Source organism: Thiomonas delicata (assembly GCF_900088825.1).
GTDB lineage: Bacteria > Pseudomonadota > Gammaproteobacteria > Burkholderiales > Burkholderiaceae_C > Thiomonas_A > Thiomonas_A delicata.
Window position 1 is genome coordinate 352962 of record NZ_LT592170.1, and the last position, 57671, is coordinate 410632.

Below are 57671 nucleotides of genomic sequence, written 5' to 3' on the forward strand. Positions count from 1 at the left end.
CCCGCCACGCCGCTTCACGAACCCGGACCGCCGAGTGCGAGCTGGATGCTGGCGCAAGGCGAGAACCCCCACCCCGTGCGCCTCGTTCTGCCGCCGCATCGGCCGCTGAGCGCGGCGGCGCAACTCGGGCGCAAGCTGTTCTTCGACCCCGCGCTGTCGGGCTCGGGCAAACTGTCCTGCGCCTCCTGCCATCGTCCGGACCACGCCTACGCACCGGCCAACGCGCTGTCGGTGCAGTTGGGCGGCGGCCGCCTGACCCGCCACGGCGTGCGCGCCGTGCCCTCGCTCGAATACCTCTACCGCCAGCAGAATTTCAGCATCGGCCCGGACAACGAGGAAAACGAAACCGTCACCTTGCGGCAACTCGTCGCCCTGGGTCAACAAGCCCGGCGCGTGCGCAAGACCGCGCACGACACGCAGGCCGCGGCCGCCAACCTGGTGCCGCAAGGCGGCCTGTTCTGGGACGGGCGCGTCAACACCTTGCAGCAGCAGGCCGACGGGCCGCTGTTCAATCCGCTGGAGATGGATGGCGGCAACACGGCCATCGTGGCCTCCAAGCTCGAACAGGCGCCCTATGCGCACGACTTCGTGCAGCTGTTCGGCGCCGGCGTGTTCCGCGACCCCAAGCTCGCCGTGGCCGAGGCGCTGTTCGCCCTCTCGCGCTACCAGATCGAGGATCCGAGCTTCCACCCCTTCACCAGCAAGTACGACGCCTGGCTGCAGGGCAAGGCGCGATTCACGCCTGCGCAAATGCGCGGCTACCTGGCGTTCAACGACCCCAAGAAGGGCGACTGCGCCGCCTGCCACCTGGACCAGCCGACGCCCGACGGCCTGCCCCCGCTGTTCACCGACACGCAGTACGAAGCGCTGGGCGTGCCGCGCAATCCGGCGATTCCGGCCAACCGCGACCCGCGCTATTTCGACCTCGGCCTGTGCGGCCCCTATCGCACCGACCTGGCGAAGCAGACCCAATACTGCGGCATGTTCCTGACGCCGACGCTGCGCAACGTCGCCACGCGGCATGCCTTCTTCCACAACGGCGTCTACCACACGCTCAAGCAGGTGCTGGACTTCTACGATTTCCGCGACACCGCGCCGCGCAAGATCTACCCCACCGCGCCCGACGGGCGGGTGGAGAAGTTCAACGACCTCCCCCCGCAGGACCGCGCCAACGTCGACCGCGTCGACCCGCCGCTCAACCGCAAGCGCGGCGAGCGGCCGGCGATGAGCGCCCGGGACATGCGCGACATCATCGCCTTCCTCAAGACCCTGAACGACGGCGACACGACGCCTCGCGGCATGCCGGCTCGAGTCGCCCGATCCCGATGAGAAAAGGCCCCATGACCGCGAACCGCGGACATGGGGCCCAAGGAGTGCTCCATGAAATGGGTGCCTCGGCGCAGCCGTGGTGCGGCCGCGGCCAGAACATCAAGGCTTGTAGCTGGGGAGCGTGATGACGTAGGTGTCGACCACGGCGCTGCCGTTGACGGTAGGGCTCTTGGGATTGGCCGCGCCCCAGTCACTGGCAAAAAGGATCCGCGTACCACGAGGACTGATAATCACATTAGGCTGAGCCCAATAGTTTGAGTTGCTTGAGTTGGCGTAATTGCCCGTGGTGCGGTTGTGCGCGATACGGCACATTTTTCCGGTATCGATGTTGGCCAGAATGATCTCTTGGTCGAGATAAGTTTGCGGATTGGCTGCCCCGATTGGCGTGGAACCATTGCAGTTGCCATTGGAGCCAGCAGGACAACCCGTGATCGCCACGGCTAACCAACCTGGATTATTAAAGGCCCGCCCGCTCACCAAAGTACCAGTCGGCGGATAGGGATCGCCGACGGCCGGGCCGATTAACGTTTGGACCGGGCCGCCTTTGGTGAGATTCGTCCACATCAACGTACCGCTGCCCGACGGTCCGTCGAACTGTACGCCGGCAATGATGTCATCGCCGGCCGCATTTCGCAGCAAATCACTGTGCTGCGTGCCGTCGAAAGGAATTGTGCGCGTTACCGCATTGGTCACGGCATTCAGTGTCTGGACTTGATTGGTGCCACTATAAAAATAGGTTCCCCGGCCAGATGGGAGCGCCTGCGGTACATCGGCTTCCACAAGGAAGGGCGTGCCGATCGTGTTGGTGGAAATACGGTAGCTGAATGCCTGAAAAGCCGCAGAGCCGCCAGGCCCGTTCTTATTGAGGTAGCAACCGAGGCCGATCAGATCGTTGTCCTCGCTCATCGCGAAAGGATCCTCGCCCCCGCTAACCTTCAAGGCCGAATAGGGACATACGCCAGCGAGCTTTCCACCGCTTTGCATGTCAGGAGCAAAGTCGTGGATGACGGTCTTGACCCCGGTGATCACGTTCATCACCGTGAGCGCGTCATAATTCACGCTGCCTGATTGATGGTTGTCTACGTAATAGATGAGCGCCGGATTGGTCGTGCTCCAATAAAATTGCTCGACATCGGCTGGATTGATATCCAGCCATTGCTTGAACGCATAAGTCTTGCCGTCGAACAGTGCCCACCCCTGTTTGCCGCCGCTCGACAAAGGGTCGGTGACATACAGGATCATCAGAGATTCATCGGCATTCCAAGCCTGGATCGTGCCGTAGGCGGGAACCGCCACCCCTGAATTCCAATCGGCCTTGGCATCCGTAACGCGAATGATCTGGGTGTGGAAATCCGGGTCTGTCGTCGCTTGCAGTTTGGCCGGTTTGGCCATGGCCGAATAGTTCACCAGACCCTTGCCCGTCACGGGCACGCCACTGCACAGATCGGTGGGCGTGGCACTCGACGTCGCGGTCGCGGTGGACTGCGTCGTGGGTGCGGGCGCCTGCGGCGCGGTATTGGTGAGGTTCGTGCCGGTCTGGGATGAGGTCGGACCGGTCGTGCCAGCGGTGGATGACGACGCCGTGCCGGCCGCGCCGCCTCCGCCGCATGCGCTCAGGATGGCTGAGCAAGCCATGGACAGCAGGCTCAGCCGGAAAAAATGTGTGTTCATCATGGGTGGGTCTCAGAGTCGTTCGGACGTCTCGTCAAAACCGCCAATCGGGCTCTGCAAGACCGATCACGGCGCGATTCATGCGCAAAAAGACAACTTGACACTCCGTCATTGCGGAAAACGTCACGTCTTTGCGAGGTCTGAATTCTGGGCGCCGCCCGCGCCGGACTCCATCGGACGTTTCAGATTGTTTCTGTCGGCCTTGGGGTGTTTCGCGTGTCAGCAATGCCTGACACACCCTTGTTCACGGGGGAGTGGCTTTCCACGCTGTCGGGATATTCCTACACTGGTCCAGGTTCGCGAGCGCAGCGGCCAGGGCCCGCCCCTTCAACGCGCGGCCGGATGCATCGTCACCGAATGGACCAAGGCCAGAGATGATGAAGTCGCACCACAGCCCTGCGATCACCGACCCCGCCCCAGCACGCGATCAGGACGCCCCATCGGTCGAGGCGGAACGCCTGCTGGCGCAGCTGCCAGGCTTCGTCTTCCGCCTCGAACACGAGGGAGACCGGCTTCATTTCAGCTATGCGAGCCCCGGCAGTCTCTCGGTCTGCGGCATCACGCCGGAAACGCTGCTTGCCACGGAACAAGGTTTCTTGAGCCTGATCGACCCACACGATCTGCCGGCGTTCCATGCCTCGCTCCAGGCCAGCGTGACGGCGGGAACCTGGAACTGGGAGGGCCGCTTGCGGACGTCGCAAGGGCCGAAGTGGGTCAACATTCGGGCGCAGACCACACCACTCGGCCGGCTCAAGGCGGAATCGGTGGGCATCATGCTCAACGTCAGCCAGAGCCATCTGCGCGAAAGCCACTTGCGCGACGTGTCCGCCGAGTTGCGCGGCATGGCCGTGCGCTTCGAATCCATACGCGAGCTGGAGCGGGCCCGCCTGGCGCGCGATCTGCACGATGACCTGGGCCAGATCCTCACGGCGCTCAAGATGGATCTGGCCTCTTTGCACAGCCTGCTGCGCAGGCAGGCCGGCGACGCGGGCGGCGAGCAGGCCAAGCTGTTCGACAGCATGGACCGGCTCATCGACGCCGCCGCCGACGCGGGTCGGCGGGTGGCTGCCGAACTGCGGCCCAGCGTGCTCGACCTCGGCCTGGGGCCGGCCCTGGAGTGGCTCGCCGACCAGCACCGCGCGCGCTATGCGGCCAAGGTCCATTGCCAGACCAGGGGGGCTCCGGCCATCGGCGAACTCCTGGCCGCGGAACTGTTCCGCATCGCCCAGGAAGCCTTGACGAATATCGCGCGGCACGCCGGCGCCAGCCAGGTCTGGCTGCGCCTGCACGAGCAGGACGGCCGCGTTTGCCTCGAGATCGCGGACGACGGCCGCGGCTTCGCCGGCGCCGAGCCGGTTCCCGGGCGCGCCACCTTCGGCCTGCGCGGCATGCGCGAGCGCGCCATGCTGATGGACGGCAGCTTCTGGATCGGGCCCGCTCCGCAGGGCGGCGCGATGGTCAAGGTCTGCCTGCCGCACGGGAACCCCGACCATGCTTAAAGACGGCTTGCGCGTGCTCATCGTGGACGACCACGCCCTGCTGGCGGAAAGCGTGGCGCGCTTTCTGCAAGCCAACGCCATCGACGCCATGTGGTGCGCCGACCCGGTGCAGGCCCTGCAGCGCATGCGCGAAGAAGACTGGAGCGTGGTGCTGCTGGATGTCTCCATGCCCGACGGCAACGGGCTGGATCTGCTCAAGCGCATCAAGCTCATCAAGCCCGACCTTCCGGTGCTCATCCTCAGCATGCACCCCGAGCAGCAATTCGCCCTGCGAGCCTTGCGCAATGGCGCGGCGGGTTACCTGACCAAGGGCTGCAGCCCCGAAATCGTGATCGAAGCCATCCGCAAGGTGTCGCAGGGCGGGCGCTACCTCACCCCAAGCGTCGCGGAGCAGCTGGCGAATCACCTTGACGAAGGCGACGACATGGACATGCCGCATCTGCGCCTTTCCGACCGGGAGATGCAGGTGTTCATGCGCCTGGCGCAGGGCCAGACGGTCAACGAGATCGCCGAGGCGCTGCACATCAGCAGCAAGACCGTGAGCACGCACAAGATGCGGCTGATGACCAAGATCGGGCTGGACAAGGATGCCGACCTGGTGCGCTACGCCATGCACCAGGGTCTCATCACCTGAGCAGGACCATGCGGCGAGGGCGCCCGCTGTCTACACTGCGCCCATGCAAGCCACCGATGCTCCGACCCGCGAACGCGCGCACATGGCGCTCGCCCCCGATTTCGGCGGCATGGAACTGCTCACCGCCGATTACTGGGCGCACAGCTTCGCCCCGCACGTCCATGACACCTTCGTCGTCGCGCTGATCGAGCGCGGCGCCGAGCGCTTCCGCTGCGGCGGCGCGGAGTGGGTGGCCCCGGCCGGCAGCCTGGTGCTCATCAATCCCGGCGAGGTGCACTCGGGCGAGCGCGGCTGCGCCGAGGGGTGGAGCTACCGCGCGTTCTATCCCGCCCCCGCCGTGCTCGCCACACTGCGCGCCGAGATCGACGACGGATCGCCTGCCGTGCCGGGCTTCGCCCAGGCGGTCGTCACCGACCCCGCGCTGTTCGATCTGCTGCGCGGCCTTCACGCGCGGCTGCACGACGCGGCCGACCCCTTGCTGCGCGAGGGGCTGTGGACCGCGGCCTTCGGCGCGCTGCTGCGGCGCCATGGCCAGACCCGCGCCAGACCCCCGCAGGGCGACGCCTCGGCTGCGGTGGCCAAGGCCCAGGCGCTGCTGCGCGAGCGCTGCGCCGAAGCGCTGTCGCTGCGCGATCTGGCCGACGCCGTCGGGCTCAGCCCCTGGCACCTCAACCGCGCCTTCCGGCAGAAGGTCGGACTGCCGCCGCACGCCTGGCGCAACCAATGGCGGCTCGCGCAGGCCAAGCAGCGCCTGCGCGCCGGACTCGCGCCGGCCGTGGTCGCCGCCGAACTCGGCTTTGCCGACCAGGCGCATTTCAGCCGGCACTTCAAACGCGCCTTCGGTGTGAGCCCGGGGCGCTATCCCGCATCGCGCTGAACGCGCGGCGCAAGAACGTACAAGACCGCGCCGCGGCGCCGGGCTAGGCTGCCGGGCATGACTTCCGATCCGCCTCCGCCCCCTTCACCCGCCACCCCCGCGCGCGAATGGCTGCACGGCGTGCGCGACACCGTGCCCATGCTGGTGGGCGCCGCACCCTTCGGCCTGATCTTCGGCACCCTCGCGGCCGGCAGCGGGCTGTCCGGCGCCGGCGCGATGGCCATGTCGGCCTTCGTCTTCGCCGGCTCGGCGCAGTTCATCGCGCTCACCCTGCTGGCCAGCGGCGCGGGCCTGCTGGTGATCGTGTTCACCACCTTCGTCGTCAACCTGCGCCATCTGCTGTACGCCGCGACGCTGCTGCCCCACGTCGCGCGGCTGCCGCGGCGCTGGCGCCTGCCGCTGGCGTTCTGGCTGACCGACGAGACCTTCGCCGTCGTGCAGCACCGCTACGCCACGCCCGACGGCGCGCCGCACAAGCACTGGTACTACCTCGGCTCCTGCCTGTCCATGTACCTCAACTGGCTGGCGTGGACCGCGGCCGGCGTGCTGCTCGGCCGCGGCGTGCCGGAACTCTCGCACCTCGGGCTGGAGTTCGCGATGGCGGCCACCTTCACCGCCATGGTGGTGCCCATGCTGCGCAACCGGCCGACGGCGGCCTCCGCTTTCGCCGCCGCAGCGGTGGCGCTGGCGGCGCGCGGCCTGCCGTACAAGCTGGCGCTGCTGCTGGCGGCGTTGAGCGGGGTGGCCGTGGGCGTGTGGCTGGACGAGCGCGGCGCGGCGCCAGCCGACGAGCGGAGCGCGGGCGCATGAACCTTCGCGAGACTGCGCTGATCGCCGGCATGGCCGCAGTCACCTTCGGCATCCGCTACGCCCTGTACGGGCTGGGGCACCGCGTCGCCTTCCCGGCGCGCGTGCTCCGGGCGCTGCGCTATGTGCCGGTGGCGGTGCTGACGGCCATCACCGTGCCCATGGTGCTGCTGCCGGACGGAGCGTGGGATCTGAGCTGGCGCAATCCCTGGCTGGCCGGCAGCCTGGCCAGTGCCGGGGTGGCCTGGCGCTGGCGCCGCGTGCTGCCGGCGATCAGTGTGGCGCTGTTCGTCTATTTCGGCTGGCGCTGGCTGTTCGGGTAGGCAGCGCCAGCTGGTTCAGGGCCGCGCCGCGCGCTCGACCCAATCGGCCATCGCCGCGTCGTCCGCGCCGTCGCGCCGGCGCAGGCCTTCGACCACGCCCGCGCGATTGGCCGCCGGCTGGTTCTGGCTGGTTTTCCATTTGCCCTGCAAGCTGGTCAGCGCCAGTTCGATGCCGACAATGGCGCCCAGCATGCGCGCGATGTAATCGGGCGGCGCGTCGCCCACGGCCCAGGGTTGCGGCATGCCGGCCTCGTGGGTGCGCGTCAGGGTCTCGACCAGGCCGCGCAGCCACGCCGCGTCGTCGATCACCCGCAGCGCACCGCGCGCATGCACCACGGCGTAGTTCCAGGTCGGCACCACCTTGCCGGTTTCGCGTTTGCTGGGATACCAGGACGGGCTGATATAGGCGTTCGGACCATGGAAAATCGCCAGCGCTTCCGCGCCCGGCGCCGCCTCGCGCCACACCGGGTTGGCGCGCGCGACGTGGCCGCGCAGCACGCCGTGCGGCGTGCCGTCGTCCGCCCACATCAGCGGCACCGGGTTGGCGTCCAGCCCCTGTGCGCCGAGCGTGACCAGCGTGGCCAGCGGATGCGCGCGCATCAGCGCATGCAGGGTGTCGACATCGGGTTGCGCGAAATGCGTTGGCAAATACATGGTCGTTCCCGTTTGATCAGCGCCCGCCGCTGACGTCGAGCAGGCTGCCGGTGCAGTACGAGGCCGCATCCGAGAGCAGCCACACGATGGCCTGCGCCACCTCTTCGGGCTCGCCTCCGCGCAGCATCGGCACCGCGGCCTTGACGCGCTCCACGCGGCCGGGCTCTCCGCCGCTGGCATGGATGTCGGTGCGTATCACGCCGGGCCGTACGGCGTTGACACGAATGCCCTCTGCAGCGACTTCCTTGGCCAGGCCGAGGGTGAAGCTGTCCACCGCGCCCTTGGACGCCGCATAGTCCACGTACTCGCCCGGCGAACCCAGGCGCGAGGCGGCGGACGACACATTGACGATGGCCCCGCCCGCGCCGCCATGGCGGGTGGACATGCGGTGCACGGCCTCGCGCGCGCAGACAAAGGTGCCGATGACGTTGACCGCGAACACCCGCGTCAGCCGCTGCACGTCCATCGCCTCCACCCGCGCTTGGCGCTCGAGGATGCCAGCGTTGTTGACCAGCCCGCGCAGCGGCCCCAGGGTCGAGGCCAGCGCGAACAGACGCACCACGTCGCCCTCCACGGCCACGTCGGCTTGCACCGCCAACGCGTCGCCGCCGGCGGCGACGATGCCATCGACCACGGACTCCGCGGCCTGAGGCCGGCTGTTGTAGCTCAGGCAAACGCTGTAACCCGATTGCGCGGCGAGGCGCGCGGTGGCGGCGCCGATGCCTCGGCTGCCGCCCGTGACCACAAGCACCGGCTTCATGCGCCCGCTCCCTCGGAAGGAACCGCCGGGCCGCCCCAAGTTTCGTCGACCCCCACAGGGGTCGAGTTCGAAGCCGCCCGGCCCTGAGTGGGCTCAGGAGGCCACGCTTGCGGGTCTTCCGGCAGGACCCGGTCTTGCGCATGTGCGGCCAGGGCCTGCGACAGTCCGCGCGTGATCTTCACCATGTCGGCCTCCTCGCGCGCGAGACCGTAGACGGCGAGCGGGAAATCCAGCGGTTTCTGGATCGCCCAGATGGCCTCGTGATCCCCAGGCGGCAGGATGGCCGCCGGGTTGCCCACCGCGACCCAGCCGATGGGCACCGTGGAGCCGGGCGGCAGCACGGTCTTGAGATGCACCACGGCGTGGATGCGCACCTCGCTGCCCTTGCCGAGGTGCGCGCCATGGAACACGCCGGCACCGGTCGCGATGAACACTTCATCCTCGACCGTGCAGCCGACGACATGGGCGTTCGGGCCGACCAGCACATGCGCGCCGAGGCGCAAGGCATGCCGCGCCGTGCTGCGCAGCACGGCGTTTTCCATCACGATGCAGTGCTCGCCGATGTCGATGGAGCCACCTTCGGCAATGATTTGCGCGCCATACTGGATGCGCGCCCCGGCCCCCACCGCGACGCGCCCGCACAGCACCGCGTTCGGCGCCACCCAGGCCGTGGGATGCACCGATGGCGACGCGCCCAGATGCTCGATCAGCATGAAGCTTTCTCCATGTTGTGCCGCATGGCGCCGCGTTGAACAGGAACCAGGAACGCATCGGCGCAAGGCCTGCGGCGCCTCGCACGCGGGATGGGCCGGCATGGGAAGCAGCCCATCCCCCTTCCCGCGAAATGCCCGGCCATGATAGGCGGCAAAGCCCGGCCCGTGGCCGCAGCCCGGACGCAAGGCAAGGTGGTCGCGTCGTGCCTTGCCTGTTCTCACCGCTGGCCATAGACTGTTCATTTATAAGGGGTATCCACTTAGCTCCAGTGAAGGCAGAATAGCTGGATGGATATCCAGACTTTAGCGCCAACGCCCGGAAAAGACTACCCACAGACCTGGAACGAGTTCCTCGACTGGTTTGGCACCGAAGAGGCGTGTCTGACGTACCTGGAACGATTGCGCTGGTCCAGCGGATTTGTTTGCCCACGCTGCGGCTGCGCTGGGCAGGCCTATCGCGCCACGCGTGGCCGGCTGATGTGCCCGAGCTGCCAGCACCAGAGTTCGGTGACCGCCGGCACCATCTTCGACAAGACCCGCACGCCACTGCGCGTGTGGCTGGCTGCGGCCTGGTACCTGACCAACCAGAAGCAAGGTGTGAGCGCTTTGGGGTTGCAGCGCGTGCTGGGGCTGGGCAGCTACCAGACCGCGTGGACCATGCTGCACCGACTGCGTCGTGCCATGGTTCGCCCGGGCCGCGAGCAACTCAGGGGGTTGGTCGAAGTTGACGAGACCTACCTGTCCATCACGGACAGACAAGCCCCCATCTCTCCCAAAGGGCGCAAGAGCAGCACGAGCAAGGTGCTGGTGGTGATGGCAGTGGAGATGCTGGAGCCCAAGGGGTTTGGCCGCATCCGCCTGCGCCGCATTGCCAACGATTGCGCCTCGTGTGTGATGCCGTTCGTGCAGGAGGTCATCGAGCCAGGCGCACAGGTGCGCACGGACGGCTCGGCCGCCTATCGGTCGTTGACGGAGTTGGGCTTCATCCATCAGCGCACGGTCATGCTGGGCTCCGATGTCCCCGCCCATGTCTCGATGGCAGGAGTGCATCGGGTGGCCGCTCTGGTGCAACGCTGGATTCTGGGCACCCACCATGGCTCGGTGCAGCCCGAACACCTGGATGCCTATCTGGACGAGTTCGTGTTCCGTTTCAACCGCCGCACGTCCAACTCGCGGGGCCTGTTGTTCTACCGGTTGCTGCAACAAGCCGTCGCCACTGCACCGGTGACCTACCGCGATGTGGTGCGAAAGGCTTGAATGTTTGGGTGACGGCCATAGAATGCATGTACTGGGTATTTATCCAGCATCCAAGCGTCACTGGAGCTAAGTGGATACCCCTTTCATTTATACAGTAACAAGGTGCGGTCATGCCGACCCGAATCATTCCCATCATCCCGGCCATGCCATCCGGTCACGGGCCGTCTTCGCGCAAGGGCCGCGGCACGACGGTGCACATCGCGCACCGCTTCGAGCGCGACAACCGCGACGTCTTCGACGACGGCTGGGCAACGCTTGGCGACGAAGCGCAGGCCGCCGACCAGGCCCCGCCCCCGGCCACCAGCGTCACCGAGGAACGCGTCAAGTCCATGCTCACCCGCAACACCTCGCCCGACATTCCCTTCGCCCTGTCGCTCAACCCCTACCGCGGCTGCGAGCACGGCTGCATCTACTGCTATGCGCGTCCCACGCACAGCTACCTGGACCTCTCCCCAGGGCTGGACTTCGAGACCAGGCTGATCGCCAAAGTCAACGCCGCCAGCGTGCTGGAACGCGAGCTGGCGCGGCCCGGCTACGCGCCCAGCCCCATCGCCATCGGCTCGGTGACCGACGCCTACCAGCCCATCGAGCGCAGGCTGCGCATCACCCGCGCCGTGCTGCAGGTGCTGGGCGACTGCGCCCATCCCTACACCGTCATCACCAAGTCGGCCGGCATCGAACGCGACATCGACCTCATCGCCCCGGCCGCGCAAGCCGGGCGGGCCTGGGTCAGCGTGAGCATCACCACGCTGGACGGCGCGCTCGCGCGCATCCTCGAGCCGCGCGCCGCATCGCCCGCGCGCAGGCTGCAGGCGGTGCGCGCGTTGAGCGGCGCCGGCATAGCCGTGGGCGTGAACGTCGCGCCCATCATCCCCTTCATCAACGACAGCGACATCGAGCACATCGTCGAAGCTGCCGCCCGGGCCGGCGCCAGCAGCGTGCACCACACCGTGCTGCGCCTGCCCTGGGAGGTGGCGCCGCTGTTCCGGCAATGGCTGGAGACGCATTTCCCGGCGCGCGCCGCGCGCGTGATGGCGCGGGTGCAGGACCTGCACGGGATCGAGGCAGCCCAACGCACGCCGCATGTCGGCCGCACCGCGCGCGACTACGACGCCCGCTTCGGCCAGCGCATGCATGGCACCGGCCCCTGGGCCGACCTCATCCGCCAGCGCATCGCCAAGGTCAGCGCCCGCTTCGGCCTGCCGCGCGGCGGTCTGCCGGCCCTGGACTGCTCCGCCTTCCGGCGTCCGGCCGCATGGCAAGCGGTGGGCGACGCCCGGCAGGCGAGCCTGTTCGATTGAGCGCCGCCGGAGGGGCGTTCAAAAGCGCCCGGCCTGGTAGTCCTGCACGGCCTGCATCAGTTCCTCGCGGGTGTTCATCACGAACGGCCCGTAGTGCGCCACCGGCTCGTGCAACGGCTTGCCGGCAATGACCAGGAAACGCGCCGGCGTGCTTGCGGCCTGCACGCGCAACACGCTGGCGTCTTCGCCGCCGCGCAGGATGGCCATGCGGTGCGGGCGCAGCGCCGCAGCGTCGGCGCCGACGCTGCATTCGCCCTCGATGCCGTGCACCAGCACGGTGTGCCCGGGCGGGGCGGTCCAGTCGAACACCTGGCCCGCGGGCACGGTGATGTCGAGGTAGACGGGCTCGGTCGGACGCGCATGCACCGGGCCCTGCACCGGCCGCCCATCGTCGCCGGCAAAGCTTCCGGCCACGACGCGGGCGCGCACGCCGTCCGCGCGCCGCACCTCGGGAATGCGCTCAGGCGCGATGTCCTGGTACGCCGGGTCGTCCATCTTGTGGGCCGCCGGCAGGTTCACCCAGAGCTGGAAGCCCCACATCAGCCCCTGCTCCTGCTGCGGCATTTCCTCGTGCACGATGCCGCGTGCGGCGGTCATCCACTGCACGCTGCCCGGCGCGAGGTCGCCGCGGTTGCCCTTGTTGTCGCCATGGCGCATGCGTCCGGCCATCATGTAGGTCACCGTTTCGAAGCCGCGGTGGGGATGCGGCGGGAAGCCGCCGATGTAGTCCGAGGCGGAATCGGAGCGGAACTCGTCGAACAGCAAAAAGGGGTCGATCAGCGCGGCCAGTTCAGGTTCGAGCACGCGCGTGAGCTTCACTCCCGCGCCGTCGCTGGCGGCGCGTCCGTCCACCAGACGCGCCACGCGCAAGAAGCCGGCGCCGGCTTGCGGCGACGGCGCCGGAGCGGCGAAAACGCCCTGCGAAATGGAGGGCATCGGGGTGGTGACAGACATGAGAATCTCCAAGGCAAAAGCCCGTGGCGGGCACGATCATGTTGCATTATGGTGATTGATGACCATCCGCACCCAGCGCAAGGGCTTAGGGCCTGTTCACGCTCTGTCTGCATCCGCCGCAACCGAGAACCCGCACCATGACCCGTTCCAACGACAACCCGGCCATTCAGCACATCGATCAGGCCCACAACCACGACCTCGGCGGTGGCTTCGTCGTACGCCGGCTTCTGCCCGGCCACCCGCGACAAAGCGTCGGCCCCTTCATCTTCTTCGACCATTTCGGCCCGACAACCATCGCCGCCGGGCAAAACGTCGATGTGCGGCCGCACCCGCACATCGGCCTGGCCACGGTCACCTATCTGTTCGAAGGCGCCATGCTGCACCGCGACCACCTCGGCACCGTGCAGCGCATCGAACCCGGCGCGGTGAACTGGATGGTGGCCGGGCGCGGCATCGTGCATTCCGAACGCGTGCCCGACGATCTGCGAACCAGGGCATGGACCAGTCACGGCCTGCAGCTCTGGGTCGCACTCCCCCGGCAGCATGAGGAGGACCCGCCGAGTTTTCACCACGCCGCCGCGACCGACCTGCCCGCGACGATCCTCGGCGCCGTCCGCGTGCGCGTGCTGCTGGGCCGCGCTTGCGGCCTGACCTCGCCGGTACCCGTCCCATCCCCCATGGCCTATGCCCACGCCAGCTGGCGCGAAACCGGCCCATGGCGCATCACGGCCGACTACGCCGAGCGTGCCTTGTATCCGGTGCGCGGCACGCTCGACATCCACGGCACGGCCCTCGAACCCGGGCAGATGGCCCTGCTCGCCCCGGGTGTCGAGGTGGACGTGCGGGCCGAAGCCGGTACCGAAGCCGTGCTGATCGCCGGCGAGCCGCTGGACGGCCCGCGCCACATCTGGTGGAACTTCGCCTCCAGCCGCCGCGAGCGCCTCGAACAAGCCAAGGCCGACTGGGCCGCGCAGCGTTTCGCCACCATCCCCGGCGACGCCGTCGAGCGCATTCCGCTGCCCTTGCGCTAGCAGTGATCGGCAGGGGCATGGTGAAATCGATACCTCTGTTTCGGAGTTTCCTTCCAGTCATGCGTGGTGAGTTTCAAGATCAATCCGTTCATCCCTTTCAACTTTCGATACAGTCACGGCACGGTTCGGCCTCATGCGCATGAATACGAGTAAAGCGTTGCCCATCGCGCAGCCGTTTAACCAACCGATTTCTCGGTGAAAGCAAGACGACCGAATCATGCGACTCGATCCGATTTCTCTAAGGCTCTTTGTCAGTGTCGTCGAGGAAGGGACCATCGCTGCCGCCGCCGAACATGAACATCTCGCCGCTTCTGCCGTCAGCAAACGACTCAGCGAACTGGAGGAAACACTCAATACCCAGTTACTGACGCGCAGCAACAAAGGCATCGAACCTACGGCGGCAGGCTTCGCGTTGCTGAATCTGGCGCGAGGCGTGCTCCACAATCTCGATGAGATTTACTCGCAGATGCGCGAGTACTCAAGCGGCGTTCGTGGTCATATCAGGGTTTTTGCCAACATTTCTGCGATCACCCAGCTTCTTCCCGAAAAGCTGAAATCCTTCCTGGCTGTTTACCCACGGGTGCAGATTCATCTGGAAGAAAAAATCAGCACCGTGATCACCAAGGCGGTGGCCGAGAACGCGGCGGATATCGGCATCTTCACGATGGGGCACCATGGCCATCACCTCGAGGTTTTTCCCTACCATGACGATGAACTCGTGCTGATTGCACCCGAGTATCACATCCTCGCGCAAAAACCATCGGTCTGTCTCGCCGAAACACTCGATTTCGATTATGTCGGCCTCCACACCGGCAGCGCCATCAATCATCAACTGATCAAGTCAGCGACGAAACTCGAACGAAGCTTGAAGCTGCGCATTCAAGTCACCAGCTATGACGCGCTCTGCCTCATGGTCGACGCCGGGCTGGGTATCGGCATCATTCCAAGCAATAGTGCGAAGCCCTATCTGAAGTCTTTGGCCATCAAGGCCATCCCTTTGAATGAGCCTTGGGCGAAGCGTGAATTGGCAATTTGCGTCCGCTCCTACGACGCGCTTTCCGTGGCCGCAAGAGTTCTGGTTGATCATCTCAAAAACAGCACTGATCCATGCCATAAGCCTGCCATCGCCTTTCGCGATGGCAGGCTCGCGTAATAGCGTTTTACCCCGCCTGAAGCCCCATTCATACTGCGGCGTACGCGGTGTCGCGCCAGCCCAAAGAAGCGTACGCCGGCCATTCCGTTGTGGGGGACAGATGCTTCATTCAAGCAGGTCGAGCGTCATGAAACTGAGCGATTCCTCTCGATGAACTCGAAAGCATCGAGCCGCGAAGGAGCGTCGCCCTGTCGCGATAAGCCGGGTTTCGCGGCAATCGCGGGGTCCCTGGGTGGCCTGCGTCGCCTGGCGGGGTCCTCGGGCCGGCCGCCCGTGCGCATCGGCGATACGCTCGCCACTCACTGTATGGGGTGATTGGTGCGCTGCTGGCGATGCATCCCCCAAGGAACTGGAGGCAAGCGGAAATATAACGATGTGGCGCTGTATGAAGCCGCCTTCGGACTGATGAAAAATCTCGTTCAGGAGTTCTTGGTTTCCGGTTATGTCTGCGCATGCGCGGGGGCCAGCTTGACGAGGTGTCGCTCGAATACCTCGCACCATCACGGCTGACTTGAAACAAACGCGTACAACGCAAAAAGGTTTTGTCATGAAAAAAACAACCCAACTCAAGCACCTCCTTCGGGCCGAGAAGCTGCTCATCGCACCAGGCGCCTATGACGCGCTGAGCGCCAAGATCATCGCGCAAGGCGGATTCGACGCCGTATATATGACGGGCTACGGCGCCTCGGCCAGCGTGCTGGGCGCACCGGATGTGGGTTTGCTCACGATGAGCGAGATGCTGAAACGGGCGGGCGATATCGCCGAGGCTGTGAATATCCCGGTGCTGGCCGACGGAGATACCGGTTTTGGCAATGCCATCAACGTGAAGCGCACGATCAGGGAATACGAAAAAGCAGGCGTCTGCGGCATCCAGCTCGAAGACCAGGTTTCCCCCAAAAGGTGTGGCCACATGCTGGGGCGCGAGGTCATTCCGATGGAGGACATGGTGCAGAAGATCAAGGCGGCCGTCGATGCGCGCCAGGATGATGATTTCGTCATCGTTGCGCGCACGGACGCTCGGACCAGCCATGGCCTGGAGGAAGCGCTGCGACGAGGGCTGGCGTACGAGCAGGCCGGCGCCGACGTGATCTTCATCGAGTCTCCCGAGAACGTGGACGAACTCAGGCGGATCAATGAGGCGTTTCCCAACACACCGACCCTCGCCAACATGATCGAGGGCGGCCGGACTCCGCTGCTGCGCGCCGATGAACTCGAGCGACTGGGTTTCGGGATCGCCATCTACCCTCTCGGCCCGCTGTATGCCGCAGCGAAAGCGGTCGAGTCGTATTTGAAAGAACTCCGGACGGCCAAGAGCACGACCAACAAGGTCCACGACATGATCACCTTTGCCGAGTTCAACGCGCTTATCGGTCTGGCTGAATACAGCCAACTCGAGGATCTGTACAAAACCAAGCGCCGCATCCCAACGCCTGAATGACGAAGGACTCGAAATTCCGCACAATGCGTCATGGTCGTGAGGGTCAAATGCACGACAACCCGCTGTGCACGCGCCTTTGTTCCTGTCAAAACAAATTTGGACACCGATTTCTGCGTTGGCAAGGCGGGTCGCATGCTTTTCCAGCAATCCCCGGTAAGGGCCATGGCATGAATCAAATCTCGACGGAGACATGCACCAAGTCGTCGGCCCACCACCGGAGACTCCGAGCGAGGCCGTTGCGGTCTGCTTCGCTCCGTGTTGTTCGAGCTTGCACATGGGAGATGCAAGCTGCCTCGTAGACCGCCAACCGATTCAGTCAGCAGCGCGTCACTGAAGGTGCTCTCTCTGAATTTGGAACAACCCAAAGACATCAGGAGACAAGACAATGGCTTCAATACCCGTAACTCCGGCATCGTCGCCACAGGATCTAGCTTCAATACTGTTCAGATACGTAGGATTGGTGTTGGCTGATGGTGTTGATGGAGTACCTCTCCGCGATGTCGGAGGTTGTAGTTGCTCATTTTGCGTTTGACGCCGCGCGGGTTGGTCCGACCTCGGCTGCTCACGCAGCGACCGCGGGCGATTTCCTCGAACAAGGCGTCGCGCCAGCAAGGCAGTCGCTCAGGGGGGAATGGCCGCGGCCTGCGGCATTTTTCGCTTGATCACTCGCACTGCGTGGGTGAAGCTCAAGCGATCCGGATCGAGTCCGCGTGGCCAGGCGGCTTGCGCCATGATTTGGCGAATCGCGAAGTGCGCCAGAAGCAGTCCCCAAAGTTCCTGCCTCACCAGTTCCGGTGTCTTGCTTCGCAGGACGGTGCTGTTGGCTCGCAGGTGCGTCTTGAATTCGGCGAAGACGCTCTCGACTTCCCAGCGTTCGTGGTAGAGCGCCGCCAGCTCGAGCGCCGGAGCATCCTCGGGATCCAGGATGTTGGTGACCAATCGGTAGCTGTCCTGTGTTGGCGTGGCGGAGTTGGTCAACAGGTACTCGACGATCCGAATCGTTTGCCCGACGCGCTCGCTCCTGCGATCGTCGCTGTCGAACACCGTACTGAGATAGGAGCCGTCCGGCAGCGCTTTTTCAATCGGCAGTTTGCTCGTAGACGGCACTCGCCATGCCAGTTTGGCACCGGTGGCGCACGCGATCTGCCAGAGCTTGAATCCGTAGAAGCCGCGGTCGGCAAGCACGAGCATGTTTGCTGTCAACTTCTGGGGCAGCAGTCGGCTCGCCATGACGCGTTCGCTCTGGCTGTAGGGGCCGATGTCGGCGGCCACAACGGCGTGGGTGCCGCACTCGACCAAGCCCAGCAGCCGGGCCTGTGGAAAGGCGCTCTGTCCGCGTGTGGCACTCGGGTAGCCGAAGTAAGAGGCGTTGGCCGCCTCGTCCGCCACGTCCATGCCGCTGCCATCCAAAGCCATCACGCGCAGCCCGCGATACCAAGCTCCAGGTGCCCCGGGCGCTGCAAGCGGCCGCAACACCCGATCAGCCAGTTGATGCATGACCTCGGCACCGAGCCGCGTGCGCGCCTGCGAAATCGCCGACTTGCTGGCCTGGACTGCACCAGCCCGGCTATCGCCGAGCCATTGCAGGCCCTCGCAAACGACGCGCAGAACCTCCTCCAGCGGCGCCTCCCGCCACAGCGCCAACGCCATCACGTAGTACACCACCGCCGGCGCTGGAAGAAGACGCTCGCGCTGGCTTGCTCGGCCTGTCTCGCTTAGCACCTCCTCGATCAGCGCCCGCGGACAAACGCTGGCCAAAACCCCCGCGCTGATCAGGTGTGCCACGTCAACCTGGGCCGGTAACGCCTTGCGTGTCCTGGCCATGCCTCATCCTCATCGACACCTCGATGAGGATGAATTATGACTGATTGCCTGCTATCTGAACAGTATTGGATCTAGCTTCAAGACCTGCCGCTGCGACGCTGTCGCCCCAGAAACCAACCATCGCCGCGCGCATCGACCGCCTGCCGCCGTCGCGAACCGTGCGCAATATGGTGGCCTTGCTGTCGCTAGGGGGCTCGTTCGAGTTCTACGACCTGTTCCTCACCGCCTACATCGCCCCGGGGCTGTTCAAGAGCGGGGTGTTCACCGCCACCACCAAGGGCCTGTTCGGCATGGAGGGCATTGCCAGCTTCGTGGCCGCGCTATTCGGCGGGTTGTGGGTGGGCACGCTGTTCGTGAGCTGGCTGTCGGACCGGTACGGGCGGCGCGCGATCTACACCTGGTCGCTGCTGTGGTACTGCGCGGGCACGTTCATCATGGCGTTTCAGCACACGGCGATGAGCATCGACATCTGGCGTTTCATCGCCTCCATCGGCATCGGCGTGGAGTTGGTGAACATCGACAGTTACGTGTCGGAAATCGCACCCCGCGCGCAACGGGGACAATATTTCGCGTTCAACCAGGTCTTCGCCTTCGCGGCGGTTCCGGTGGTGGCCTTCCTCGGCTGGATGCTGGTTCCGCAGCCCATCATGGGCCTGGACGGCTGGCGCTGGGTGGCGATCATCGGCGCGATCGGCGCCGTGTTCGTCTGGTTCATCCGGCTGCGTTTGCCCGAATCTCCCCGCTGGCTGGCGCAGCACGGCCGGCACGAGGAAGCCGACCGCATCATGCGCACCGTGGAGGACAAGGTGCAGGCCGAGACCGGGCAGCCGCTGCCGCCGCCGGTCGTGGTGGCGGGAGAAGATGAAACGGTGCGCGGTGCCTGGATGGAAATGTGGCACGACACCTACCGTCGCCGCACCACCATGCTCATCCTGTTCAACATTCTGCAGACCGTGGGTTTCTACGGTTTTGCGGTCTGGGCGCCGACCTACCTGATTTCAAAGGGACTGGATGTCACCAAATCGCTGGAGTACACCTTCATCATCGCGATGGCCAATCCCGCAGGGCCGCTGATCGGCTTGTTCTTCGCCGACCGGTTCGAACGCAAGTGGCAGATCGGCATCGCGGCGCTGGTGGTCGCCGGGGCCGGACTGCTGTTCGCCAATTCCTCGGCGGCGCTTCCGGTCGTGCTGTTCGGCATCCTGGTCACGCTGGCCAACAACTGGATGAGCTTTGCGTTCCACGCCTACCAGTCCGAGCTGTACCCGACGCGCATCCGGGCGCGCGCCGTGGGCTTCGTCTATTCGTTCAGCCGCATCAGCGCGGTGTTCAGCGGGTTCTTGATCGCCTGGCTGCTGCGACACTATGGGGCCATGGGCGTGTTCAGTTTCATCGCCGCGGCCATGGTGGGGGTGTTTCTCGTCATTGCCGCGATGGGGCCGAACGTGACGCAGCGCCGGCTGGAGGACATCGCGCGCTGAGGGTGGACGCAGGCGGGCGGCGGTGGCCGGCGGCGCGGTAGCGCCACGGCCACGCGCCGGGGATAATGGGTTTCCAGCGTTTCCGAGGAGACCGCCATGAACCCGTCCGCCGACATCCCGTTTCGCCGCGTTCCCGCAGGCCAGGCCCTGGCCTGGTGGGGCGAGGGCTGGAAAAGTTTTTTGCGCGCGCCGCTGTCCTGGACCGGCATGAGCCTGGCGATGCTGGTGCTCTTGCTCGTGCTGCGCGCGCTGCCGCTCGGCGGGCTGCTGTCGCAGTGGCTGAGCCTGCCCCTGTTCGCGCTGGGCGCGGTGTTCGCGGCCTTCCTGCACAAGCGCTGGACTCAGGCGCGCACCATCACGCCGCAGGGCATCCCGGTCGAGCCCGAGGTGGAAGGCACGTTCAGCGAGTCCGCGCAGTACTGGAAGACACGTATCGGGCCCCTGCTGCTCGCCTCGGTGCTGGTGCTGGTTCTTGGCGGAGCCTTCGGCGCGGTCTTGGTGCTGGGCCTGGGCGCCCTGTTCGGCGTGGGCCTGGCCAGCATGGGCGCGCTCAGTCACCTGATGACGCCCGGCGCCGGCATGATGGCCGGCGTGGGCGCCATGGCCGGCGGCATGTTCACGCTGATGCTGCTGGCTTTGCTGGCCATCTTCCTGGTCAGCGTGGCGTTCTGGTTCGTCAACACCCTGGTGGTCCTGGGCGGCGTGCAGCCGTGGGACGCCATTCGCCTTTCGTTCAAGGCCGGCTTCGCCAACTTCGGCGCCATCCTGCTGTTCACCTTGTTGCTCATCCCGATCGGCTTCGTCGCGATGATCCCCTTCGGCCTGGGCCTGCTGGTGCTGCTGCCGGTGATCTCAGGCGCCTCCTACGCGTCGTACCAGGACGTGTTCGGCACGCCGGTCCAGCCGGGCGCGGCGGCAAACCAGCCGCCAAGCTACGCCAGCTGAACGTCCTCTCCCCCTCACTGCCCGATGGACATCAACGCCTACCTGCGCGACCACATCCGCACCGTGCCCGACTGGCCCGCCCCCGGCGTGCAGTTCCGCGACATCACCCCGCTGCTGCAGAACCCGCGCGTGTTCCGCGTGCTCATCGACCAATTCGTGCACCGCTACATGGCGCCCGAATTGCGCCCCGACGTGGTGGCCGGCATCGACGCGCGCGGTTTCATCCTCGGCAGCGTGATCGCCTACGAACTCAACGTCGGCTTCGTGCCCATCCGCAAGAAAGGCAAGCTGCCCTACGCCACGGTGGAGGAGAGCTACGAGCTGGAATACGGCAGCGCCACGGTGGAAATCCACACCGACGCCGTGCAGCACGGCCACCGCGTGCTGCTGATCGACGACCTCATCGCCACCGGCGGCACCATGATGGCCGGCAAGCGCCTGCTCGAAAAACTCGGGGCCGAGGTCATCGAGGGCGCCGCCATCGTCGACCTGCCCGAACTCGGCGGCTCCCATGCGCTGCGCGCCACGGGCTTGCCGCTGTTCACGCTGGTCGACTACGCCGGGCATTGACGATGATGCGGCGCGTGCGTGCAGCCGCCCTCGGCCTGGCGCTGCTCGCCAGTCTCGCGGCCCCGCCGGCGCGGGCGCAGACCGCGCCCGAAGTGTCCATCGCCCGTGTCGACAGCCTTGCCCTGGAAGGCCAGACCGCAGTGCTGGACCTGACGCTGTCCATCCGCAACCCCAATGGCATGGCCCTGCCGCTGCAGGCCCTGCGCTTTCACTGCTGGCTCAATGGCGTGGACGTGTCGCAGGGACGAAGCACCACCCCCGTCACCATCCCCGCAGGCGGGCGGGCCCAAGTCCCCGTGCGCCTGGACGTCGACGGTCCCAGCATGCTCGGCGTGCTCGCCGCACTGCCGCCGGATGGCACGGTGAGCTACCGCCTGGACGGCAGCGCCGAAATCGGCCTGACCATGTTGCAAGTGCCTTTCAGCCACAGCGGCACCGTGCAGTTGAACCTGCGCTGACGCCCCCGCGCCGAAGCCGCCCCCACGATTCAGGGGAAGCCAAGCCCATGGCCTTGTGGCACAGTGGAATCTCAAGGAAATGCCGGACCGCCCCAAGTTTTCTTGACCCCCGCGGGGGATGAGTCCGGGCGCAGCCCGGTCCTGGGGGCGCTCAAAATTCCAAGGCATCCGCCACACGGCGGAGCACAAACTCTGAAGGGGTTTTCAACATGCTCAAGCGCGCCCACTGGCCCATCCTGATGCTCACGCTGGCGCTCGCGGGTTGTGGCGGAGGGGGCGGAGGCGGCGGCACACCAGCACCCACGCCGGGCACCGGCAGCACATCCAATTCCAATGTCACCACCATCGCCCCTGGAGCGGGCCCGGCGGGCAGCACCAGCAGCACGGCCACCGGACAGCCGATCAGCGTGAGCGGATTCAGCTACCCGCAGGGCATCGCGGTTTCGGGCAGCACGTTGTACGTCGCCAATACCAGTGGGCAGTCGATCAGTGCCATCGCATTGAACCAACCCGGCTATCCATTTACGTCGATCCCGCTGAAATACTCGAGCGGCGAGCCTCCGCTCACCCAACCGACAGGTTTGGCGATTTCAAGCGATGGCACCACGCTCTATGTCGCGAATTGGTCAGGTCCCGTGATCGCAGGGCAACCGGGGCCTGGGTTTATTGATTCCGTCGACATCGCTACAGGTAACGTCACGCGCTTGGCATCTGGCCTCAACAATCCGGACGGGCTCGCGTTGTCGGCTGACGGAAATTCGCTATTCGTCGCCAACCATGGCAAAGGTGATGTGCTGCAAATTTCAACAACAGGCGGCACAACCATCGCCACCTACTATCCGGCCTCGAGCGCTAGCTACCCTTGGAGCGTCTATGCCGATAGCAGTAGCGTCTATGCGACCAACTCGAACGGCACGGTCAGCAAATGGGCCATCGTTCCCAGCGGCACTCCCTCGTCGCCGCCCACGACCGTCGCTACATTGGCCAGCCCTGCCGGCATCACCGGAGCCAACGGTTACCTGTACGTGGCCGATTACCAAGCCGAAGCCATCAACAAGATCGACCTGACGAGTGCAACGCCAACAGTGGTGGCGACAGTCAGCGTCTACCCGCGGCAGCCCTTCTTCTTGGCGCACGACAACACCTATCTGTACTTCACCGATGGCAACAGCGGCTCGGTCAACGCCATACCGTTGCCATGAACGCACTTGCTCCCGCAGTGTGACAACGCGCCCACCGCGATTTTGGGGGGCTTGAACGTCTTCCGGATTGGATCGGTGGGGCGCGATACAACACGTGCGCGGCGCGTTCCCGGGACCGGAGCGACGCCGCGCACGGCCTTGCACTTGATACCCCTCTGCTATAGTCGTCGCCGGCCACTTGGTCTCGTTACTAAATATTTCAGACGGATCACGCAAAATGCGCCGCGGTCCGCGCGACGACCAAGCCATCAAAGCCATGCCGGCTGCGGCGCGCAGGGTTTCAGCAAGCCCGCACCGATCGTTGCACGGCAAATAATGTGGTTCCTGGGGGGAATGTCGACATCCATTCTCGAAGCTTTGGAGTATTCCCCATGAGGCAGACACGCCGCCAATTCATCCAGCAATCCCTGCTCGCATTCCCTGCCATTGGTACCCTGGCGTCCTGCGGCGGCGGTGGGGGCGCAAGCGCCGCATCCGTGCCTAACGGCACGAACAGTGGCAACGTATCCACCGGGCTTCAGGCCTATGGCAAGAGCCTGGTTCCCTACTCTCCTCTGGCCAAGCAGCCCAAGTTGGTGCCGTTCAGGGATCCCGACTTCGGCACCCGCATGATCCGGCTCACGGACGCCAAGGCCGACTGGAACTCAGGTTGGGCGGTCCCTGCCTATCCGACCACTCAAGCTTGGAACACCGATGAATCGTTGCTGATCCTGTACGTCTCCGGTCGGTTGAGTAGCACCGGCGTTGAGGGCGGCTTTGCGCTGCTCGACGGCAAGACCTACGCCTTCATCCAGTTCCTGGCCATCAACCCCGCCGACATCGAGCAGTTCTACTGGTCGACTACCGATCCGCAGACTTTGTTCTACGTCAACAACTCACAAAGTACAGGCTCGCAAGTGAATCAGCTGGTCAAGGCGACCATCACGGTTGCGGCACGCACCAACGGCTCGATCAGCGCCGTGAGCATGAGCACGACAGTGCTGCACGACTTCGCCTCCGACTTCAAGCCCGGCGGAGCACTGGCCTCCGCCGTGTCCGGCGCCGGGACCATCACCAAGGTTTCGGGCGGCGAGGATCCTTTCGCGATGAGCGAGGACAACGACCTCATCGGTCTGGGCGCCGATTTGAACAAAACCTCCGGCGGCGTCGAGGAATTCGCCGCCTTCAGCTACCGGATTTCCACCGGCGCGATCGGCTTGGCGTTTCCCGCAGTGGGCAGCGTGCCTCAAGCCCTGCCGTCCGGAAGTGGCACCTACTTCTACCAGAGCACCAACGGCGTGCAAGTACTTGACGCGCTGAGCAACCAGGTGCTGCGCACCTTGCCTTTCGATGGCCAGGAGCACAGCGACATGTTGCGCAACGCCGCCGGCGACGATATCGTGGCCGGCGCGCAATACGGGCCACCCTCAGGCGGCGCGACCGGCACGCTGATCTGGGTCAACCTGAGCAAAGGCGGGGCGGTCCACACCCTGATCGGCCCGGCCAACGGCGATCCCTACCCGCCAGCCGGCACCCTGGTCAGTGGGCGCGCATACAAAGCGTCGGGATGGGTCGCCGTCGGCATCACCGGCTGCCCGAGCGGCTCCACCGGCAATTGCCAGGGACCGACGCCGACCGTCAGCGGCACGCCGAAGACCTACCTGGACCAGGAGGTGCTGATCGCAAACGTCGATTCGGGGGCCATCTATCGCGTGGCACACCATCGCAGCGCCGGTTATTACAACAACGCGACCACCAACAACTACTGGGCGCAACCCAACGTCACGATCAGCCCCAGCGGCACGCGCATCCTGGTTCCCAGCGATTGGGGCTGCGCCAATCCCAGCGCGCCGGTGATCGACCCCAGTGCCATCATCGACACCTACGTCATCGAACTGCCGGGCTACACCGGCTGAGAACCCCGGCGTGCCGACTCAGGCGCAGGCGTGGCTGGCTTGGGCGAGGTACCAGGGCATCGCCTCGCGCAGTCCCTGACGCACGCTGTGCGTCGGGGCGTAGCCGAGCATGTCCCTGGCCTTGGAAATGTCGGCCAGGGAATGGCGCACGTCGCCCTTGCGGAAATCGCGGTAAGTGGGCGGCAGCAAGACCAGTTCCGGGTTCAACGCCTTGAGGTTCTCGCCCAGCAGGCCGTGGAGCTGGTTGAGCGAGGTCTGCTCGCCGTAGGCGACGTTGAAGATCTCGTGCGCCGGCCCTTCCGCCGGGAACAGGGCCGCACGCAGATTGGCCTGCACGACGTTGGCGATGTAGCAGAAGTCGCGCGTGGTCTCGCCGTCGCCGTTGATGAGGCAGACCTCGCCGCGGCTGATTTTCTGCGCCCAGTTGGGGATGACGGCGGCATAGGCGCCGTTGGGGTCCTGGCGGGTGCCGAACACGTTGAAATAGCGCAGGCCCATGGTCTGCATGCCGTAGGTGCGCGTGAACACGCTGGCGTACAGCTCGTCGAGGTATTTGGTCACGGCATAGGGTGACAGCGGATTGCCGATCACGCCCTCGACCTTGGGCAGGCCGGGGTGGTCGCCATAGGTGGAGCTCGACGCGGCGAACACGAAGCGCGCCGCGCCCTGGTCGCGCGCCGCGACCAGCATGTTGAGGAACCCGGTGGCGTTGACGGCGTGCGTGCGCAGCGGGTCCTCGATGGAGCGCGGCACCGAGCCCAATGCGGCCTGGTGCAGCACGAGCTCGACGCCGCGGCAGGCTTCCTGGCAGGTGCGGGGATCGACGATGTCGCCTTCGATGAAGGTGTGGCGCGACCATGCCTCGTCGCCCACCGCCTGGCGTACTTCCTCGAGATTGCTGCGGTGTCCGGTGGCGAAGTTGTCCAGGCTGACCACCTGCTGTCCGGCGCGCAGCAGGGTCTCCAGAAGATGGGAGCCGATGAAGCCGGCGCTGCCCGTGACCAGCCAGCGCCGGCTGCGCGACGCGAGGGTGGCGGGCATGTCGAACGGGCCGTGCATCGCCGTCATAGCCGCCACACCTGCACGCCCTGGCCGCGCAACTGCGCGGCGTCGAACACGGCTTTGACGTCCATGAACACGCCCCGGGGCTCGAGCTTGTCGAGAAAGCTCTGCAGCGGCTTTTGCCGGTATTCGTCGTGGGCCACCGCGGCGACGATGGCGGCGGCGCGCGGCAACTGATCCCAGGCCACGAGGTCGACGCCGTATTCGTGCCGCGCCTCGTCGGGCGCGGCGATGGGATCGTGCACGCAGACGTCCACGCCGTAGGAACGCAGTTCGTGGATCACGTCGATGACCTTGGAGTTGCGCAGGTCGGGGCAGTTCTCCTTGAAGGTCAGCCCCAGCACGACGACCTTGGCGCCGCGTATGGGGTAGCCGGCCTGGCTCATCTGCTTGACGGTCTGCTCGGCGATATAAGTGCCCATGCTGTCGTTGATGCGTCGTCCGGCCAGAATCACCTGCGGGTGGTAGCCGAGCGTGTCGGCCTTGTGCGTCAGGTAGTAGGGATCGACGCCGATGCAGTGGCCGCCGACCAGGCCGGGGCGGAAGGGCAGGAAGTTCCATTTCGTGCCGGCCGCCTGCAGCACCTCGGTGGTGTCGATGCCGATGCGGTGGAAGATGAGCGAGAGTTCGTTCATCAGCGCGATGTTGAGGTCGCGCTGGGTGTTCTCGATGACCTTGGCGGCCTCGGCCACCTTGATCGACGACGCCTTGTAGACGCCGGCGGTGATCACGCTGGCGTACATGGCCGCCACCTTGTCGAGCGTGTCGGGCGTGTCGCCCGACACCACCTTCACGATGCGGGTGAGGGTGTGCTCCTTGTCGCCGGGGTTGATGCGCTCGGGCGAGTAGCCGACGAAAAAGTCGGTCTTCCAGCGCAGGCCGGACTGCTTTTCGATGATGGGCACGCAGACGTCTTCGGTGGCGCCCGGATACACCGTGGACTCGAACACCACGATGGCGCCGGGCTTGAGATGCCGCCCGACCGATTCGCTGGCCGAGACCAGCGGCGAGAAGTCTGGGTTGTGCGCCTCGTCCACCGGCGTGGGCACGGCGACGATGATGAAATCGGCCTCGCCCAGCCGCGCGGCGTCGCACGTGGGTTCGAGCAGGGTCGCGGCCTGCAGGTCGGCGCTGGAGACTTCGCCGGTCGGGTCCACGCACTTCAGGTAGGCGTCGACCTTGGCGCGCGACAAGTCAAACCCGATGGTCCGGTGCTTCTTGCCGAACTCCACCGCCAGCGGCAGCCCGACATAACCCATCCCGACTACTGCGACAACCGTCATAAAGCACCTTTGAGAACTGTTGAATGAATGGACGAACGCCCCGCCGGAATGCCGCCCGGCACGAATGCCGGCGTCAGCGCGCGCCTTCGCCGAATATAACCACGCGCACGGTTTCCAGAATGATCTGCAGATCGAGGATCAGCGAATGATTCTTGACGTAGTACAGGTCGAACTGCAGCTTGCGCCGCGCCTCGCTCAGCGAGGCGCCGTACGAAAACCGCACCTGGGCCCAGCCGGTCACGCCGGGCTTGACGCTGTGGCGAATGGCGTAATACGGAACCGCCGCGGTGAGCTGCGCGACGAAGCTCGGGCGCTCGGGGCGCGGACCGACGAGGCTCATCTCCCCTTTCAGGACATTGAACAGCTGGGGCAGTTCGTCGATGCGCGTCTTGCGGATGAAGCGCCCGACGCGGGTGATGCGGCTGTCGTTGGCCTGCGCCCAGCGCGCCACGCCGTCCTTCTCCGCGTCGGTGCGCATGCTGCGGAACTTCAGGCACCAGAAAGACTTGCCATAGAGGCCGACCCGCTCCTGCCGGAATATGATCGGGCCGCCGTCCTCCAGGCGTATCGCCAATGCCGCCAGCAGCATCACGGGCCACAGGACGAGCAAGAGCGCCAACGCCACGACCCAGTCGAACACGCGCTTGATCACCGTCCGCAGAACGCCCTGCGAGAACCCCTCGCCGAAAATCAGCCAGCTGGCCTTGAGGCTGTCCAGCGGAACCTCGCCCTTGAGGCGCTCGCTGAACGCCGCGAGCGAATGCACGGGAACGCCCAGAATGCGGCAATCGAGCAGCTGCCGCAACGGCAGGGCGCCGCCGCGCTGCTCGCGCACGGCGACCACGATTTCATCGATGCGGTGATGCGCGACGAGGGCGTCGAGGGCCAGATCCCTGGAAAACAGCGGCGCGGGCAATGGGCCGGCCGAACCCGATTCATGCCCCGACGGATAGAACCCCGTGACGCGGTAAATCCCTCCGGCATGGTCGATGATGTCCGACGCCTGGATCTGCGCGTCCGACCCGCTGCCGACGATGAGAATATTCCTCGACCAGAAGCGCGACTTGTAAGCCCCGAGCAGGGGAAGGCGAATCAGAAACACGCCCAGGAGCTGGTAGAAATACGCGAGCCCGAGGAAGCGCAAGGCGTGCCCATGGTGGAAGAACAGCCCGCCGAGCAGGAAATACAAAGGGGCGAGGCTGAACACCATCGAGAGCGTCACGCAGATCAGCAGGACGCGCAGCGAACCCACCCGATCGCGCTGATACACGCCGAAGGTGACGTACAGCAGCAGCTGCAAGCCCGCAAAGAACATGGCCGGGAGCAGGGTGACGGGAACAACGGCGAGGTCGGGGTCGTTGCCCTGGGACAACACCATCAAGGTCACGGCCGACAGCACGGCTGCCAGCATCAGGACGACGAAGTCCGTCAGCAACTCCAGTACCGTCCGCGTCGGAATGTACTGGTCGAAAACGCGGATCATGAGTCACATCCCCCGATGGCTGCCTGTGTCCTCACCCTCGGCACGCCGCCGGTCACCGCCGCGCGCAAGACGTGCCGCGCGGCCAACCGGATTGCCGACTGTCGTCGGCTTACGCGAAGAGTGATGGTTCTGTTACACGGCCCGACTCGCCGTGGCGAATCAAGGCCGATGGCGCATGTTTTCACACGCCATGGCACGCAAGGAACCCCCTGTTGAAGGGTGCCGGATGCGCGATGTCGTGACATAGACTGCATCGAAACTAGGCCAGCCTTGGTCACAGCTCTTGGTCACCGCTGCCACGCACGCCACCCAATGGAGAACATCATGGGGCCCTTTCCGATACGGTTCTCGCGAGGCCGCTTTTCCGCCTTGTTCGTCGCCTTTCTGGCTCTGCTGCTGTCCGCCTGCGCCAGCAACAACTTTCCCCCGGCGCCCGACAAGGTTGCGGCGGCCGACTACCACTACATCATCGGCCCGGGCGACACCCTGCACATCACGGTCTGGCAGAACCCGGACCTGTCCTCCACCGTCCAGGTGCGTCCTGACGGACGGATCTCGGCCCCGCTGGTCAGCGGCATGCTGGCCGCTGGCCTGACCGCCGACCAACTCGCCGCCGAAATCAAAAGCCATGTCGCGAAATATGTGCGCGACCCGGTGGTCACGGTTGTCGTGAGCGACTTCCACGGCGCGCTGAGCCAGCAGGTCAGCATCGTCGGCGCGGCGGCCAAGCCGCAAAGCCTGCCGTACCGCGACAAGATGACCCTGCTCGACGCCATGATCGCCGCCGGAGGCTTGAGCCCCTATGCCAGCGGCAACGACGCCGTGCTGATCCGCGCCGGCAAGTCCTACAGCATCCGTCTCGACGGCCTGCTGCGGCGGGGCAATATGGCCGACAACGTGCCGCTGCTGCCGGGCGACACCATCGTGATTCCCCAAGGCTGGTTCTAGACCTGCACCGCAGCGACGAACCACGATCCGCACGGCACATCCAGGAGCCCGCCCATGAACCTTCGCCGCACGGTGCTTGCCAGCGCCATCATCGCCTCCTGCACCGGTTTCGCGGGGCGCGCCGCACTCGCGCAAGCCCTGCCAGACTTGCCGGCGCTTGCCGCTTCGGGGGCCGCGGCCGAAACCCAGGGGCCGCCTCCGTCCACCTACCTGGAGCCCTCGCTGGGCCTCCTGGTCACGGGCACCAGCAACGCCAATTTCGGCGCCGGGGACGCGGCGCGGAGCGACACCATCTTCAACCTCGTGCCCCGCGTGGTGGTGCAGTCGGAGCACGCACACTGGCACCTGCGCGGCGACTTCCGCCTCAACGGCCTCTACTACGTGCGCGGCACGCAGTCCAACAGCATCCTGCCCAGCGGAAGCCTGGGCCTGGGTTCGGAACTGGTCGACCGCTTGCTGTACCTGGATGCAGGCGTCATATCCCAGCAGAACATCATCAACCCCTATGTCGGCCAGTTCAGTAGCCCCTCGTCGAACCAGTACACCACCACGCAATACCGCCTCAGCCCCTACATCGACCGGCTGCTCAACCCGAACCTGCGTTTCATTGCCCGCAGCGACAACACCTGGACCCAGGTGACCGGCAACACCGCGAGCACCGGCGCAGTCGGCGGGCGCTATGGCGTGCAGACGGTGAGCCTGGACCAGCGCCCGCTACCCTGGGGCTACACCCTGGTGGCCAGGCAGGACAACACCATCTACAACAACCAGCCTTATGCCTCGCTCAAGGACACATCGTTTCGCGCGATCGGCAACTACGCCGTGTCGGACCGGCTGGTGCTGGGGCTGATCGGCGGCTATGAGAAGGTCGATGCCTTTCTCGCGCAGGTCAGGAAACCCATTTACGGCGTGCGCGGCACGTGGCAACCCGACCCGAACGCAGGCGTCGAGGCCATGGCCGAACGCCGCTATTTCGGCACCGGCTGGGCCCTTCAGGCCCACGAGGGCACGGGGTTGTTCAACGTCAGCCTGAACTGGACGCGCGGACCCATCACCTTCCTGGGCTCACAATTCAATAGCGGACCGCCTGGCTCCAACATCGCATCCCTGCTCGACGGCATGATGCAGTCGCAGTATCCGGACCCCGTCGCGCGTGCGCAAGCCGTGCAGAACTTGCTCAACAGCGCCGGCCTGCCGTCGTCCCTGTCCACCGCGGACAACTTCTACACCCAGTCGGCCAGCCTGCAGAACGCGCTCAGCCTCACCGCCCTGATGCTGCGCGAACGCAACAGCTATGCGCTGTCGTTCTACCGCACCAAGACCGAAGACCTGTTCCTGCCGGGGCAGACCCTGCTGCAATTGCTGCAGACCCTCTCCACCGACACCATCCAAACCGGCGTGGCCTTCAACTACGGCCGCCGGCTCTCGCCCATCAGCAACCTGAATTTCACCGTGGTGCGCGCCAACAACACGGGCTTCGGGCCCAACCAAGGCCTGACCTCGCGGCAGACCAGCTTCATCGTCCAACTCGACCGCCGGCTCACGCCGCGCACCACGGGGCTGATCGGCCTGCGCCGCCAGTTCCTGGTGTCGTCCTACATTCCCGACACCAACGAGTCGGCCATCTTCGCCGGCGTGGTGCACCGGTTCTAAGCATCGGCCATGTACGAGCAGTTCTTCGGCCTGACGGCGCCTCCGTTCCAGATCAACCCGGACCCCAGCTTCTACTATGAGAGCAAGGGCCACAGCAGCGCACACCAATATTTGCGCTTCGGGGCGTTCCAGGGCGAGGGCTTCATCGTCGTCACCGGGGACATCGGCGCGGGCAAGACCACGCTGCTGCGCACGCTGCTGGCCGAACTCGATCCGGCTAAGGTGGTGGCCGCGCAGATCGTCAGCACCCAGCTCGAGGCCGGCGAGCTGCTCTCCGCCGTCGCCCTGGCGTTCGGCATTCCCGCTGACGGCATGAACAAGGCCAAGCTGCTGGTCACGCTCGAGGCCTATCTCGCCTCGCTGGCGACGTCCGACCGCCGCGCCCTGCTCATCATCGACGAGGCCCAGAACCTGGGGCCGGCCGCGATCGAGGAATTGCGCATGCTGTCGAACTTCCAGTTCGGCAACAAGGCGCTGCTGCAGAGCTTCCTGGTGGGCCAGCCCGAGTTGCGCGAGATCCTGCGGCTACCCGCGATGGAGCAGTTGCGCCAGCGCGTGATCGCCAGCTGCCACCTGGGTCCGATGCAGCCCGCCGAAACCAGCGCCTATGTCGAGCACCGGCTCCGCAAGGTGGGCTGGAGCGGCAACCCCGCGTTCGACGACGCGGCTTTCGGCGCGATTCACCAGTGGTCCGGCGGCGTGCCGCGTCGCATCAACATGCTGTGCAGCCGCTTGCTGCTGTCGGCCTTTCTCGACGGCGTGGACCGCATCGACGCCGACCGCGTCGATCGCATCGCAGGGGAGATCCGCGCCGAACTCAGCGGCCCCGCGGAAGTTGCGCCGGGGGCGCCCGACAGGGCAGCGCAATCCGCCGGCCCCCATGCCACGATCACCGAGCCGACTCCGGCGGGACCGCGAAGCGAAGCGCGCGCCGACGCGGAGGCGCGCTTTCGCGCGGCACTGCGCACCCCGCCCGCGACGGCGGGCGGCTACCTCGACCTGGACCTGGCGGCATCCCGAACCGAGCCTGCGGGCAAAAACCCGCAGCAGCAGCCGGGTCCGCTGCTGTGCGTGGCGTCGTCGCAAGATACGCTGGTGATGATGAGCGCCCTGCTGCATGCTTTCGGCCAGCGCGAGGATCTTCCGCCCGCCCTGCCCTTGCAGATCCTGGAGCGCGACGCCAACGGCAACACGGAGCTGGCCGCCCGCGATGCCCTCGACCTGATCCTGCCCGACCTCAGCCTGCGCATCGAAACACGCGCCCCGACCCCGGCCGGGCGCATGGCCGAAATGCTTGCGGCGCTCGCCCCCCTGCTGGACCACTACCAGCCCAGCGCGCTGGTCCTCGGCGGCGACGATGCGGCCAACGTCGCCTGCGCCCTGATGGCCAACCAAAGCGGCGTGCCCGTGATCCGCGTCGACGCGGGCCTGCGCCATGGCGACCGCACCGTGCCGCGGGAAACCAATAGGGTCCTGATCGACCACGCATCCAGCCTGCTCTGTACCGGGGAGCGCGCGGCGCTCGCCAGGCTGCAGACCGAAGGCATCGCGTCCGGCCGCGTGCATCTGACGGGCACGCCGCTCATCGATTCCCTGCACCACGCGCTGCCGCGCTGCCCTTCGGCCGCTGGCGTGCTGGCGCGCCTTGGTATGTCCAGCGAGGTTCTCACCCAGCCCAGGGGCTACGGACTGGTCTGGATGGAACACGCGCTCGAAGGCGACAACCCGGCGGCGCTCACCGAGCTCGATTCCGCCCTGCGGCGCATCGGCAGGACCCTCGGGCTGATCTGGCCCATGCGCCCCGACCTCCATGCCGCGCTGCCGGAACACCGCTACGGCGCGGGTCCGCAGACCTCGGCCATTTGCATCACCCCCGCGCTCAGCTACCTGGAGATGCTGGGCCTGCTGCGCGAGGCCTCCTGCTTGCTGACCGACAGCGGCTGGCTGCAGGATCAGGCCACGGCCCTGGGCATTCCCTGCCTGACCCTGGCGAAATGCAGCGAACGCCAGGCGTCCATCCAATCCGGCACCAACAGCCTGGTCGGCGGCAACATCCGGCGCATCTTCCGGGAGCTTTCGGAAATCCTCGATTCCGGCGGCAAGAGCGCCCATCTGCCCGAATTCTGGGACGGCCACGCCGCCGAACGCATCGCCTGGCAGTTGTCGAACTGGCTGCTGGCCCGCCAGGACCGCGAGTTCCGCGCCCATCTGGAGGGCGCATGATGAACGCACCATGGCTCCCGTCCATGTCGCGCCCCTGTTGCCGTACTGCCGTCGCTTCGGCTCCGTTCCACATGTGAACCACCATGAATGATCTACTCCGTCCCCTGTTCAATCTGCTGCCCTCCATGTGGGAAAAACGCTGGTGGGGCCTGGCCGTGGCCTGGGTGGTCGCGCTGCTCGGCGCCATCGGCGTGGTGCTTTATCACGAACGCTACATGGCCAGCGCCACCGTGTTCGTCGACACGCAAACCATGCTGCGGCCGCTGATGACCGGCTTGTCCGTGCAGCCCGACGTGGGCGAGCAGGTCAACATGCTGGCGCGCACCCTGCTTTCGCGCCCGAACGTCGTGCGCATCGCCGAGGAAAATCGCCTGATTTCCCCGAGCACCCCGCCCGACACGCGGGAGCGCATCATCGAAGCCCTGACGACGGGCATCCAGGTCAAGATCAACGGCCGCGACAACCTCTACCAGATCAGCTACATCGGCCGCGATCCCGCGCAGGCCCTGGGCGTCGTGCGCAGCGTGCTCGATCTGTTCGTCCACAACGGCATCGCCACCAACCAGAAGGATTCGGCGCAGGCCCTGCATTTCATCGACAGCCAGATCGCGATCTACGACAAGAAACTGCGCGACGCCGAAAACAAGCTCAAGGAGTTCAAGACGCAGAACCCCGGCTACTCCGGCCAGGCCAGCACCGACTACTACACCCGCGTCAGCCAGCTGCAGGACCAGCTCACGCTGCTGCAGGGTCAGCTGACTTCGGCAGCCAGCTCGCGCGACACCCTGCGGCGCCAGCTGGCCGACATTCGCCCGACGCTCTCGCCTTCGCTGGTGCCTGGCGCCAACGCCGGGCTCCTGCCCCAGCCGTCGGAGATCGATGTGCGCATCGCCGCGCAGCGCAAACACCTGGACGACCTGCTGCAGCGCTACACCGACGCCTACCCGGACGTCATCGCCACGCGCCAGACCCTGGCCCGCCTGGAACGCGAGCGGCAGGAGCAGGCGAAGCGCAAGGCCGCGGAACCCGCGCCGACGGCTGGAGCCGGAATCCAGTATTCGGAAGCCACCAACCCGGTGTACCAGCAACTGCGCATCAGTCTGGCCCAGGCCGATGCCAACGTCGCCGCGCTGCAGTCGCAGGTCGGCGACGTGCAGGCCAGACTGGGGCAACTGCGCGCCCAGGTCGGCAAGCTGCCCAAGCTCGACGAACAGTACGTGCAACTCAACCGCGACTATTCCGTCATCAACGAGAACTACCAGAAGCTCGTGCAGCGCCGTGAAGCGGCCGTCATCTCGCGCGACCAGGACCAGAGCCAGAAGCTCGACTACTTCCACGTCGTCGACCCGCCGCGCGCCAGCCCCAGACCGCTGTTTCCCCACCGCAGCGTGCTGATTGCCTTCGTGCTGGTGTTCGCCCTCGCTCTGGGTGCGCTCGCCAGCTATCTGCTCGTGCTGCTGTTCCCCACGTTCCGCAGCGCGCGCGAATTGCGCGAATCGACCGACCGCGCGGTGCTCGGCTCGATCAGCCTGGTCTTCACGCCCAGAGAAACCAAGGCCGAGCAGCAGCGACAAGTGCTGTTCATGACCGGCACAGGCTCGCTGGTGATCCTGTACCTGGCGTGGGTCGTGCTCAACGTGCTCCACCTAATCCACTATTGAGAGGCGCGTCATGAGCATCATCGAACAAGCCAGCAAACGCCTCGAGGAACTCCGCAAGGCCGGGGTCGACATGCCCTGGGTCGAGGGAGCCGAAGCCGCCAGTCGCGGCCAGGCGCAGCCTGCCGCGCTGGCCACGGCGTCCCAAGCCGCGCCCACCACGCCCACGGCACCCTCGCGGCTTGCCCCGCCAAAGCGCAACGCCGACATCGACCTGCAAGCGCTCGAGGAAGCCGGCTACCTGGTGCCGAATGCCACGCGGACCCGCCTGATGGACGAGTTCCGCAGCATCAAACGCCCGCTGCTGGCCAATGCCCAGGGCGGCAAGAGCGCAGGTCCGGTCGAGCGCGGCAACCTCATCCTGATCACCAGCAGCCTGCCGGGCGAGGGCAAGACCTTCACGTCCATCAACCTCGCGATGAGCATGGCGATGGAGCTGAACCACAGCGTGCTGCTGGTGGACACCGACGCCACGCGGGTGGCGGCGGGCGAGCGCCTGGGGCTCAAGCGCGGTCCCGGCCTTCTCGACCTGCTGCTCGACCCCGCGCTGGACCTCGCCGACGTCGAGCTCGCCACCAATGTGGACAAGCTCACGGTGCTGACCGCCGGCACGCAGAACGACCGCGCGACCGAAATCTTCAGCAGCCAGGCCATGCAGGACTTCCTCAACCATCTGGCCGCCCACCAGCAGGATCGCATCGTGATCTTCGACGCGCCGCCGCTGCTGCCTTCGGTCGAGGCGCGCGTCCTGGCGCCCCAGATGGGCCAGGTGGTGCTGGTCGTGCACGCCGGCAAGACCCACCAGGGTTCGGTGCTGCAGGCCTTGTCCATGCTGGAGGAGTGCCCCGTCGTGATGACCCTGCTCAACCAGTCGCGCACGCCATCCACGGCCTCGCCGTACGGCTATTACGCGTATTGAGTCCGGGCCGCGTCGAACGGGAATTGGCGCCATCTCGGCTGTTGGGTCCGCTTAGGAGGATGTGTCATGGAATGGACGCAAGCAACGCATTCCGGCAAGACCGACGCGCCCGGCCTGCATCGCGCAGCGCCGGCGCCGGCGGGAATCGCGGCGGTCGACCCCGCGCGGTTTTCCACCCACGTCATGCACGCCATCCGGCACGACTATGCGGACCATCCGCTGATGCAGCTGCCCCGCCTGGCACAGCTGGCGCACGACCTCATGCCCAGCCGCCAGTGTCGCTTCATCCGTCCCGGCACGACACAGACCTCGGAGTTCTTCCACACGCCCAAAACCCCCGACGGGCTGGGCATCGACGAGGTGTTCGCGCGCATCGAGGAGCCAGGCTCCTGGGTCGCGCTCTACAACGTGCAGACCGACCCGCACTACGCCGCCTTCCTCGACGAGGTCATGGCCGGCGCCCGGCCGTTGATCGAACCTGAACAGCCGGGCGTGTTCCGCGTCGCCGGCTTCATCTTCATCTCGGCGCCGCCCTCGGTCACGCCGTTCCACATCGACCGCGAGAACAACTTCTGGCTGCAGATCCGCGGCCGCAAGATCATGACCGTGTTCGACCATGCCGACCGCGCCGTGGTGCCGGCGCGCGAGGTGGAGGAATTCATCGTGCACGGCTCCCTGCGCAACGTGCGCCTCGACCCCGCGCTGCGCCACCACGGCCGGGACTTCGACGTCGGACCCGGCGACGGCGTGTATTTCCCCGCCACCTCGCCGCACATGACCCGCACCACCACCGACTGGGTGCGCGCCGGCGATGGCGTCTCGATCTCCATCGGCGTGGTGTTCTACACCGCCACCACGCGCCACCTGGCCCGCGTGCACCAGTGCAACCGGGTGCTGCGCCAATGGGGCCTGCAGCCGTCCTTTCCTGGTTCCAGCCCCTGGCGCGATGCGATCAAGGCGCCACTCGGCCGCGCCTTCGCGCTCGCGCGCGTCAGGATGCTCCATTACGTCGCCCCGCCCGGCGCCTATTGAAGGGATCGGCGCCTCCGGGGGCAGCCGTGCGTTTTCTTGAAACGCGACAAGCCGGATCGGCTTGCTGCCCGCCCGCTTGCGCGTTGCTGCCAACTTGTTCACGCAGCAGGTCATGGCCTGCTCTCCAGGGCGCCCCCTCACCCATTCGAGGGGAAGAATTTCGCACCCATGACCCCTAGACTCATTCCCACATCGCGCGGCCTCGTGCGATCGCGCAAAACACAGCGCGGGCACCGCCTCCATCGCCAGGACCCGGACGATGCGAAGCGCGGATCAAGGAAAAAGAGATCTCCGACATGCAAGCCGAATCCGTCAACGCAAGGCCGCTAACGCCGGCATCTGCGCCTGCCTTCGCGCCTGCTGCCGCATCCGCCGTGCTCGACCTGCTCCGCGCCCTCCCGGGCAAGGAGCACGACGCCTCTTGCGCCGAGGCCGCGCTTCAACTGCCCGCCGCGCTCACGTCTGGAATCCAGGACCTCGCCGCCCGCATGGGCTGGCTGGACGACACGCCCGGCGCTGCCGCCTGGGTTCTGCTCCTGCTGCGGTGGCTCGGCGCCCCCCGGATCGGGCTTGACGAACTCCGCGCGCCGGTTTCTGCAGCCGATGCCGGCGAACCCGCCTCGGGCCGCCCCGCGCTGACGCGTTGCACCTACGGCCAGCCGGAGCAGGCCACCGCGCGGGCCTGGATGCAGAACGTGGACGCGATCCGGCGCGCGTCGCCGCAGCTCCCCGCCGCGTCCTGGCCCGGCACATCGGCGGCGCTCTGGCTGGGCCAGGGTGTCGACGCCGCGCGCATCACGCAGCATGGGATTCCGATCGCCATCGCCCTGGAGCCGAATGGCGCGCTGCGCATGCGTTACGCCGCAGCGCGGCTCGGCCCCGAGCAGGCCGATGCCATGCTGGCGGCATTGGCGCACGCCATGGGCGTCCTGATCGCGCACCCGGACGGCTTGGCGCGCGAAGTCCCGACCTTGAGCGACGCGCAGCGCACCTGGCTCGACGCCTTGAATCCGCCGGCAGATCCGCCCGATGCGGCACGCGCGGTGCATGCCGTGTTCGCGCAGCAGGCTGCCCTGCGCGGCGACGCGCCGGCCCTGACGCATGCCGGCGAAACGCTCAGCTACCGCGAACTCGAGGCGCGCGCCGAAGCCTGGTGCGCCCGGCTTGGCCATGCCGGCGCACAGCCTGGCGCCGTCGTCTGCGTGGCGCTCGGCCGCGGCCTCGACAGCATCGCCGTCCTCCTGGGCATACTCAAGGCCGGCTGCACCTATCTTGCGCTGGATGCCCAGCTTCCGTCCGAACGCATCGCTTTCATGCTGGCCGACGCCGGGGTCAGCCTGGTGGTCACCGACACCATGCGCCGCGGCGCGCTCGCACACGCGCTGCCCTTGTTGTTGACCGACGACCCCGCAGCCGAGGCCGGGATGGCCGGCGCGGCGGCCCCAGCCATCCCGGCCTCGGCTGCGCCGGCCCCTGCCTACATCATGTACACCTCGGGCTCGACCGGAACGCCGAAGGGCATCGTCATCGGCCATGCGTCCATCCTGCGCCTGGTGCTGAACGCGCCGTTCATGCGCCTGGATGCCAACACCCGCATGCTGCACGCCGCACCGCTGGGATTCGACGCCTCCACGCTCGAGATCTGGGGGCCGCTGCTCAACGGCGGCGTCTGCGTGCTGCACGACGAGGACCTGCCCACGCCTGCCGGGCTGGCGCGCACCATCCGGCGCGACGCCGTCAACGCCGCGTGGCTCACCGCCGCGCTGTTCAACACCGTGGTGGACGCCGACCCCACATCCCTGTGCGGCCTCGCGCAGCTGCTCACCGGCGGCGAGGCCCTGTCCGTGCCGCATGTGCGCCGCGCGCTGCAGGCCTTGCCCGGGACGCAGATCATCAACGGCTACGGCCCGACCGAATGCACCACCTTCGCCACCACCTACCCCATCCCGCGCGAGCTGCCGGAAGGCCTGCGCGCCATCCCCATCGGCAGGCCGATCCGCGACACCCGCGCTTATGTGCTGGGCCCCGGGGCAACGCTGCTGCCCCCGGGCCTGGTGGGTGAACTCCACGTGGGCGGCAGCGGCCTGGCCATCGGCTACCTGAACCGGGCCGCGCTCGATGCCGAGCGCTTCGTGGTCAATCCGTTCGGCCCGTCCGGCACGCACCTGTACCGCACCGGCGACCTCGTGCGCTGGCTGCCGGACGGCCAGCTCGACTACGTCGGCCGCGCGGACACCCAGGTCAAGATTCGCGGCTTTCGCATCGAGCTCGGCGAAATCGAAACCGCGCTGGCCAAGCACCCCGCCGTGCGCTCCTGCGCGGTCATCGCGCGCAAGGACGCCGCCGGCCAGGCGCGCCTGCTGGCCTATTGCGTGGCCGCCGGGCGGCCGGTTCCGACGGCGGAACTGCGTGAGCGACTCGCCGCGCGGCTGCCGGACTACATGGTGCCGGCCGCGTTCATCTGGCTGGACGCATTGCCCATCACGGCCAACGGCAAGCTCGACCAGCGCGCGCTGCCCGAGCCTTCCGCCGAACGGCCCGACCTGGTCGTGCCCTACCAGACGCCGCAGGACGACGCCGAACGCCGCGTCTGCGATGCCTTCGCGCAGGCCCTGGGTCTGCAGCGGGTCGGCCGGCTGGACAATTTTTTCGACCTCGGCGGCAACTCGCTGCTGGTGCTGCGCGTGCTGGCCCTGCTCGGGCAGGGCGGCGGCGCCACCGCGACGCTGAGCACCCATGCCTTCTTCGGCCAGCCCACGCCACAAGCGCTGGCGCGCCTGCTCACGAACGCCCCCGCTACGGCCCCCGCGCTCGATGCGCGCCGCATGGCCAAACCCTTGCAAGACCCCGCCGCGCAGAGCGAGCAGGCGCCTCGTGCCACGACCCGCTCGACGCCGGCCGATGCGCGCCATGCCCCGGTCGCCATCGTGGCCGTGGCCGGGCGCTTTCCCGGCGCGGCCGACGTCGAAACGTTCTGGGCCAATCTGCTCGCCGGACGCGACACCATCACCCATTTCAACGCCGACCAGCTCGACCCCAGCCTGCCCGCCAGCCTGACGCAAGACCCCGACTACGTGAAAGCGCGCGGCGTGATCGACGGCGTCGACCTGTTCGACGCCGCCTTCTTCGGCATCGCCCCGCGCGAGGCCGCGCTGATGGACCCGCAGCAGCGCATCTTCCTCGAACTGTGCTGGGAATGCCTGGAGCGTGCCGGCCACGCGCCGGATGCCACGACCGTGCCGGTGGGCGTGTTCGCCGGCATGTACAACGCCACCTACTTCCAGCATCACGTGCAGCACCGGCCTGAACTCGTCGAGGCGCTCGGCGCCTTCCAGACCATGCTGGGCAACGAGAAGGACTACATCGCCACGCGCGTGGCCAACCGGCTCAACCTCACCGGCCCGGCGGTCAGCGTGCACACCGCCTGTTCCACCTCGCTGGTGGCCATCGCCCAGGCCGTCATCAGCCTGCGCGCGGGCCAGTGCGACATGGCGCTGGCCGGCGGCAGCTCGGTGACCTGTCCGCCCAACAGCGGCTACCTCTATCAGGACGGCGCGATGCTCTCGCCCGACGGCGCCACGCGCAGTTTCGACGCCAAGGCCCAGGGCACGGTGTTTTCCGACGGCGCCGCCGTGGTGCTGCTCAAGCGGCTGGACGACGCACTGGCCGATGGCGACGCCGTGCTCGCCGTCATTCGCGGCGTGGCCATCAACAACGACGGCCGCGACAAGGCCAGCTTCACCGCCCCCAGCGTGGACGGCCAGGCCGCCGTGATCGCCGCCGCCCAGCGCGACGCCGGCATCGACGCGCGCAGCGTGAGCTATGTCGAAACCCATGGCACCGCCACCCCGATGGGCGACCCGGTGGAAGTCGAGGCGCTCACGCGCGCGTTCCGCCAGCACACCGACGACGCGGGCTTTTGCCGCATCGGCTCGCTCAAGAGCAACGTCGGCCACATGGTCATCGCCGCCGGCGCCGCAGGGGTGATCAAGACGGCCCTGGCCCTGGCGCGCGAAACCCTGCCGCCCAGCATCCACTACACCGCGCCGAACCCCGGCATCGACTTCGCCCGCAGCCCCTTCATGGTCTGCGACCGGCTCACGCCCTGGCCGCGCGGCGAGCAGCCGCGCCGCGCCGGGGTCAGCGGCTTCGGCGTGGGCGGCACCAACGCCCACGTGGTGCTGGAAGAGGCCCCCGCGCCCGCGCCGTCGTCGGCCGCCGTCGGCCCGCAATTGCTCGCGCTCTCGGCCAAGAGCCCCGCGGCGCTGGACGCCGTGGCCGCAGAGCTGGCCGCGCATCTCCAAGCCCATCCCGACCTCAATCTGGCTGACGCCGCCTACACCCTGCAAGTGGGACGCAGCGCCTTCACGCACCGGCTGTGCGTGGTCGCGCAGACCACGCAGGACGCCGTGCAAGCCTTGCAAACGGCCTCACACCCGTGGCGCGCGCAGCGCAAAGTCGGCAGCGGCGAGCCGCCCATGGTCTGGCTGTTTCCGGGTCAGGGCGCGCAATACGCCGGCATGGGCCGTGGCCTGTACGCGGCCGACGCCGATTTCCGCGCCGCCTTCGACGCCGCCCTCGCCGCACTCGCCCCGCATCTGGACTTCGACCTGCGCGCGCGCATGTTCGGCAACGAACCCGGTGCGCCGGGGGCGGATCTCCTCACCGGCACGGGCACCACCCAACCCGCCACGTTCTGCCTCGAATACGCCCTGGCGCAAAGCTGGCTCGCGCGCGGGGCCAGGCCGGCTGCGCTGATCGGTCACAGCGTGGGCGAATTCGTCGCCGCCGTGCTGGCGGGCGTGATGCGCCTGAGCGACGCCGCGCAGCTCGTGGCCCGGCGCGGCGCCTTGATGCAGGCCTTGCCCCCGGGCGGCATGCTGTCGGTGCGCCTGTCCGCGAGCGACGTGCTGGCGCGCTTACCCGAGGCGCTGGCCCTGGCAGCCGAGAACGGCCCTGCGGCCTGCGTCGTCGCCGGCCCGCGCGAGGCCATCGAAGCCTGGCGCGCCGCGCTGGAGGCCGACGGGGTGCAGGCGCGCGTGCTGCAAACCTCGCACGCTTTCCATTCGTCCATGATGGACCCGGCCCTGGCGCCGTTTGCCGACGTGGTCCGAGCCGTCGCACTCGCCGCGCCGAGCCTTCCCATCGTCTCCACCCGCACCGGCACCTGGATGACCGAGGCCGACGCCATCAGCGCCGATTACTGGGCCCGCCACCTGCGCGAGCCGGTGCGCTTCTCCCCCGCCATCCGCACGGCGCTCGCGCGCCACACCGACGCCGCCTTCCTGGAGGTCGGCCCGCGCGGCGCGCTGTCCACCCTGGCGCGCCAGCATGGCCCCGCCGGCAGCGTGCTGGCCATTCCCAGCCTAGCCGACACGCCCGAAACCGAGGCCGCGCAGATGCTGCTGGCACAAGGCGCGCTGTGGACCGCGGGCCTTGCACTGGCCGCTTCCGCGGCCAACCCGGCCACCGCGCGCCATCGCATCCCCTTGCCCACCTACGCCTTCGAACGCAAGCGCTATTGGGTCGAGGCCGCCGCGACGCAACAGCGCGGCTCGACAACAAACGCGCCGGGCCATGCCCAAGCCGAATCCGCGCCACAGGCCAGGCCCGTTTCAGACGTCCCCAGCGCCGCGGTGCTGGCCTTCACTCCACCGCCTCACGCCAACGCCATGTCTTCCACCACGCCCGCACCGACCCATCCGGCGACATCAGGCAACGCGCCCGCCGCGCGGAAGCTCCAGCTGATCGCACGTCTGCGCGCCTTGTTCGACGACGTGTCCGGCAGCGACCTCGGCGACACGGACCCCACCATCCCCTTCGTCGAGCTCGGCATCGATTCGCTCACCCTGACCCAGGCGGCGCTGCAGGTCAAACGCGAGTTCGGCGTCAGCGTCACCTTCCGCCAGTTGATGGAAAGCCTGCGCAGCCTCGACGCGCTGGCCGATCACCTCGACGCGCAATTGCCGCCGGAGCCCGCCACCCAGCCGCAAGCCGCAACCGTTGCGGCAGCTGCGCCACAGGGCTTGGCCATGCCCGCAGCCGTCATGCCGGCCCCCGGCACCAACGCGCCTCTGCTGCAACAGGTCATCCAGCAGCAGATGCAACTCATGGCGCAACAGCTCGCGCTCCTGAGCGGGGTCCAGCCCGCGGCACCGCAGGCCGACACCACACCCCCCGCCGCTCCCGCGCCGACCGCAACGGCCGCGGCGGACGCAGCAAGCGCCACCGACGATGCCGGCGTCCAGCGCTACGACGTGAAAAAGGCCTTCGGCGCGATCGCCCGCATCCATACCCAGGCCAGCCCGCTGACCGAGCGCCAGCGCGCGCGCCTGGACGCCTTCATGCGCCGCTACGTGGAGCGCACGGCCAAGAGCCGGGCGTACACGGAACAGCATCGCGCGCATCTGGCCGACCCGCGCGTGGTCAACGGCTTCCGGCCGATGATCAAGGACATCGTCTATCAAATCGTCGTCGCGCGCAGCAAGGGCTCCCATCTGTGGGACCTGGACGGCAACGACTATGTGGACGTGCTCAGCGGCTTCGGCATGAGCCTGTTCGGCTGGCAGCCCGACTTCGTGCTGGACGCCGTGCGCAGGCAGCTCGACGACGGCTACGACATCGGCCCGCAGCATCCGCTGGCCGGTCCGGTGGCCGAGCTGGTGTGCGAGCTCACCGGCTTCGACCGCGCCGGCCTGTGCAACACCGGCTCCGAGGCCGTCATGGCCGCCGTGCGCATCGCCCGCACCGTCACCGGGCGCAGCACCGTGGTGCTGTTCACCGGCTCCTACCACGGCACCTTCGACGAAGTGCTGGTGCGCTCCGGGCGCGAGCACAAGGGCATCCCGGCCGCCCCCGGCATCATGCGCGGCATGTTCGGCGACGTGCGCGTGCTGGACTACGGCACCCCCGAGGCGCTCGCATTCATCCGGGCCCATGCCGACGACCTCGCCGCGGTGCTGGTCGAGCCGGTGCAAAGCCGCCGGCCCGAGTTCCAGCCGGTGGACTTCCTCAAGGACGTGCGCGCCATCACCGAGCAAAGCGGAACCTGCCTGATCTTCGACGAGGTCATCACCGGCTTCCGCTGCGCGCTCGGCGGGGCGCAGCAGGTATTCGGCGTGCGCGCCGACCTGGCCAGCTACGGCAAGGTCATCGGCGGCGGCATGCCCATCGGCGTCATCGCCGGCAAGCGCGAATTCATGGACGCGCTCGACGGCGGCGCCTGGCAGTACGGCGACGACTCCATCCCCAGTGTGGGCGTCACCTACTTCGCCGGTACCTTCGTGCGTCACCCCTTGGCGCTGGCCGCGGCCCACGCCAGCCTGACCCATCTCAAGCAGCAAGGCCCGGCGCTGCAACAGCGGCTCAACGCCGCCACCACGGCACTGGCCGACGAGCTCAGCGCCTTCTGCCGCGAGCACGGCGCGCCGTTGGAAATCCGCCATTTCGCCTCGTTGTGGCGCGTGGCCTGGCTGGAAGACCACCCGTTGCAGGACCTGCTGTTCGCCATGATGCGCAGCCGCGGCGTGCACATCCTCGACAACTTCCCCTGCTTCCTGACCACCGCGCACAGCGAAGCCGACATCGTCCACATCGCCGGCGCGTTCAAGGACTCCGTGCGCGAGCTGCAGGAATCCGAATTCCTGCCGCGCCACAAGTCCCCCGTGTCCGTCGTGTTCGACGCCGCCAAGCCCCCGGTGCCCGGTGCCCGCCTGGGCAAGGACCCCAGCGGCAAACCCGCCTGGTTCGTGCCCAACCCCGACGACCCGGCCAAATACCTGAAGGTGGGCGCATGAACATTCGGCGCCACCATTCCGAGGACACGCCCATGAACGCGACCGGCTCCGCCGCGGCCACGCTGTCCGCCGTCGACTACGACCCTTTCGCCGACACCGCGCTGTCCCGCGTGGTGCCCAGCACCGAGGCGCAGCGCGAGATCTGGCTGGCCTGCCAGCTCGGCACCGAGGCCAGCCTGGCCTACAACGAGTCCATCTCCCTGCGTCTGCGCGGCCCTCTGGACCAGACCGCGCTGCGCAGCGCGCTGCAAGCCCTGGTGGACCGGCACGACGCGTTGCGCGCCACGCTCGGCGCCGAAGGCCAGGACCTGTACATCGCCGAGGCCCTGGAACTGCACGTGCCGGTGCACGATCTCACGGCCCTGAACCCCGAACAGCGCGAGGCCTCGCTGCGCCAGCACATCCGCGCCGAGGTGGATACACCCTTCGACCTGCTGCGCGGCCCCCTGCTGCGCGCCCAGATCGCACTGCTGGCCGAGGACGATGCGGTGTTGATGATCACCGCACACCACATCGTGTGCGACGGCTGGTCGTTCGGGGTGCTGGTGGGCGAACTACCCGCCCTGCTCGCCGCCGCGCAAGCCCCCGGCGCCAACCCCGGCGCAGTCGCCTCGACCCTGCCCGCAACGGCCACCTATGCCGGCTATGCGCTCGCGCAGTTCGATGAAACACATCTGCGCCGCGCCGAAGCGGACACGCGCTACTGGGTGTCGCTCTACGACAGATCCGCGCCCGTACTCGATCTCCCCACCGATCGTCCGCGCCAGCCGCGGCGCAGTTTCGCCTCGGCGCGCGAAGACTTGCGCATCGATGCCGCCCTGCTCGACGCCGCGCGCAAGCTCGGCGCGCGGCACGGCGCCAGCCTGTTTGCGACGCTGTTCGCCCTGTTCGCCGGCCTGGTCTCGCGCATCTCGGGCCAGGAGGAGGTGGTGATCGGCGTGTCCACGGCGGGACAGGCCGCCGAAGGCCAGCAGGGCTTGGTCGGCCATTGCGTCAACCTCCTGCCCATCCGCATCGCCACCGACCCCGAGCGCGATGCGGCAAGCCTGATCCTGCAGGCGCGCACCGCCGTGCTCGACGCCTACGACCACCAGGGCGTGAGCTTCGGCAGCCTGCTCAAGCATCTGCAATTGCCGCGCGACCCCGGCCGCCTGCCGCTGGTGTCGGCGCTGTTCAATCTGGACGCCCGCATCGAGCCCTCGGCATTCGCGCCCACGGGACTAAAGGCCGAGATCTTCTCCAATCCGCGCAGCGCCGAGAATTTCGAGGTCTACCTCAACGTCACGCAGGACGCCGAGGGTCTGCTGCTGGAATGCCAGTACAAGACCGCGCTGTTCGACCAGGCCACGGTGCGACGCTGGCTTGAACTCTATCGTGCGGCCTTGCAACGCTGCAGCACCGACGCCTCGCAGCCACTGGCGGCCGTGCTGGCGCCGACCGCCGCGGAACAGGCGCAGCTCGCAGCCTGGAACGCCACGTCGCGCCCCTACCCACGGGACTTGCGGTTGTCCGACCTGCTGCTGCGCGGCATGCGGCAGAACGCGGATGCCACGGCCCTCGTCTTCGAGGGGAAGGTCGTCAGTTACCGGGAACTCCAGAGCCGTGTCTGGCAACTGGCCATGGCCCTGCGCGCGCAGGGCGCAGGGCCCGGCGCGCTGGTCGGCGTGTGCCTGGAACGCGGCATCGATCTGGTCGTGGCGCTGGTTGGCGTGGTCCTGAGCGGTGCGGCCTATGTGCCGCTTGACCCCGGCCTTCCCACCGAGCGCCTGGCAGGCATGGCCGAGGACGCCCGGCTCGCATTGCTGGTGACGCGCCGCGCCGAACACGCCGCGCTCGGCGCGGCGTGCGGCCCGGCCTGCCATGTGCTGCTGCTCGACGTGCCATTCGGCGAGCCCGCCACCGTGGACGAACCCTCGCTGCTCGGCAGCGCGACCGACCCTGCCTACGTCATCTTCACCTCGGGCTCCACCGGCCGGCCCAAGGGCGCCATGAACGCGCATCGCGGCATCGTCAACCGCCTGCTGTGGATGCAGGACGCCTACGCCCTGCGGGCTGACGAACGCGTGCTGCAGAAAACGCCGTTCAGCTTCGACGTCTCGGTCTGGGAATTTTTCTGGCCCTTGAGCGTGGGCGCCGCGCTGGTGATCGCGAAGCCTGACGGCCATCGCGACAGCGCCTATCTGGCGGAGCTGGTGCAGCGCGAACGCATCGACGTGATGCACTTCGTGCCGTCCATGCTGCGTTTCTTCCTCGACGAACCCGCTGCGGCAGGCTGCACGACCCTGCGCCAGGTGGTGTGCTCGGGCGAGGCGCTGCCCATCGATCTGGTCGAGCGCTTCTTCCGCCTGCTGCCGCAAGCCAAGCTGGAGAACCTCTACGGCCCGACCGAGGCTGCGGTGGATGTCAGCGCCTGGTCTTGCCGGCCCGGCGAGCCATCGGGCGGCGTGCCCATCGGCGCCCCGATCGCCAACACCCAGCTGCACGTGCTCGACGCCCACATGCGTCAGTTGCCCATCGGGGTTGCGGGCGATCTCTACATCGGCGGCGTGCAGGTTGGCCTGGGCTATGTCGCACGGCCGGATCTCACCGCCGAGCGTTTCATCGGCGACCCATTCAACCCGAGCGGGCGCCTGTACAAAACCGGCGACCTCGCGCGCTGGCGCGCCGACGGCGCGCTGGACTATCTCGGCCGCTCGGACCACCAGGTCAAGCTGCGCGGCTACCGCATCGAACTCGGCGAGATCGAAAACCACCTGCTCGGCCTGCACGGCATCAGCCAAGCCGTGGCCATCGTCCGCGAAGACACGCCCGGCGACCCGCGCGTCGCCGCCTATGTCGTGAGCCAGGCCGGAAACCTCGACACGGAGCTGTTGCGGGACCGTCTGCGTCAGGTTCTGCCCGACTACATGGTGCCGCAAAACATCCTGCAGCTCGGGGAGATTCCGCTGCTGTCCAGCGGCAAGGTGAACCGCCGCGCCCTGCCCGCGCCAGCCATGCCGCAAACCGCCTCCGCGCGCGGCCGCATCGCCCCGCGAAGCGCGCTGGAGCGGGTCGTGCTGGAGGCCATGGAACAGGTGCTCAAGCTCCCCGCCATGAGCGTGACCGACGACTTTTTCGCGCTGGGCGGCCATTCGCTGCTCGCCGCACGTCTGGTCACCGCGCTCAACCGCGAACTGGACCTGAACCTGCCCCTGCGCGTCCTGTTCGAGTCGCCCACCGCCGAACGCATGGCGCAGGCGGTGGAGCGCGCGCGGCAGGACGGCGGCGTCAAGCGCGCGGCCATCCGCCACGATCCCGCGCGCACCTCGGCACCGCTCACCGCGCAGCAGGAACGCATCGCCTTCATGGAAGAACTGCATCCCGGGCGGGTCATCTACAACTCGCCGTCCGCCCATCGCCTGCGCGGGCCCCTGGACCTGTCGGCGTTTGAAGCCGCGCTGCGCGAGATGGTGCGCCGCCAACCCGTTCTGCGCACGGCCATCCACACGGTCGAAGGCAGGCACAAGCAGGTCGTGCTGGACGCGGTGCCGTTCAATCTACCCATCGAGGATCTGAGCGCGCTGCCCGAGGCCGCGCGCGAGGCCGAACTGATGCGACGCATGCAAGCCCTGGTCGATCAACCGATCGACATCCACCAGGCGCCGCTGTTCCGCATCGCCATGTACCGGCTCGCGCCGCAGGAACATGCCTTCCTGTTCATGCCGCACCACATCATCTGGGACGGCTGGTCCTTCGATCTGTTCTACACCGAGATGGCCGCCTGCTATGGGGCGCTCGTGCGCGGCGTACCGGCCCCGCTGCCGGCACTGCCCGTGACGTATGCCGACTATGCGCATTGGCAAGCCGATTGGATGCAAAGCGAGGACTTCGACCGCCAGCTGCGCGACTGGAACGCACGCATGGCCCAGGCCCCTGCGCCGCGCGCGCCCAGGACCGACAAGCCTCGCAGCGCCGGCATGAGCGGCGAAGGGGCCACGGAATGGGTACGCATCGACGCGCCAAGCGCCGAACGCCTGCGCGGCATCGCCCGGCAGACCGACGTCACGCTGAACATGCTCACCCTGGCCGTGTATGGCGCGATGATGGCCAGCGTGGCCGCGAGTCCCACGATCGTGGTCGGCGTGCCGGTGCGAGGACGCATGATGGCCGAGGTCGAGCCGGTGATGGGGTTCTTCAACAACCTGCTTCCCCTGCAGCTGCACATCGACCCCACGCAACCCGCCACCGCATTCCTGCGCGACGTGAAACGGGAATTGCTCGATGTCATGAATTTCCAGGACATTCCCTTCGAGCGCCTGGCGATGGAGCCGGACATGATGGCGCGCTCGCAGCACGCCGGCATCTACCAAGCCCTGTTCTCCTTCCAGGACGCGCGCGAACGCGAGCGGCAATGGGGTGGGCTGGCGCAGAGCAGCATCCTCATTTTCCAGAAGGGCGCCACCGAAGACCTTGGCTTGTGGCTGATGGAAGTGCCGCACGGACTGGAAGGCGGCATCACCTACAACGCCGACATCTACACGGCGCGAACGGCCGAAGCCTTGCGCGCGCGCTATCTCGAATTGCTGGAACGCCTGGCCGCCGAGCCGCAGCAAACCCTCGCCGCCCTGCTCGACGACAGCGCATCGGCTCCGGCAGCGTCGCTTCGCCACCTCGCCGCTGCGCCGGATGACGCTCCGGTTCTTGCCGGCGCGGCGTCTCCGGTTCGCCAGCCCAAAGCACCCGGCCGCGCGCTGACCCCGACGGAACAGAGTCTCACCGAAGTGTGGGCCTCCCTGCTCGGCTTGCAGGCGGCACAGATCGAACCGCGGGACAACTACTTCGACCTCGGCGGGGACTCGCTCACGGCCATGCAGGCCGTGATCCGCATGTACGAGCGCACCGGCAAGCGCGCCAACGCACGCCTGCTGATCTTCGAATCGCTCGAGCAAATCGCCAGCAGCTACGACGCGATGCCAAGCGAGACCGCGCACAAGCCGGGCCTCGTCAGGCGCTTGTTCGGCGGCCTGCATCGCGGCAAGAAAGACCGCGTCGAACTTTGAGCCCTAGGGAGACCATCATGTTGACCACACCCATGCTCGAACCCCATGCGCAGCGCTGGCTGCGCGCGCGCGGCAACGCGCCGTATGGACCCGCGGCGCACACGCCGGCGCAGACGGCGCAGGCCTTGCGCGAACATGCGCCAGCGCGTCGCAACCCCGCTCTGCAGCGCCCGCAAGGCCGCGACGTGCACCTGTGGCACATCGACCTGCGCGACATGGGCACCGACGCCGTGAACCTGCTCGACGCCGCGGAACTCGCGCGCGCCCAGCGCTTCGTCTATGCGCACGACTGGCGCCGCTATGTGGCCGCGCACGCCTGGCTGCGCCGCGTCCTGGGCGCCTATCTCGGCATCGCGCCTCAGCATCTGCGCTTCGACGCCGACGCGCACGGCAAACCCATGCTCGCGCATCGGCACGCGAACGGCGATGCGGCGCTGCGTTTCAACATGAGCCACAGCAAGGACATCGCGCTGATCGCCGTCACCTCGGGGCCCGAAGTCGGGGTGGACATCGAAGCCCTGCGCGACGACCTTCCCGGCCCCGATCTGGCCGCCGGCGTGCTCAGCGCCGGCGAGCTCGACGAACTTGCGCGGTGCGCGCCGCTAGACCATCCGGCGGTGTTCGTCGGCTGCTGGACGCGCAAGGAGGCCTGTCTCAAGGCGCTGGGCGTCGGCCTCGGCCTGGAACCCCGCGCGCTCGACGTCGGGCTTCAGGCGCAGCGCATGACGCTGCAGCTGGGCAGCGGCGAACCCGCCGTCGACCTGGCCCCGCTGCCGTGTCCGCCCGGCTACGCCGCGGCCCTGGCCGTGGTTGGCGGTTTCGCGGGCGTCGCGCGTCAGGACGCGGCGCTGGTCTGGGAGGGCATGTCTTGACCCCGATGCGCTTCTCGCATGGTGCGCGCGAACTGTTCGGCTTGCACCTCGAACCGCGTGCCGCCACGGCGCGCGGCCATGCCGTGCTGTTGTGCAACCCCTTCGGGCAGGAAGCCATTCGGGCCCACCGTTTCTACCGCGTGCTGGGCGACCGCCTGGCGGCGGCCGGCTTCGATGTGCTGCGCTTCGACTACTACGGCAGCGGGGACTCGGGCGGCGAAGACGCCGACTTCGACCTCGACGGCAGCATCGCTGACACCGTGGCCGCGGGGCGCCTGCTGCTGCAGCGCAGCGATGCGGAGCGCCTGTCCTGCATCGGACTGCGGCTGGGGGGCAACATCGCCCTGGCGGCGACCGCGGGCTGGGCCACGCCGGCCGCCCACGTGGCCATGCTGGAGCCGGTGCCGGACGGATTCGCCTACCTGGACGAACTGGCCGGCGCCAACGCGCAGGCCCTGGCACGCACCTTCGGCGCGCGCTGGCGCGTGGATGCGCAACTGCGGGCGTTCAATCTTCCCGCGCCGCAGGCCGAGGCGCTGGGCTTCGTGCTGACGCCGCCATGCCGCGCGCAGATCGCGCGCATCGCCCTCATGCGCAGCTGGCCCGGCCGCTGCGACAGACTGCTCATCCTGAGCCGCGACGTCGACGTGCTGGCGCGGTGCGCCGCCGCGCGCGACCCGTCGCGTTTGCCTGAGGCCGAGGTCTCGGCCTCGCATTGCGACATCGATTGGGCGACCAACAGCGCGCTCAACACGGCCATCGTGCCGATGCACTGGGTGACGCGGCTGCTGAGCGAGTTGACGGAGCAGGTCCATGCGTGAGATCTCGCTCGCCTTCGGGCCCGGACAAGCGCTGGTCGGCACCCTCACCCTGCCCGCCGCGGACCAGGCCGCGCCCGCAGCCCCGCTCGGCCTGGTGATGTTCAATTCCGGGGTCGTGCACCGCATCGGGCCGCACCGCATCAACGTCAAGCTGGCGCGGAAGCTGGCGCTGCGCGGCATCCCCTCGATCCGCTTCGACCTGCACGGCATGGGCGACAGCCTGCGCGCGGACGGCGTGCTGCCCTACGAGCGGCAGGCTGTCGCGGACCTCGGCCTGGCGATGGACGCCCTGCAGGACTGCGCCGGCGTGGCCCGCTTCGCCCTGCTCGGCTTCTGTTCGGGCGCCGTGCCAAGCTATCTGGCGGCCCAGGCCGACCCCCGGGTCGGCGCCGTCATCCTGTACGACGCCTTCGCCTTCCCCACGCCGAGGAGCCGGGCGCGCTTTCTCTGGCTGCGCCTGAGCGGACACGGGTTCGACCCGCAAGCGCTGCGGCGCGATGTCCGCCGGCTCGGGCGTGGCCTGGCGCGGCTGCCGCACCGCCTGTTCGAGCGCCTGCGCCGGCGCGGCAACGAGACGTTCAAGCAAGCCGGCCCGTCAGAGCAAAAGCAGCCGATGATGGTGCGTGGACTGGGCGAATTGACACGCCGTGGCGTCAAGGTCGTCGTGCTGCATGCGGGCGACGATTTCGGCGTCGCCAACTACGCCGAGCAGTTTCGCGACGCCATGGGCGACGCCTTGCCGCGCGAAGGCCTGCACTACGGCTTTCTCGCCTCCATCGACCATGTCGCCACCTCGACCCCGGCGCAAAAGGTGTTTCTCGACGCCATCTGCGCCGCCCTGCTCGGCGACCACCTCGACTGCATGCCCGCCGACGCATCGCCCGCGCCGGCGAGCCCTGCCGCGCACTCGGCCGCGGAAGTCGGCTGACGCGAACCACGGCAACCCCGCCCCGAAGCACGAGCCAACCGATCCGCCAGCGCCCGCCCCACGCCGCCCAGACCATGTCCTCCGCAGCCATCGCCTTCTGGATCTCCAGCCTCTTCATCGCCTACACCTACGTCGGCTACCCGCTGCTGGTGGCGGCGCTCTCGCGCCTGTGCCGCCGCCATCCCTGCGCGCTGCTGGACGACGCGGCCCTGCCGCGCGCCACGGTCGTGATGGCCGCCTACAACGAGGGCGCCAGGCTGGCGCAGAAGATCCGCAACCTGCGCGCGCTGGACTATCCGCAGGACAAGCTCGACATCCTGGTCGTCTCGGACGGCTCCACCGACGGTTGCGCCGACGCCGTGCGCGACATGCCGGGCGTGCGCGTGCTGGCCTATCCGCAGCGGCAGGGCAAGGCCCATGCGCTGAACCTGGCGCTGGCCGAGGTGAGCACGGAATTCGTCGTGTTCTGCGACGTGCGCCAAGACCTGCAGCCGCAGGCCGCGCGCCGCCTGATCTCGGACTTCTGCGACGCCGACGTCGGCGCCGTCAGCGGCGAACTCGTGCACCGCCCCGGCGCGACGCAAGCCGGGGCGAGCATCGGCCTGTACTGGCGCTACGAGAAATGGATTCGCAAGTCCGAGAGCCGGCTGCATTCCACCGTCGGCGCCACCGGCGCGCTCTACGCCATCCGCACGCGCGACTACCAGCCGCTGCGGCCCGACACCATCCTCGACGATTTCGAGATCCCCATGCACATCGCGCGCCAGGGCAAGCGCACCCTGCTGGAGAGCCAAGCGCATGTCTACGACACCCTGCAAACCCAGTCCGCCGCGGAGCAAAAGCGCAAGATCCGCACCCTCACCGGCAATTTCCAATCGTTCACCAGACATCCCTGGCTGTTCTCGCCGCTCGACAATCCGGTGTGGTTTCAGTTCATCTCGCACAAGGTGTTCCGGCTGGCCGTGCCCTATGCCCTCGTCGTCGCCCTGCTTTCCAGCGCCATCGCGCCGGCCATGCCCTACCGCGCCGCGTTTGCGCTGCAGCTCGGCTTCTACCTGCTGGCCGCCGCCGGGCAATGGGCTCCCGCGACCCGGCGCAACAAGCTGGTCAGCTTCGCCCACGTCTTTTTCGACATGAACGCCGCCGCCGTCGTCGCACTCACGCGCTTTCTGGCCGGCCACGCCAGCGCCAAATGGGAAAAAACCACATGATCCCTTTGCACGTAGGCCCGGAAATGCACGTCCCTTTCCGCTTGTCTGGAATGGGGAACATGCCAGGGAGTCCTCCATGAATCGCGTGGTCGTGCTGATGTATCACGCGCTGTATGCCGACGCGCAGGGACTCGACGCCATCGCGGCCGAGGACAGGCCCTACGCCATCTCCACCCGAACCTTCGCCCACCAGCTCGAACTGCTGCGCGACGCCTCGATTCCGGTGCTCGATCCGGCGCAACTCGAAACCGGCCGGACCGGCGGCAGCGGCGTGATCCTCACCTTCGACGACGGCCACGCCAGCAACGCCGAACTCGCCCTGCCTCTGCTGGCCGAACGGGGCATGAGCGCGGCGTTTTTCGTCACCACCGGTTTCATCGGTCAACGCCCGGGATATTGCTCGTGGGAACAACTGCGCGCCCTGGCGCGCGCCGGCATGCTGGTGGGCGGGCACGGCCACACCCACCGGTTTCTCAGCGACCTTCCGCCGCCGCAGATGCACGACGAACTGCGCCAGTCGCATGCATTGCTGCGCAACGCGCTGCATCAACCCGTCGCCCAGATGTCCTTCCCCGGCGGGCGCCATAACGCCGCCGTGCTACAAGCTGGGCTGTCGTGCGGTTTCCAAGTCTTCCATGGCTCCGAGGTCGGCATGCTGCGACCTCACGCCCCCTTGGCGGGACAACCCCTGCCGCGCATCGCCGTGCGGCGCGGGATGCGCGACGCGGCATTCCTCGATTACGCCCTGGCGAGACCAGGCCGCATGCTGCTGGCACGCGGTCTGGCGCAAACCAAGACCCTGGCAAAACACATCATCGGCAATGAGCGCTATCACCAACTCTACGCGAAGATCAAAAGCTGAAGCGCCGCAGCCTGCGGACCCTGGCACCGAGTCCAGCGACTGGGCCGGCGCGCCGCTGCGCTCCACGCTGCGCCTGCTCGCCGTCCCGGCGGTCTTTGCCATCAGCCTGACCGTCTTCAGGATCCATACCAATGCCTTCATCCTGTACGGATTCGCGGCCCTCTTCGGATTGCTGCTGCTGGTGCAACTGCGCAAGGGCCCGGAGGCTCTGCTTGCGGTGCTCATCATCTACATGCCCCTGGCGCGGCTCTATGCGGCGCGGATCGCGCCCGGGCTCAACGGAACCAATTCGCTCGAACTGCTGTTGATTGCCGTGTGGATCATCAGCGCATACAAAAACCAGACCAAACTCTTTAGCCCCTACCCCTTCACCCGCATGGTGAGCCTTTGGCTGGGACTCGCCCTCATCTCCGTCTTCACGGCGATGGCGCGCATCGGTCTTCACCCGTTCATCTGGAATTATCTCGAGCCGCTGCGCGGCTTTCTCGATCAGTTCATCATTTTTTTCCTGTTCGTCAACGTCATCCGCGACAAGAACATGGCGCGGAGGCTGATCGTTTACATGATGGTTTCGGCCGCGATCATCTATGTGTTCGGCCTGCATGAATGGTGGGAAACGCGCAATTACGCCAGTATCGAAAAGTCGCGCCTGCTGGGACCCGTGGGACAACCGAACGACTTCGCGGCCCAGGTCATTTACGCCTTCGCCCCGATCCTGGCCTATGGGGCGTATTACTTTCCGCGCTGGAAATCGCTGCGCCTGGCGCCGCTTGTGCTGGTGGGCCTGCGGGTGCTCCTCGCCGCGTTTTCGCGCGGCGCCTATCTGGCGTTCGCCATGGAGTTGATGACCCTGTCTTTCGTCAAGAGCAAGAAATTCCTCGTGCTCGTCCTGCTGGTGCTGGGCACGATCTATTTTTTCATTCCGGAGCTCGTGCCGAACTCCATGAAGGCGCGCGTCGAGCAGACCTACACCGACCGCACGCCGGGCGCCGAAATCGATAAAAGCGCCGACTCGCGCCTCATCCTCTGGAACGCCGCCATCACGATGTCGCTCGAAAGCCCGCTTCTGGGCAAGGGTTTCGATCAGTTTTCCAGCTTGGTCCCGAGCTACGTTTCCGGCTACTACAGCGGCGTGACGGGCGGCGCGACCGACAACCAGAACATGTTCCTCTATGCCGCGTCGAACATGGGCATCCCCAGCCTGCTGACGCTGCTGGCCATCCTCGCCGCCCTGGTCTGGCGCAGCTGGGGGCTCTACCGCCGCGGGACTTGTGACATCGATCGCATCATCGGCCTGGGCGCGGTCGCCATCGTCGCCGGGTTGGTTGGCGTCAACATGTTCGGCACCCATGTCATCGATACCTCGGTGGACGGATTTTTCTGGGTCTATCTCGCCATCGTCGCGCGTCTGCTGCCCCCGGCGGCTCAGCCCACATCTGCGAAGAACAAACATGCCCCACGCCGACGCTGACTCTCCGCTGGTCGTCCACATGATCGACGAATTGCCGCGCGACGGCGCCGAGATGCTGTTGCTCGACCTGATGCGGCACCGCGAGCCCGGGTTCCGCTATGCCGTGGTTTGCATCATCCGCGGCGGCCCGCTCGAGGAGGAGTTCGCCCGCATCGGCATTCCCGTAATCATTTTCGGCCGGCGCGGCAAGCTCGATGTCTCGCTGGTACTGCGGCTCGCATCCTGGTTGCGGCGCAACCAGGCGGCCATCGTGCACACCCACTTGTTCACAGCCGACACTTATGGCCGGCTAGGAGACCGTCGGACTTAAGCCCGAGGGGCGGGTGGCGGCGGCGAGCGGCGCGGTTTTTGCGTGACCCGGCACGCCGCCAGCGTCTTCATCACTTGCACAGGCTCCTGGGCGGCCCGTTGGGGCGCGTAGCAGGTCGTGCGGTGGGGCGTGATCTGGGCGCACTTCCCCCTTTGCTCGTCACCTGGCGCGCAGCACATGCATGCGCTTGATGTTCCAGGCCATGGTCACGAGGTTCCACTCGCCTTGCGCCTTGTGCAGTCCGCGCATGCTCATCTGACGCCAGCCCATGACGTGCTTGATGATGCCGAACACGGGCTCGACGGTCTGCTTGCGCAGTTTGTACAGCGCCCGGCCTGCCTGTGTGGACAGGCGGTGGGCCATGTTGGCGACCGGCTCCGCAGTTCGCGGCGCGTCGGGGTCGGGCCCAAACCGTTCGGCCAGTGGCACGTGATGCGACTCGCGCTTCATCGCCAGCAGCGGCTCGATTCCCGCCTGCACGCAGGCGACCACGTTCGCCTGGCTGCAAAAGCCGTTGTCGGCGACCAGGGTCTGCACGGTGCCCAGCGCCTCGGGCAACGCCGCTATCTGCTCCAGCGTGGGCACCACTTCGCGCTTGTCATTGCAGGACTGCGTGACGTGCGCGGTGACCACCATCATCGTCTCGATGTCCACGCCGGCTTGGGCGTTGTAGCTCTGCTCGAAGCCGCCGCCGGACACCGGCATGATGCGCGACTCCTCGTCCGTCAGGTTGACCTGGTCGCCGTCCTGGGGACCGGCCTGGGGCGGCTCGGGATCCCGCCCGCGCGGCTTCTTGCCAGCCTCGCGCTGGGCGCGGCGCTTGGCCTCTTTGGCCTCAAACTCCTGCTGCTCCGCCTTGAATCGTTCGGCGGCGCGTTGCGCAATCTTGGCCTTGGCCTGCGCGATGGCGCGCAGACGGTCCTCGCGGCGGGCAATCTCGGCGGGCACATCCATGCCATCGGGCGCGCTGGATCCATCATCCTTCTCCGCCCGCGCCAACAGGTCCTGGACTTCCTGGCGCAACTGCGCCTCGATCTTGTTGGCATGACCCCACGACAGCGCCTTGTGCTTGCTCGCGTTGGCTCCAATCTTGGTGCCGTCCAGCGCAATGTGACCGAGCTTGAGTAACTTCATCTCGCGCGCCAGCACCAGCACCTGCACGAACAGCGCCTCGATCTCCTTCAGAAAGCGCCGACGGAACGTCGCCAGCGTGTCGTGATCGGGATGCGTATTGGCCGCCACAAAGCGGAACGCCACCGAGTCGTAGGTCGCGCGTTCGATCTTGCGGCTCGAATGCACCCCGTTGGCATACCCGTAGATCAGC

Annotated in this window: 42 protein-coding genes (1 of these 42 only partly in view); 32 read left to right on the forward strand and 10 right to left on the reverse strand. The window is 67.3% G+C overall.

Annotated features, from left to right (window positions below):
• Positions 1-1329 (forward strand): cytochrome-c peroxidase (locus THIARS_RS01830; RefSeq protein WP_141202370.1); only part of this gene is annotated, 1329 nt, incomplete at its 5' end.
• A gap of 99 nt (positions 1330-1428) precedes the next feature.
• Here the strand turns inward: THIARS_RS01830 and THIARS_RS01835 are convergent.
• Positions 1429-3000 carry a hypothetical protein gene (locus tag THIARS_RS01835; RefSeq protein WP_222423018.1) on the reverse strand — a complete coding sequence of 524 codons (1572 nt, stop codon included), beginning with the start codon at positions 2998-3000 and terminating at the stop codon, positions 1429-1431.
• A 374-nt stretch (positions 3001-3374) separates the two neighbouring features.
• On the opposite strand from THIARS_RS01835, the gene THIARS_RS01840 reads away from it, so the two are divergent.
• The 5 genes from THIARS_RS01840 to THIARS_RS01860 are packed head-to-tail and all read left to right on the forward strand — an operon-like array spanning position 3375 to position 7140.
• Positions 3375-4499, forward strand: a complete 1125-nt coding sequence (locus THIARS_RS01840) for a sensor histidine kinase (protein WP_094159219.1) — start codon at positions 3375-3377, stop codon at positions 4497-4499.
• The gene (locus THIARS_RS01845; protein ID WP_094159220.1) at positions 4492-5133 is read left to right on the forward strand and encodes a response regulator; all 642 of its coding nucleotides are present in this window, start codon (positions 4492-4494) and stop codon (positions 5131-5133) included. Before THIARS_RS01840 ends, THIARS_RS01845 begins: the two co-directional genes overlap by 8 nt.
• Positions 5134-5176: 43 nt before the next feature.
• A complete protein-coding gene (locus tag THIARS_RS01850) occupies positions 5177-6010 on the forward strand; it encodes an AraC family transcriptional regulator (RefSeq protein ID WP_094159221.1) in 834 nt (277 codons plus the stop codon).
• Between the two features lie 57 nt (positions 6011-6067).
• Positions 6068-6820 carry an AzlC family ABC transporter permease gene (locus THIARS_RS01855; protein ID WP_094159222.1) on the forward strand — a complete coding sequence of 251 codons (753 nt, stop codon included), beginning with the start codon at positions 6068-6070 and terminating at the stop codon, positions 6818-6820.
• The gene (locus tag THIARS_RS01860; protein WP_094159223.1) at positions 6817-7140 is read left to right on the forward strand and encodes an AzlD domain-containing protein; all 324 of its coding nucleotides are present in this window, start codon (positions 6817-6819) and stop codon (positions 7138-7140) included. Before THIARS_RS01855 ends, THIARS_RS01860 begins: the two co-directional genes overlap by 4 nt.
• 15 nt (positions 7141-7155) lie before the next feature.
• Here THIARS_RS01860 and THIARS_RS01865 read toward each other — a convergent pair whose 3' ends face one another.
• From THIARS_RS01865 to THIARS_RS01875, 3 genes are read right to left on the reverse strand one after another with little or no spacing between them, the layout of a single operon-like run.
• Positions 7156-7794, reverse strand: coding sequence for an FMN-binding negative transcriptional regulator (locus tag THIARS_RS01865; RefSeq protein WP_094159224.1), 639 nt, complete (start codon positions 7792-7794; stop codon positions 7156-7158).
• A 16-nt stretch (positions 7795-7810) separates the two neighbouring features.
• The gene (locus THIARS_RS01870) at positions 7811-8554 is read right to left on the reverse strand and encodes an SDR family oxidoreductase (protein ID WP_094159225.1); all 744 of its coding nucleotides are present in this window, start codon (positions 8552-8554) and stop codon (positions 7811-7813) included.
• Positions 8551-9267: a gamma carbonic anhydrase family protein gene (locus tag THIARS_RS01875; protein ID WP_141202311.1), complete on the reverse strand. Its 717-nt coding sequence runs from the start codon at positions 9265-9267 to the stop codon at positions 8551-8553. The genes THIARS_RS01870 and THIARS_RS01875 overlap by 4 nt, the downstream gene beginning before the upstream one ends.
• Positions 9268-9555: 288 nt before the next feature.
• Between THIARS_RS01875 and THIARS_RS01880 the strand changes: the two genes are divergently transcribed.
• Positions 9556-10524, forward strand: a complete 969-nt coding sequence (locus THIARS_RS01880) for an IS1595 family transposase (protein WP_094159009.1) — start codon at positions 9556-9558, stop codon at positions 10522-10524.
• A 110-nt stretch (positions 10525-10634) separates the two neighbouring features.
• Positions 10635-11825 carry a PA0069 family radical SAM protein gene (locus THIARS_RS01885; RefSeq protein WP_425444217.1) on the forward strand — a complete coding sequence of 397 codons (1191 nt, stop codon included), beginning with the start codon at positions 10635-10637 and terminating at the stop codon, positions 11823-11825.
• Between the two features lie 18 nt (positions 11826-11843).
• Here the strand turns inward: THIARS_RS01885 and THIARS_RS01890 are convergent, their stop codons facing one another.
• Entirely contained in the window at positions 11844-12779 is a 936-nt protein-coding gene (locus tag THIARS_RS01890) for a pirin family protein (RefSeq protein WP_245845431.1), read from the reverse strand.
• 137 nt (positions 12780-12916) lie between these two features.
• Between THIARS_RS01890 and THIARS_RS01895 the strand changes: the two genes are divergently transcribed.
• The 3 genes from THIARS_RS01895 to THIARS_RS01905 all read left to right on the forward strand — a co-directional run bounded on the left by THIARS_RS01895 (position 12917) and on the right by THIARS_RS01905 (position 16401).
• Complete coding sequence (locus tag THIARS_RS01895; protein ID WP_094159227.1) at positions 12917-13810, forward strand: pirin family protein; 894 nt, start codon at positions 12917-12919, stop codon at positions 13808-13810.
• A gap of 217 nt (positions 13811-14027) precedes the next feature.
• Positions 14028-14963 (forward strand): LysR family transcriptional regulator, encoded by a 936-nt coding sequence (locus tag THIARS_RS01900; protein ID WP_094159228.1) that lies wholly within the window; start codon positions 14028-14030, stop codon positions 14961-14963.
• A 547-nt stretch (positions 14964-15510) separates the two neighbouring features.
• The gene (locus THIARS_RS01905; protein ID WP_094159229.1) at positions 15511-16401 is read left to right on the forward strand and encodes an isocitrate lyase/PEP mutase family protein; all 891 of its coding nucleotides are present in this window, start codon (positions 15511-15513) and stop codon (positions 16399-16401) included.
• A gap of 621 nt (positions 16402-17022) precedes the next feature.
• On the opposite strand, the gene THIARS_RS01910 is transcribed toward THIARS_RS01905, so the two are convergent.
• Complete coding sequence (locus THIARS_RS01910) at positions 17023-18225, reverse strand: IS4 family transposase (protein WP_094159105.1); 1203 nt, start codon at positions 18223-18225, stop codon at positions 17023-17025.
• Between the two features lie 65 nt (positions 18226-18290).
• Between THIARS_RS01910 and THIARS_RS01915 the strand changes: the two genes are divergently transcribed.
• From THIARS_RS01915 to THIARS_RS01940, 6 genes are all read left to right on the forward strand, one after another.
• Positions 18291-19706, forward strand: coding sequence for an MFS transporter (locus THIARS_RS01915; RefSeq protein ID WP_141202312.1), 1416 nt, complete (start codon positions 18291-18293; stop codon positions 19704-19706).
• Between the two features lie 96 nt (positions 19707-19802).
• Positions 19803-20651 carry a DUF7847 domain-containing protein gene (locus tag THIARS_RS01920; protein WP_094159231.1) on the forward strand — a complete coding sequence of 283 codons (849 nt, stop codon included), beginning with the start codon at positions 19803-19805 and terminating at the stop codon, positions 20649-20651.
• A 24-nt stretch (positions 20652-20675) separates the two neighbouring features.
• Positions 20676-21221, forward strand: coding sequence for an adenine phosphoribosyltransferase (locus THIARS_RS01925; RefSeq protein ID WP_094159232.1), 546 nt, complete (start codon positions 20676-20678; stop codon positions 21219-21221).
• Positions 21222-21235: 14 nt separating this feature from the next.
• Complete coding sequence (locus THIARS_RS01930) at positions 21236-21679, forward strand: LEA/WHy family protein (RefSeq protein WP_186436532.1); 444 nt, start codon at positions 21236-21238, stop codon at positions 21677-21679.
• A gap of 209 nt (positions 21680-21888) precedes the next feature.
• Positions 21889-22881, forward strand: coding sequence for an NHL repeat-containing protein (locus tag THIARS_RS01935; protein WP_094159234.1), 993 nt, complete (start codon positions 21889-21891; stop codon positions 22879-22881).
• Between the two features lie 371 nt (positions 22882-23252).
• The gene (locus tag THIARS_RS01940) at positions 23253-24776 is read left to right on the forward strand and encodes a hypothetical protein (protein ID WP_094159235.1); all 1524 of its coding nucleotides are present in this window, start codon (positions 23253-23255) and stop codon (positions 24774-24776) included.
• Between the two features lie 18 nt (positions 24777-24794).
• On the opposite strand, the gene THIARS_RS01945 is transcribed toward THIARS_RS01940, so the two are convergent.
• The 3 genes from THIARS_RS01945 to THIARS_RS01955 form a co-directional block, all read right to left on the reverse strand.
• The gene (locus tag THIARS_RS01945) at positions 24795-25835 is read right to left on the reverse strand and encodes an SDR family oxidoreductase (protein WP_222423051.1); all 1041 of its coding nucleotides are present in this window, start codon (positions 25833-25835) and stop codon (positions 24795-24797) included.
• 5 nt (positions 25836-25840) lie between these two features.
• Positions 25841-27121 (reverse strand): nucleotide sugar dehydrogenase, encoded by a 1281-nt coding sequence (locus THIARS_RS01950; RefSeq protein ID WP_094159236.1) that lies wholly within the window; start codon positions 27119-27121, stop codon positions 25841-25843.
• A 73-nt stretch (positions 27122-27194) separates the two neighbouring features.
• Positions 27195-28604 (reverse strand): TIGR03013 family XrtA/PEP-CTERM system glycosyltransferase, encoded by a 1410-nt coding sequence (locus THIARS_RS01955; RefSeq protein WP_094159237.1) that lies wholly within the window; start codon positions 28602-28604, stop codon positions 27195-27197.
• Positions 28605-28928: 324 nt separating this feature from the next.
• Between THIARS_RS01955 and THIARS_RS01960 the strand changes: the two genes are divergently transcribed.
• From THIARS_RS01960 to THIARS_RS02030, 15 genes are all read left to right on the forward strand, one after another.
• On the forward strand, positions 28929-29552 hold the full coding sequence (locus THIARS_RS01960) for an XrtA/PEP-CTERM system exopolysaccharide export protein (protein ID WP_094160565.1): 624 nt from the start codon (positions 28929-28931) through the stop codon (positions 29550-29552).
• Positions 29553-29606: 54 nt separating this feature from the next.
• Positions 29607-31205: a TIGR03016 family PEP-CTERM system-associated outer membrane protein gene (locus THIARS_RS01965; protein WP_094159238.1), complete on the forward strand. Its 1599-nt coding sequence runs from the start codon at positions 29607-29609 to the stop codon at positions 31203-31205.
• A 9-nt stretch (positions 31206-31214) separates the two neighbouring features.
• The gene (locus THIARS_RS18500) at positions 31215-33428 is read left to right on the forward strand and encodes an XrtA/PEP-CTERM system-associated ATPase (protein ID WP_186436533.1); all 2214 of its coding nucleotides are present in this window, start codon (positions 31215-31217) and stop codon (positions 33426-33428) included.
• Positions 33429-33511: 83 nt separating this feature from the next.
• Positions 33512-35089 carry an XrtA system polysaccharide chain length determinant gene (locus THIARS_RS01975; protein WP_094159239.1) on the forward strand — a complete coding sequence of 526 codons (1578 nt, stop codon included), beginning with the start codon at positions 33512-33514 and terminating at the stop codon, positions 35087-35089.
• 10 nt (positions 35090-35099) lie between these two features.
• Positions 35100-36005: an XrtA-associated tyrosine autokinase gene (locus tag THIARS_RS01980; RefSeq protein ID WP_094159240.1), complete on the forward strand. Its 906-nt coding sequence runs from the start codon at positions 35100-35102 to the stop codon at positions 36003-36005.
• 66 nt (positions 36006-36071) lie between these two features.
• Positions 36072-37037: a cupin domain-containing protein gene (locus THIARS_RS01985; RefSeq protein WP_094159241.1), complete on the forward strand. Its 966-nt coding sequence runs from the start codon at positions 36072-36074 to the stop codon at positions 37035-37037.
• A gap of 374 nt (positions 37038-37411) precedes the next feature.
• Positions 37412-44833: a polyketide synthase gene (locus tag THIARS_RS01990; protein WP_245845432.1), complete on the forward strand. Its 7422-nt coding sequence runs from the start codon at positions 37412-37414 to the stop codon at positions 44831-44833.
• A 32-nt stretch (positions 44834-44865) separates the two neighbouring features.
• A complete protein-coding gene (locus THIARS_RS01995; RefSeq protein ID WP_186436534.1) occupies positions 44866-49872 on the forward strand; it encodes a non-ribosomal peptide synthetase in 5007 nt (1668 codons plus the stop codon).
• 17 nt (positions 49873-49889) lie between these two features.
• Positions 49890-50744, forward strand: a complete 855-nt coding sequence (locus THIARS_RS02000) for a 4'-phosphopantetheinyl transferase family protein (protein ID WP_094159243.1) — start codon at positions 49890-49892, stop codon at positions 50742-50744.
• Positions 50745-50749: 5 nt separating this feature from the next.
• Entirely contained in the window at positions 50750-51565 is an 816-nt protein-coding gene (locus THIARS_RS02005; RefSeq protein ID WP_245845731.1) for a serine aminopeptidase domain-containing protein, read from the forward strand.
• Entirely contained in the window at positions 51558-52493 is a 936-nt protein-coding gene (locus THIARS_RS02010; RefSeq protein WP_094159245.1) for a serine aminopeptidase domain-containing protein, read from the forward strand. Before THIARS_RS02005 ends, THIARS_RS02010 begins: the two co-directional genes overlap by 8 nt.
• Positions 52494-52567: 74 nt before the next feature.
• On the forward strand, positions 52568-53704 hold the full coding sequence (locus THIARS_RS02015; RefSeq protein ID WP_094159246.1) for a glycosyltransferase family 2 protein: 1137 nt from the start codon (positions 52568-52570) through the stop codon (positions 53702-53704).
• A gap of 76 nt (positions 53705-53780) precedes the next feature.
• The gene (locus THIARS_RS02020; RefSeq protein WP_094159247.1) at positions 53781-54566 is read left to right on the forward strand and encodes a polysaccharide deacetylase family protein; all 786 of its coding nucleotides are present in this window, start codon (positions 53781-53783) and stop codon (positions 54564-54566) included.
• On the forward strand, positions 54526-56037 hold the full coding sequence (locus THIARS_RS02025; RefSeq protein WP_094159248.1) for an O-antigen ligase family protein: 1512 nt from the start codon (positions 54526-54528) through the stop codon (positions 56035-56037). Before THIARS_RS02020 ends, THIARS_RS02025 begins: the two co-directional genes overlap by 41 nt.
• A complete protein-coding gene (locus THIARS_RS02030; protein ID WP_245845433.1) occupies positions 56018-56347 on the forward strand; it encodes a glycosyltransferase in 330 nt (109 codons plus the stop codon). Before THIARS_RS02025 ends, THIARS_RS02030 begins: the two co-directional genes overlap by 20 nt.
• 159 nt (positions 56348-56506) lie before the next feature.
• Here THIARS_RS02030 and THIARS_RS02035 read toward each other — a convergent pair whose 3' ends face one another.
• Positions 56507-57671 carry the 3' portion of an IS1182 family transposase gene (locus THIARS_RS02035; protein WP_094159249.1) on the reverse strand. The gene runs 191 nt beyond the window's last position, so 1165 of the gene's 1356 nt are visible here — the last part of the coding sequence; its start codon lies off the right edge, out of view — the gene reads right to left on this strand; its stop codon occupies positions 56507-56509.

Bases quoted from the DNA above. Each gene is read 5' to 3' on its own strand.
- THIARS_RS01835 (WP_222423018.1), bottom strand. From the start codon at position 3,000: ATGAACACACATTTTTTCCGGCTGAGCCTGCTGTCCATGGCTTGCTCA.
- THIARS_RS01840 (WP_094159219.1), top strand. From the start codon at position 3,375: ATGATGAAGTCGCACCACAGCCCTGCGATCACCGACCCCGCCCCAGCA.
- THIARS_RS01845 (WP_094159220.1), top strand. From the start codon at position 4,492: ATGCTTAAAGACGGCTTGCGCGTGCTCATCGTGGACGACCACGCCCTG.
- THIARS_RS01850 (WP_094159221.1), top strand. From the start codon at position 5,177: ATGCAAGCCACCGATGCTCCGACCCGCGAACGCGCGCACATGGCGCTC.
- THIARS_RS01855 (WP_094159222.1), top strand. From the start codon at position 6,068: ATGACTTCCGATCCGCCTCCGCCCCCTTCACCCGCCACCCCCGCGCGC.
- THIARS_RS01860 (WP_094159223.1), top strand. From the start codon at position 6,817: ATGAACCTTCGCGAGACTGCGCTGATCGCCGGCATGGCCGCAGTCACC.
- THIARS_RS01865 (WP_094159224.1), bottom strand. From the start codon at position 7,794: ATGTATTTGCCAACGCATTTCGCGCAACCCGATGTCGACACCCTGCAT.
- THIARS_RS01870 (WP_094159225.1), bottom strand. From the start codon at position 8,554: ATGAAGCCGGTGCTTGTGGTCACGGGCGGCAGCCGAGGCATCGGCGCC.
- THIARS_RS01875 (WP_141202311.1), bottom strand. From the start codon at position 9,267: ATGCTGATCGAGCATCTGGGCGCGTCGCCATCGGTGCATCCCACGGCC.
- THIARS_RS01880 (WP_094159009.1), top strand. From the start codon at position 9,556: ATGGATATCCAGACTTTAGCGCCAACGCCCGGAAAAGACTACCCACAG.
- THIARS_RS01885 (WP_425444217.1), top strand. From the start codon at position 10,635: ATGCCGACCCGAATCATTCCCATCATCCCGGCCATGCCATCCGGTCAC.
- THIARS_RS01890 (WP_245845431.1), bottom strand. From the start codon at position 12,779: ATGTCTGTCACCACCCCGATGCCCTCCATTTCGCAGGGCGTTTTCGCC.
- THIARS_RS01895 (WP_094159227.1), top strand. From the start codon at position 12,917: ATGACCCGTTCCAACGACAACCCGGCCATTCAGCACATCGATCAGGCC.
- THIARS_RS01900 (WP_094159228.1), top strand. From the start codon at position 14,028: ATGCGACTCGATCCGATTTCTCTAAGGCTCTTTGTCAGTGTCGTCGAG.
- THIARS_RS01905 (WP_094159229.1), top strand. From the start codon at position 15,511: ATGAAAAAAACAACCCAACTCAAGCACCTCCTTCGGGCCGAGAAGCTG.
- THIARS_RS01910 (WP_094159105.1), bottom strand. From the start codon at position 18,225: ATGGCCAGGACACGCAAGGCGTTACCGGCCCAGGTTGACGTGGCACAC.
- THIARS_RS01920 (WP_094159231.1), top strand. From the start codon at position 19,803: ATGAACCCGTCCGCCGACATCCCGTTTCGCCGCGTTCCCGCAGGCCAG.
- THIARS_RS01925 (WP_094159232.1), top strand. From the start codon at position 20,676: ATGGACATCAACGCCTACCTGCGCGACCACATCCGCACCGTGCCCGAC.
- THIARS_RS01935 (WP_094159234.1), top strand. From the start codon at position 21,889: ATGCTCAAGCGCGCCCACTGGCCCATCCTGATGCTCACGCTGGCGCTC.
- THIARS_RS01940 (WP_094159235.1), top strand. From the start codon at position 23,253: ATGAGGCAGACACGCCGCCAATTCATCCAGCAATCCCTGCTCGCATTC.
- THIARS_RS01945 (WP_222423051.1), bottom strand. From the start codon at position 25,835: ATGCACGGCCCGTTCGACATGCCCGCCACCCTCGCGTCGCGCAGCCGG.
- THIARS_RS01950 (WP_094159236.1), bottom strand. From the start codon at position 27,121: ATGACGGTTGTCGCAGTAGTCGGGATGGGTTATGTCGGGCTGCCGCTG.
- THIARS_RS01955 (WP_094159237.1), bottom strand. From the start codon at position 28,604: ATGATCCGCGTTTTCGACCAGTACATTCCGACGCGGACGGTACTGGAG.
- THIARS_RS01960 (WP_094160565.1), top strand. From the start codon at position 28,929: ATGGGGCCCTTTCCGATACGGTTCTCGCGAGGCCGCTTTTCCGCCTTG.
- THIARS_RS01965 (WP_094159238.1), top strand. From the start codon at position 29,607: ATGAACCTTCGCCGCACGGTGCTTGCCAGCGCCATCATCGCCTCCTGC.
- THIARS_RS18500 (WP_186436533.1), top strand. From the start codon at position 31,215: ATGTACGAGCAGTTCTTCGGCCTGACGGCGCCTCCGTTCCAGATCAAC.
- THIARS_RS01975 (WP_094159239.1), top strand. From the start codon at position 33,512: ATGAATGATCTACTCCGTCCCCTGTTCAATCTGCTGCCCTCCATGTGG.
- THIARS_RS01980 (WP_094159240.1), top strand. From the start codon at position 35,100: ATGAGCATCATCGAACAAGCCAGCAAACGCCTCGAGGAACTCCGCAAG.
- THIARS_RS01985 (WP_094159241.1), top strand. From the start codon at position 36,072: ATGGAATGGACGCAAGCAACGCATTCCGGCAAGACCGACGCGCCCGGC.
- THIARS_RS01995 (WP_186436534.1), top strand. From the start codon at position 44,866: ATGAACGCGACCGGCTCCGCCGCGGCCACGCTGTCCGCCGTCGACTAC.
- THIARS_RS02000 (WP_094159243.1), top strand. From the start codon at position 49,890: ATGTTGACCACACCCATGCTCGAACCCCATGCGCAGCGCTGGCTGCGC.
- THIARS_RS02005 (WP_245845731.1), top strand. From the start codon at position 50,750: ATGCGCTTCTCGCATGGTGCGCGCGAACTGTTCGGCTTGCACCTCGAA.
- THIARS_RS02010 (WP_094159245.1), top strand. From the start codon at position 51,558: ATGCGTGAGATCTCGCTCGCCTTCGGGCCCGGACAAGCGCTGGTCGGC.
- THIARS_RS02015 (WP_094159246.1), top strand. From the start codon at position 52,568: ATGTCCTCCGCAGCCATCGCCTTCTGGATCTCCAGCCTCTTCATCGCC.
- THIARS_RS02020 (WP_094159247.1), top strand. From the start codon at position 53,781: ATGAATCGCGTGGTCGTGCTGATGTATCACGCGCTGTATGCCGACGCG.
- THIARS_RS02025 (WP_094159248.1), top strand. From the start codon at position 54,526: ATGAGCGCTATCACCAACTCTACGCGAAGATCAAAAGCTGAAGCGCCG.
- THIARS_RS02030 (WP_245845433.1), top strand. From the start codon at position 56,018: ATGCCCCACGCCGACGCTGACTCTCCGCTGGTCGTCCACATGATCGAC.